This is a genomic window from Actinomycetospora endophytica, from assembly GCF_021026375.1.
GTDB classification, from domain to species: Bacteria; Actinomycetota; Actinomycetes; order Mycobacteriales; family Pseudonocardiaceae; genus Actinomycetospora; species Actinomycetospora endophytica.
Map to the genome: position 1 here is coordinate 455,567 of NZ_JAJNDB010000004.1, position 56,192 is coordinate 511,758.

At 73.6% G+C, this 56,192-nt stretch carries 55 protein-coding genes (2 of these 55 running past the window's edge); 34 read left to right on the forward strand and 21 right to left on the reverse strand.

Translation table 11 applies throughout. The features are described 5' to 3' along the window. Positions 1-501 carry the 5' end (the start) of a helix-turn-helix transcriptional regulator gene (locus tag LQ327_RS20340; protein ID WP_230737080.1) on the reverse strand. Its footprint begins 2,241 nt before the window's first position, so only the first 501 of its 2,742 coding nucleotides appear in the window; the start codon lies at positions 499-501; its stop codon lies beyond the left edge, outside the window. 142 nt (positions 502-643) lie between these two features. Between LQ327_RS20340 and LQ327_RS20345 the strand changes: the two genes are divergently transcribed. Then, positions 644-1,432 carry an alpha/beta hydrolase gene (locus LQ327_RS20345; RefSeq protein ID WP_230737081.1) on the forward strand — a complete coding sequence of 263 codons (789 nt, stop codon included), beginning with the start codon at positions 644-646 and terminating at the stop codon, positions 1,430-1,432. Between the two features lie 8 nt (positions 1,433-1,440). Here LQ327_RS20345 and LQ327_RS20350 read toward each other — a convergent pair whose 3' ends face one another. Both LQ327_RS20350 and LQ327_RS20355 read right to left on the reverse strand, forming a co-directional pair. Further along, entirely contained in the window at positions 1,441-1,599 is a 159-nt protein-coding gene (locus LQ327_RS20350) for a hypothetical protein (protein ID WP_230737083.1), read from the reverse strand. 83 nt (positions 1,600-1,682) lie between these two features. Next, the gene (locus LQ327_RS20355; protein ID WP_230737084.1) at positions 1,683-2,462 is read right to left on the reverse strand and encodes an SDR family oxidoreductase; all 780 of its coding nucleotides are present in this window, start codon (positions 2,460-2,462) and stop codon (positions 1,683-1,685) included. 143 nt (positions 2,463-2,605) lie between these two features. On the opposite strand from LQ327_RS20355, the gene LQ327_RS20360 reads away from it, so the two are divergent. Next, positions 2,606-3,613 (forward strand): aldo/keto reductase, encoded by a 1,008-nt coding sequence (locus tag LQ327_RS20360; protein ID WP_230737086.1) that lies wholly within the window; start codon positions 2,606-2,608, stop codon positions 3,611-3,613. 26 nt (positions 3,614-3,639) lie between these two features. Here LQ327_RS20360 and LQ327_RS20365 read toward each other — a convergent pair whose 3' ends face one another. The 5 genes from LQ327_RS20365 to LQ327_RS20385 form a co-directional block, all read right to left on the reverse strand. Continuing rightward, positions 3,640-4,143 carry a hypothetical protein gene (locus LQ327_RS20365; RefSeq protein ID WP_230737089.1) on the reverse strand — a complete coding sequence of 168 codons (504 nt, stop codon included), beginning with the start codon at positions 4,141-4,143 and terminating at the stop codon, positions 3,640-3,642. Between the two features lie 28 nt (positions 4,144-4,171). Beyond that, positions 4,172-4,627: a BLUF domain-containing protein gene (locus LQ327_RS20370; protein WP_230737091.1), complete on the reverse strand. Its 456-nt coding sequence runs from the start codon at positions 4,625-4,627 to the stop codon at positions 4,172-4,174. An 89-nt stretch (positions 4,628-4,716) separates the two neighbouring features. Continuing rightward, positions 4,717-5,070 carry a Rieske (2Fe-2S) protein gene (locus LQ327_RS20375; RefSeq protein WP_230737094.1) on the reverse strand — a complete coding sequence of 118 codons (354 nt, stop codon included), beginning with the start codon at positions 5,068-5,070 and terminating at the stop codon, positions 4,717-4,719. A 19-nt stretch (positions 5,071-5,089) separates the two neighbouring features. Then, entirely contained in the window at positions 5,090-6,040 is a 951-nt protein-coding gene (locus LQ327_RS20380) for a Rieske (2Fe-2S) protein (RefSeq protein WP_230737096.1), read from the reverse strand. 120 nt (positions 6,041-6,160) lie between these two features. Continuing rightward, positions 6,161-6,595 (reverse strand): DUF5655 domain-containing protein, encoded by a 435-nt coding sequence (locus LQ327_RS20385; protein ID WP_230737097.1) that lies wholly within the window; start codon positions 6,593-6,595, stop codon positions 6,161-6,163. 139 nt (positions 6,596-6,734) lie between these two features. On the opposite strand from LQ327_RS20385, the gene LQ327_RS20390 reads away from it, so the two are divergent. From LQ327_RS20390 to LQ327_RS20415, 6 genes are read left to right on the forward strand one after another with little or no spacing between them, the layout of a single operon-like run. Next, positions 6,735-7,115 (forward strand): YciI family protein, encoded by a 381-nt coding sequence (locus LQ327_RS20390; protein WP_230737099.1) that lies wholly within the window; start codon positions 6,735-6,737, stop codon positions 7,113-7,115. Beyond that, positions 7,112-8,185, forward strand: a complete 1,074-nt coding sequence (locus LQ327_RS20395) for an RNA polymerase sigma factor (protein ID WP_230737102.1) — start codon at positions 7,112-7,114, stop codon at positions 8,183-8,185. The genes LQ327_RS20390 and LQ327_RS20395 overlap by 4 nt, the downstream gene beginning before the upstream one ends. Beyond that, positions 8,182-8,970 carry a methyltransferase domain-containing protein gene (locus LQ327_RS20400; RefSeq protein WP_230737104.1) on the forward strand — a complete coding sequence of 263 codons (789 nt, stop codon included), beginning with the start codon at positions 8,182-8,184 and terminating at the stop codon, positions 8,968-8,970. Before LQ327_RS20395 ends, LQ327_RS20400 begins: the two co-directional genes overlap by 4 nt. Positions 8,971-8,981: 11 nt before the next feature. Next, complete coding sequence (locus LQ327_RS20405) at positions 8,982-9,566, forward strand: hypothetical protein (RefSeq protein WP_230737106.1); 585 nt, start codon at positions 8,982-8,984, stop codon at positions 9,564-9,566. 28 nt (positions 9,567-9,594) lie between these two features. Then, positions 9,595-10,194 carry a hypothetical protein gene (locus LQ327_RS20410; RefSeq protein WP_230737108.1) on the forward strand — a complete coding sequence of 200 codons (600 nt, stop codon included), beginning with the start codon at positions 9,595-9,597 and terminating at the stop codon, positions 10,192-10,194. 48 nt (positions 10,195-10,242) lie between these two features. Then, on the forward strand, positions 10,243-12,426 hold the full coding sequence (locus tag LQ327_RS20415) for an HNH endonuclease signature motif containing protein (protein WP_230737110.1): 2,184 nt from the start codon (positions 10,243-10,245) through the stop codon (positions 12,424-12,426). Between the two features lie 28 nt (positions 12,427-12,454). Here the strand turns inward: LQ327_RS20415 and LQ327_RS20420 are convergent, their stop codons facing one another. Genes LQ327_RS20420 through LQ327_RS20430 form a run of 3 tightly spaced genes read right to left on the reverse strand, consistent with a single transcriptional unit; the run spans position 12,455 to position 16,032 of the window. Further along, entirely contained in the window at positions 12,455-13,816 is a 1,362-nt protein-coding gene (locus LQ327_RS20420; RefSeq protein ID WP_230737112.1) for an alpha-amylase family protein, read from the reverse strand. Between the two features lie 33 nt (positions 13,817-13,849). Then, positions 13,850-14,596 (reverse strand): IclR family transcriptional regulator, encoded by a 747-nt coding sequence (locus LQ327_RS20425; protein ID WP_230737114.1) that lies wholly within the window; start codon positions 14,594-14,596, stop codon positions 13,850-13,852. Beyond that, positions 14,593-16,032, reverse strand: coding sequence for an APC family permease (locus LQ327_RS20430; RefSeq protein WP_230737116.1), 1,440 nt, complete (start codon positions 16,030-16,032; stop codon positions 14,593-14,595). The genes LQ327_RS20425 and LQ327_RS20430 overlap by 4 nt, the downstream gene beginning before the upstream one ends. Positions 16,033-16,335: 303 nt before the next feature. On the opposite strand from LQ327_RS20430, the gene LQ327_RS20435 reads away from it, so the two are divergent. Beyond that, positions 16,336-17,802, forward strand: coding sequence for an APC family permease (locus tag LQ327_RS20435; RefSeq protein WP_230737118.1), 1,467 nt, complete (start codon positions 16,336-16,338; stop codon positions 17,800-17,802). Between the two features lie 29 nt (positions 17,803-17,831). Beyond that, entirely contained in the window at positions 17,832-19,742 is a 1,911-nt protein-coding gene (locus LQ327_RS20440; protein WP_308286349.1) for a primary-amine oxidase, read from the forward strand. Positions 19,743-19,821: 79 nt separating this feature from the next. Here LQ327_RS20440 and LQ327_RS20445 read toward each other — a convergent pair whose 3' ends face one another. Then, positions 19,822-20,118, reverse strand: a complete 297-nt coding sequence (locus LQ327_RS20445) for a hypothetical protein (RefSeq protein ID WP_230737121.1) — start codon at positions 20,116-20,118, stop codon at positions 19,822-19,824. A gap of 439 nt (positions 20,119-20,557) precedes the next feature. Between LQ327_RS20445 and LQ327_RS20450 the strand changes: the two genes are divergently transcribed. The 5 genes from LQ327_RS20450 to LQ327_RS20470 all read left to right on the forward strand — a co-directional run bounded on the left by LQ327_RS20450 (position 20,558) and on the right by LQ327_RS20470 (position 25,344). Continuing rightward, positions 20,558-21,961: a sugar porter family MFS transporter gene (locus LQ327_RS20450; RefSeq protein ID WP_230737123.1), complete on the forward strand. Its 1,404-nt coding sequence runs from the start codon at positions 20,558-20,560 to the stop codon at positions 21,959-21,961. A gap of 14 nt (positions 21,962-21,975) precedes the next feature. Beyond that, positions 21,976-22,731, forward strand: a complete 756-nt coding sequence (locus tag LQ327_RS20455) for an enoyl-CoA hydratase-related protein (protein WP_230737124.1) — start codon at positions 21,976-21,978, stop codon at positions 22,729-22,731. 65 nt (positions 22,732-22,796) lie between these two features. Further along, a complete protein-coding gene (locus LQ327_RS20460; protein ID WP_230737126.1) occupies positions 22,797-23,396 on the forward strand; it encodes a hypothetical protein in 600 nt (199 codons plus the stop codon). A gap of 31 nt (positions 23,397-23,427) precedes the next feature. Continuing rightward, positions 23,428-24,855, forward strand: a complete 1,428-nt coding sequence (locus LQ327_RS20465) for a wax ester/triacylglycerol synthase domain-containing protein (RefSeq protein ID WP_230737128.1) — start codon at positions 23,428-23,430, stop codon at positions 24,853-24,855. A 42-nt stretch (positions 24,856-24,897) separates the two neighbouring features. Then, positions 24,898-25,344, forward strand: a complete 447-nt coding sequence (locus tag LQ327_RS20470) for a group II truncated hemoglobin (RefSeq protein WP_230737130.1) — start codon at positions 24,898-24,900, stop codon at positions 25,342-25,344. A 7-nt stretch (positions 25,345-25,351) separates the two neighbouring features. Here the strand turns inward: LQ327_RS20470 and LQ327_RS20475 are convergent, their stop codons facing one another. Further along, a complete protein-coding gene (locus LQ327_RS20475; RefSeq protein WP_230737132.1) occupies positions 25,352-26,386 on the reverse strand; it encodes an NAD(P)-binding domain-containing protein in 1,035 nt (344 codons plus the stop codon). A gap of 107 nt (positions 26,387-26,493) precedes the next feature. On the opposite strand from LQ327_RS20475, the gene sbnA reads away from it, so the two are divergent. From sbnA to LQ327_RS20505, 6 genes are read left to right on the forward strand one after another with little or no spacing between them, the layout of a single operon-like run. Further along, on the forward strand, positions 26,494-27,486 hold the full coding sequence (sbnA, locus tag LQ327_RS20480; protein ID WP_230737134.1) for a 2,3-diaminopropionate biosynthesis protein SbnA: 993 nt from the start codon (positions 26,494-26,496) through the stop codon (positions 27,484-27,486). 14 nt (positions 27,487-27,500) lie between these two features. Beyond that, positions 27,501-29,165: an IucA/IucC family protein gene (locus tag LQ327_RS20485; RefSeq protein WP_230737136.1), complete on the forward strand. Its 1,665-nt coding sequence runs from the start codon at positions 27,501-27,503 to the stop codon at positions 29,163-29,165. Further along, positions 29,162-30,814: an IucA/IucC family protein gene (locus LQ327_RS20490; RefSeq protein ID WP_230737138.1), complete on the forward strand. Its 1,653-nt coding sequence runs from the start codon at positions 29,162-29,164 to the stop codon at positions 30,812-30,814. The genes LQ327_RS20485 and LQ327_RS20490 overlap by 4 nt, the downstream gene beginning before the upstream one ends. Next, positions 30,808-32,562 (forward strand): IucA/IucC family protein, encoded by a 1,755-nt coding sequence (locus tag LQ327_RS20495; protein ID WP_230737140.1) that lies wholly within the window; start codon positions 30,808-30,810, stop codon positions 32,560-32,562. The genes LQ327_RS20490 and LQ327_RS20495 overlap by 7 nt, the downstream gene beginning before the upstream one ends. Then, positions 32,556-33,341 (forward strand): HpcH/HpaI aldolase family protein, encoded by a 786-nt coding sequence (locus LQ327_RS20500; RefSeq protein ID WP_230737142.1) that lies wholly within the window; start codon positions 32,556-32,558, stop codon positions 33,339-33,341. Before LQ327_RS20495 ends, LQ327_RS20500 begins: the two co-directional genes overlap by 7 nt. Beyond that, positions 33,341-34,549, forward strand: coding sequence for a type III PLP-dependent enzyme (locus LQ327_RS20505; RefSeq protein WP_230737144.1), 1,209 nt, complete (start codon positions 33,341-33,343; stop codon positions 34,547-34,549). The genes LQ327_RS20500 and LQ327_RS20505 overlap by 1 nt, the downstream gene beginning before the upstream one ends. Positions 34,550-34,720: 171 nt before the next feature. On the opposite strand, the gene LQ327_RS20510 is transcribed toward LQ327_RS20505, so the two are convergent. Then, positions 34,721-35,575: a siderophore-interacting protein gene (locus LQ327_RS20510; RefSeq protein WP_230737146.1), complete on the reverse strand. Its 855-nt coding sequence runs from the start codon at positions 35,573-35,575 to the stop codon at positions 34,721-34,723. A 271-nt stretch (positions 35,576-35,846) separates the two neighbouring features. Between LQ327_RS20510 and LQ327_RS20515 the strand changes: the two genes are divergently transcribed. The 9 genes from LQ327_RS20515 to LQ327_RS20555 all read left to right on the forward strand — a co-directional run bounded on the left by LQ327_RS20515 (position 35,847) and on the right by LQ327_RS20555 (position 43,708). Continuing rightward, entirely contained in the window at positions 35,847-37,085 is a 1,239-nt protein-coding gene (locus LQ327_RS20515) for a CaiB/BaiF CoA transferase family protein (RefSeq protein WP_230737149.1), read from the forward strand. Beyond that, positions 37,082-37,762, forward strand: a complete 681-nt coding sequence (gene isoH / locus LQ327_RS20520) for a 1-hydroxy-2-glutathionyl-2-methyl-3-butene dehydrogenase (protein ID WP_230737151.1) — start codon at positions 37,082-37,084, stop codon at positions 37,760-37,762. Before LQ327_RS20515 ends, isoH begins: the two co-directional genes overlap by 4 nt. Positions 37,763-37,809: 47 nt before the next feature. Then, positions 37,810-38,526 (forward strand): iIsoprene-epoxide--glutathione S-transferase, encoded by a 717-nt coding sequence (isoI, locus tag LQ327_RS20525; RefSeq protein WP_230737153.1) that lies wholly within the window; start codon positions 37,810-37,812, stop codon positions 38,524-38,526. Between the two features lie 17 nt (positions 38,527-38,543). Next, positions 38,544-39,254 (forward strand): glutathione S-transferase family protein, encoded by a 711-nt coding sequence (locus LQ327_RS20530; protein ID WP_230737155.1) that lies wholly within the window; start codon positions 38,544-38,546, stop codon positions 39,252-39,254. Further along, positions 39,251-40,696 (forward strand): aldehyde dehydrogenase family protein, encoded by a 1,446-nt coding sequence (locus tag LQ327_RS20535; RefSeq protein WP_230737157.1) that lies wholly within the window; start codon positions 39,251-39,253, stop codon positions 40,694-40,696. Before LQ327_RS20530 ends, LQ327_RS20535 begins: the two co-directional genes overlap by 4 nt. Continuing rightward, on the forward strand, positions 40,693-41,682 hold the full coding sequence (gene gshB, locus LQ327_RS20540; RefSeq protein WP_230737159.1) for a glutathione synthase: 990 nt from the start codon (positions 40,693-40,695) through the stop codon (positions 41,680-41,682). The genes LQ327_RS20535 and gshB overlap by 4 nt, the downstream gene beginning before the upstream one ends. Further along, a complete protein-coding gene (locus LQ327_RS20545) occupies positions 41,679-42,374 on the forward strand; it encodes a gamma-glutamyl-gamma-aminobutyrate hydrolase family protein (RefSeq protein ID WP_230737161.1) in 696 nt (231 codons plus the stop codon). Before gshB ends, LQ327_RS20545 begins: the two co-directional genes overlap by 4 nt. 25 nt (positions 42,375-42,399) lie before the next feature. After that, positions 42,400-42,927 (forward strand): MarR family winged helix-turn-helix transcriptional regulator, encoded by a 528-nt coding sequence (locus LQ327_RS20550; protein WP_230737163.1) that lies wholly within the window; start codon positions 42,400-42,402, stop codon positions 42,925-42,927. Between the two features lie 385 nt (positions 42,928-43,312). Next, entirely contained in the window at positions 43,313-43,708 is a 396-nt protein-coding gene (locus tag LQ327_RS20555) for a hypothetical protein (RefSeq protein ID WP_230737165.1), read from the forward strand. A gap of 160 nt (positions 43,709-43,868) precedes the next feature. Here the strand turns inward: LQ327_RS20555 and LQ327_RS20560 are convergent, their stop codons facing one another. The 4 genes from LQ327_RS20560 to LQ327_RS20575 are packed head-to-tail and all read right to left on the reverse strand — an operon-like array spanning position 43,869 to position 48,704. Further along, complete coding sequence (locus tag LQ327_RS20560; protein WP_230737167.1) at positions 43,869-45,260, reverse strand: MATE family efflux transporter; 1,392 nt, start codon at positions 45,258-45,260, stop codon at positions 43,869-43,871. Then, entirely contained in the window at positions 45,257-46,315 is a 1,059-nt protein-coding gene (locus LQ327_RS20565) for a PLP-dependent cysteine synthase family protein (RefSeq protein WP_230737170.1), read from the reverse strand. Before LQ327_RS20565 ends, LQ327_RS20560 begins: the two co-directional genes overlap by 4 nt. Continuing rightward, entirely contained in the window at positions 46,312-47,733 is a 1,422-nt protein-coding gene (locus LQ327_RS20570) for an alanine racemase (RefSeq protein WP_230737172.1), read from the reverse strand. The genes LQ327_RS20565 and LQ327_RS20570 overlap by 4 nt, the downstream gene beginning before the upstream one ends. Next, positions 47,724-48,704 carry an ornithine cyclodeaminase gene (locus tag LQ327_RS20575; protein WP_230737191.1) on the reverse strand — a complete coding sequence of 327 codons (981 nt, stop codon included), beginning with the start codon at positions 48,702-48,704 and terminating at the stop codon, positions 47,724-47,726. The genes LQ327_RS20570 and LQ327_RS20575 overlap by 10 nt, the downstream gene beginning before the upstream one ends. 502 nt (positions 48,705-49,206) lie before the next feature. Here LQ327_RS20575 and LQ327_RS20580 point away from each other — a divergent pair. Genes LQ327_RS20580 through LQ327_RS20590 form a run of 3 tightly spaced genes read left to right on the forward strand, consistent with a single transcriptional unit; the run spans position 49,207 to position 52,246 of the window. Continuing rightward, positions 49,207-50,346, forward strand: coding sequence for an ABC transporter substrate-binding protein (locus tag LQ327_RS20580; RefSeq protein ID WP_230737193.1), 1,140 nt, complete (start codon positions 49,207-49,209; stop codon positions 50,344-50,346). Continuing rightward, positions 50,343-51,455: a FecCD family ABC transporter permease gene (locus LQ327_RS20585; protein ID WP_230737195.1), complete on the forward strand. Its 1,113-nt coding sequence runs from the start codon at positions 50,343-50,345 to the stop codon at positions 51,453-51,455. The genes LQ327_RS20580 and LQ327_RS20585 overlap by 4 nt, the downstream gene beginning before the upstream one ends. Next, positions 51,446-52,246 carry an ABC transporter ATP-binding protein gene (locus LQ327_RS20590; protein ID WP_230737197.1) on the forward strand — a complete coding sequence of 267 codons (801 nt, stop codon included), beginning with the start codon at positions 51,446-51,448 and terminating at the stop codon, positions 52,244-52,246. The genes LQ327_RS20585 and LQ327_RS20590 overlap by 10 nt, the downstream gene beginning before the upstream one ends. Before the next feature lie 13 nt (positions 52,247-52,259). Here LQ327_RS20590 and LQ327_RS20595 read toward each other — a convergent pair whose 3' ends face one another. Together LQ327_RS20595 and LQ327_RS20600 are read right to left on the reverse strand one after the other, a co-directional pair. Further along, positions 52,260-53,696, reverse strand: coding sequence for a sensor histidine kinase (locus LQ327_RS20595; protein WP_230737199.1), 1,437 nt, complete (start codon positions 53,694-53,696; stop codon positions 52,260-52,262). Beyond that, complete coding sequence (locus LQ327_RS20600) at positions 53,693-54,379, reverse strand: response regulator transcription factor (protein ID WP_269070627.1); 687 nt, start codon at positions 54,377-54,379, stop codon at positions 53,693-53,695. The genes LQ327_RS20595 and LQ327_RS20600 overlap by 4 nt, the downstream gene beginning before the upstream one ends. 105 nt (positions 54,380-54,484) lie before the next feature. Here LQ327_RS20600 and LQ327_RS20605 point away from each other — a divergent pair, with 105 nt between their 5' ends. After that, the gene (locus tag LQ327_RS20605; RefSeq protein WP_230737203.1) at positions 54,485-55,129 is read left to right on the forward strand and encodes an MGDG synthase family glycosyltransferase; all 645 of its coding nucleotides are present in this window, start codon (positions 54,485-54,487) and stop codon (positions 55,127-55,129) included. On the opposite strand, the gene efeO is transcribed toward LQ327_RS20605, so the two are convergent. Then, a protein-coding gene (efeO, locus tag LQ327_RS20610) for an iron uptake system protein EfeO (protein ID WP_230737205.1) crosses the window boundary here: on the reverse strand, positions 55,080-56,192 show its 3' portion. 12 nt of this gene lie beyond the right edge of the window; the window shows 1,113 of its 1,125 coding nt (coding positions 13-1,125); the start codon falls outside the window, past its right edge; the stop codon is at positions 55,080-55,082. The genes LQ327_RS20605 and efeO overlap by 50 nt on opposite strands.

Consider the following 56,192-nt stretch of genomic DNA (forward strand, 5'->3'; position numbering starts at 1 on the left):
GAGCAGCGCCACCGGGTCGGCGTCGAGCCGGCGGGCGACGAAGCCGAGGACCTGCGCGGTCGGCCCGTCGAGGGCGTGCGCGTCGTCGACGACCACCAGCAGCGGCCCGTCCTCGGCGACGGTCAGCAGCTCGAGGGTGGCCTGGGCGGTCGCGAACACGTCGGGGACCGTGGGGCCGCCGCGCTCCAGCACCGCGCACAGCGTCCCGATCGTGCGTGGCGGGAGCTGGTCGAGCCCTGCCATGAGCGGCGAGACGAGCCGGCGCAGCGCCGCGTACGGGACGTCCCGCTCGGCGTCGGACCCCCGCATCGTCAGGACCCGCACCCCGCAACCGCCGGCCAGCCCGACCGCCCACGCCAGCAGGCTCGTCTTCCCGATGCCGGTGCCGCCGCGGACGAGCAGGGCGCCGCCGCCGCCGTCGTCGAGGTGGTCGATCAGTGCGCTGAGCCGATCGGTCTCAGCGGTGCGTCCGGGTGGCGGGCTGATGGGTGCGGTCGTCACGCGCGGTACCCCCTCAGGCCCCCAACCGGTGTGAAACGAGCGTAGGCGACCCGGCGACGGCAGTCATGTGACCGAAGAACACGGTGTCCGGACTACCTAGCGTGATCGGCGAGACCGGTCCTGACGAGAGGAACGAGAGCCGATGACCCCCGTGCTGTTCATCCACGGCCTGTGGCTGCACCAGACGTCCTGGGCGCCCTGGATGGAGCTGTTCGCCGCCGAGGGCTACGAACCGCATGCCGCCGGCTGGCCCGGTGAGCCGGCGACGGTCGAGGAGGCGCGCGCGAACCCCGACGCGGTGGCCGACGCCGGGATCGACGACATCGTCGACCACCACGCGAAGCTGATCGCCGCGCTGCCGTCCAAGCCGATCCTCGTCGGGCACTCCTTCGGCGGGATGTTCGCGCAGAAGCTGCTCGGCGACGGGCTCGCCGCCGCCGCGGTGGCCATCGACGCGGCGCAGTTCAAGGGCGTGCTGCCGCTGCCGCTGTCGTCACTGCACGCCACGTTCCCGGTCTTCCGGAACCCGTCGAACAAGCATCACGCGGTGTCGCTCACCGCCGAGCAGTTCCGGTACGCGTTCGCCGGGGCGGTCCCGGAGGAGGAGTCGCAGCAGCTGTACGACGCCTGGGCCATCCCCTCACCGGGCAAGCCGCTGTTCGAGGCCGCCGCGGCCAACTTCTCGCCGCACTCGCCGGCGACCGTGGCCACCCGCAACGCCGACCGCGGGCCGCTGCTGCTGGTGATGGGCGGCCAGGACAAGACGGTCCCGGAGGCGATCACGAAGGCGGAGTACAAGAAGTACCGGGACTCCGGGGCGATCACCGACCTGCACGAGTTCGACGACCGCGCGCACTCGCTGACCATCGACCACGGCTGCGCCGACGTGGCCCGCGACGCGCTGACGTGGCTCCGCGCGCAGGGGCTGTAGCTGACCTCTCAGTCCGGCAGGTGGTCCGGCGGGACGTCGTGCGGGTGGTAGTCGTTCGCGACGCCCTCCGCCGCGAGGTAGGCGGCGATCTCGGCCGCCTCCTGGTGGTCGTCGGAGGGCGCCGCGGGCGCGCTGGGGGCCAGCGGCGCGTCGTTCGGTCCGGTCATGGCGCGGTCCTCTCGTTCCGGGTCCCTGGAGACGGTGGTCCCCGCGGCGGCCGGGGACAAGGCGCCGTCGGGACGAACCGTGCTCACAACGTGGCGACCAGTCCGCCGTCGACGGTGATCCCGGTCCCGGTGACGTTGCCCGCGCGCCCGCTCGCCAGCAGCACGACGAGGGCCGCGACCTCCTCGGGCCGGGTGAACCGGCCGGTCGCGGTGCCGGCGACCGCCGCCGACGCGACGTCGTCGGGGGACTGCCCGGCGGCCCCGGCGACGGTGTCGGCGACGCCACCCGCGCCGAGCCACAGGTCGGTGGCGACCGGGCCGGGGTCGACCCAGGTCACCCGGACCCCGCGGGGCCCGACCTCCTTCGAGACCGCCTTGCAGACGTTGTCGAGCGCCGCCTTGGCCGCCCCGTAGTCGATCACCGCGGGGTCGGGGAGGAACGCGTTCACCGAGCCGACGGTGACGATCGCGCCGCGGCCGGCGGCGAGCATCGTCGGGAGCACGGCCCGCATCGCGCGGACGGCGGCCATGAGGTTCAGCGTCAGGGAGTCCAGCCACTGCTCGTCGGTGACCTCGAGGAACCCGCCGAGCCGTGGGTGGACCGCGCCGACGTTGTTGACCAGGACGTCGACGCGTCCCCCGGCGGCGTCGACGAGGGCCGCCGGGCCGTCCGGGGTGCCGAGATCGACCGGGACCACGTCGACGAGGCCCTTCGCGGCCAGCGTCGTGAGCTCGGCCGAAGCGGTGCGGGCCCCCGCGACGACGTGGGCGCCCTCGTCGACCAGGGCTCGGGTCACCGCCAGCCCGATGCCGCGGCTCGCGCCGGTCACCACCGCCACCGCACCGTCGAGTTCGAGATCCATCCGCCGTCCCTCCAGCGCCTGTCGCGTCGGGGTCAGTGGACCCGCACGGCGGGTGCGGTCGCTTCGGTCAGTCGACTGCACCTCACCGATCCGTACACGGAACGTCCACGACAGGCCGCCGGGCCCCGCGCACGCTCTCGGTCATGCGCTACCGACTCCTCGGCCGCAGCGGGCTGCGGGTCTCCCAGCTCTTCCTGGGCGCGATGACGTTCGCCGACGACTTCGTCCACGGCGCCGGGCGCGACGAGGCCCGGCGGATCGTCGACGCCTATGCCGACGCGGGCGGCAACGTCGTCGACACCGCGATCAACTACCGGGACGGCGCGAGCGAGGAGATCGTCGGTGAGGTCCTCGCCGGGCGTCGCGACCGCTTCGTCGTCGCCACCAAGTACGGGGTCACCCGGGACGGCTCCGACCCCAACGCGGCCGGGAGCCACCGCAAGAACCTGCGGCTCTCGCTGGAGACCAGCCTGCGGCGGCTCCGCACCGACCACATCGACCTCTACTACGTGCACCTCTGGGACCACCTCACGCCGCTCGAGGAGACGATGCGGGCCCTCGACGACGCCGTCCGCGACGGCAAGGTGCTCCACCTCGGCATCTCCGACACCCCCGCGTGGGTGGTCGCCCGCGCGAACACCCTCGCCGAGTGCCGGGACCGTACGCCGTTCGTGGCTCTCCAGGCCCGCTACGGCCTGCTCTCCCGCGACGCCGAGCGCGACCTGCTGCCTGCCGCCGAGGCCCTCGGGATGAGCGTGGCCGCGTGGTCGCCGCTCGGTGGGGGAGTGCTCTCCGGGGGTCTCCTCCGGGCCGGGAACGGGACGTCGCGGATCCCGGCGGGTTCGGTGAGCGAGCACGACCTCTCCGTCGCGCGGGTCGTCCAGGAGGTGGCCGACGGACTGGGGGTGGCGCCGGCCCACGTGGCGCTGGCCTGGACGACCGCCCGGTCCCGGTCGGTGCATCCGATCCTGGGTGCCCGGCGGCTCGAGCAGCTGATGGAGAACCTCGGCGCGCTGGACCTCGTGCTGCCCGACGACGCGCTGAAGCGGCTCGACGACGCGACGGGGTTCGAGGTCGGCTTCCCGCACGACTTCATCCGCGACATGCAGGGCTTCGTGTTCGGCGAGGCGGGGGCGTTGGTCGATCCGTGAGCCGGCGTCAGTGGTCGATCGAGGCGTCAGTGGTCGATCGACTTGAGGCCGACGACGAGCAGCGCCAGGACGACGAGCGCGAGGATCAGCACCAGTCGCTTCCACCACGGCAGCCCGGTCCGGCGCACCGCCAGCAGGGCGATGAGCGCCATCGACACCACGAGCACCCAGATGCCGATCCACGCCGCGGTCCGGACCGGCAGCAGCCCGAGACCGCCGGCGACGAGCAGCAGCAGCGGGAGGACGGCCGCCTCGAGGATCTGGGCGGTCGCGCGCAGGTGCATGCGGTAGCCGGCCGCGTCGTCGTCATCGGCGTCGCGGGTGGCCACCATCGCGAAGTACTCGGCGAACACGCTCGCCGCCCACAGCCCGGCCGCCGTGACCGCGAGGTCGATGGCCGGACTCCACCGCGAGCCGGTCTCGTCGAGGGAGCTCGTCAGCACGAGCAGCGTGGACAGGAACGTGATGCTCCCGTAGACGCGCTCGCGCAGGATCGCGGCGACGTGCTCGGAGGGCGGCTCCTCGGGCATATCTCGCGATGCTAGGGCGCGGGGGCCCTCACGCCGGCTGGGCGCCCCGCACGTGGTCGCGCATCGCATCGAGGACGGCGTCCTGCTCCGTGGTGGTGGCACGGCGCTGGGCCGGGGTGATGCCGCCCTTGTCGCGGTCCATCAGCAGCGGGATGTCGGGCTCGTCCTCGTCGCCGACCCGCGCCATCGACCAACGCCCGAAGACCCGCTCGGTCTCCGGCACCGTCTCGAGGATCGTGACCTGCTCGTGCCGGGCGTCGCGGTGGATCGTGTCGTAGAGCCCGCGGACGGCGGTCTCCTCGCCCTCGAGCGTCTGGACGACGTGGTCACCCCACACCAGCAGCGCCCCGGTGATGCCCTCGCGCTTGTTGTTCGAGCGCGCCCGGCTGAAGATCGCGCCGAGCTCGGCCTTGACCTGGTGTGACGGGATGCGGAGGTGGCTGCGGTAGACCAGGCGGAACACCGGCCCGCTGTCGTCGGCCATGTCGTCGGACTCCCTCGTCGTCGCGGATTCGGTGTGCCGGCACGACCGTAACCGGATATGACCGTGATCACATCCGGGCACGGACGGGGTCAGTGGAAGGGCTTGTGCGGGATCGCGGCGTCGTTCAGCTGCTGCTCGACGTCCACCCAAATGGCCCCGTCCTCGATCTTGCAGGCGTAGACCGGGATCGGGTCGACGGCGGGCACCCCGGTCGGGATGCCGCTGTGCAGGTCGAACCGGGAGTTGTGGGCGGGACAGATGAGGGAGTCGTCCTCCTGCAGGTAGCCCTCGTTGAGCGGCTGCTGCTGGTGGGTGCACGTGTTGTGCACGGCGACCGCCTCGTCCTCGTAGAGGCGGACGACGCAGATCGGCTCGCCCATGTCCACGAGCATCATGTCGCCCTCCTCGAGCTGGTCGAGGTCGGCCACTGCTTCCCAAGCCATGATGGGTTCCTCTCGGAGTTCACTTGCGCCGCGAGCGGGGCTGGCTGCCCCGGACCTCGATCCAGCCGTTGCGGACCCGGGCCGGGAGCACCGGCTGCGGGTGGTGGGCGGGTCCGCGCACGATCGAGCCGTCGCGCAGGTCGAAGGCGGACATGTGCAGCGGGCAGACGATCGAGCAGCCCTCGACCTCGCCGCGGTGCAGCAGCGCGCCCGCGTGGCTGCACAGGTCGTCGAGTGCGTGGACCTCGCCGTCGTGCCGGAACAGCAGCACCTGGCGGCCCTCGACCTCGCACCCCACCGGGGTGTCCTCGGGGAGGTCGCCGTCCTCGACCGCGCGCACCCAGCGGGTGGGCCCCGTCGTCGTCGCGACCCGGTTGACCATGACGGCGCGGCCCTGCACCAGGTGCCCGCCGACGAAGCCCGCGGCGGCGGTGACGGCGAGACTGCCGGCGCCGAGCGTGCGGGCCGTGCCGCGGCGCCCCGAGACCCGCGCGGCGAGCGAGGCGCCCTGCAGCAGCGTGCCCGCGGCGTTGAGCAGTCCGTGGAACAGACCGACCTTGCGGTCCTCGCCGTCGCTGACGTTCCAGTCGGCGACCCCGGTGGCGGCGGTGGCGGCGGCGGCCACCAGACCGGCGGCGCTCAGCGTGGCGGCGGGCCCCATCCGGCGGCCGTTCGCGGGCGCGTCCTCCCCGGCGAGGTCGAGGACGAAGACGCTCGACCACAGGCCGATCGGGAGGTCGGAGAGCGCCGGGTGCAGCGAGTGCCCGACCCAGCGACCACCGTGCATCAGTTCGACGGCGAGGGTGCTGCGGTAGCGGTCGTAGACCGGATCCACCACGGCCGTCGTCCGGTCGGTCAGGTCCGACAGCCACGACCACCGCTGCATCGCCGCGAACGCGTCCTGATGCCAGGTGGTCAACCGTCGGGCGAGGGGCACCGTCGGACCGGACTCCTGGTCAGTGCTCGTCATCCACGACTCCCGCTCCGCCTCGCCTCTCGCGGCCGGACGGATGATCTCACCTCTCGTGTGATGCGCGCCATAGACGGTGCGGCAATTGTGCGGCCGTACCGGTATGTCGCATTCCCGGTGTCAGCGATGATGATGTTGCCGACCGACCTCGTACGCCTCCGCGAGCCATTCCCGGAATTGATCATCCACATCGCCGGGACCGGTGAGCCGGAAGGCGTGCAGCACGTTGCGCGGGGAGTAGATTTCGATCTTCCGGAAGCGTGGACTGCTGATCTCGCGTGCGAGGACGAGGTGCCCGTCGAGCCACCGGCGTCGCGGCATCAGCGCCGCGAAGCTCATCCGCGCGTGCAGTGCGAGGCGGGTCCGCTCCGCGAGCACCTCGACCGGTCCGAGGGCGGAGACCATCTCGACGATGCGGTCGAACGTGGCCCGCACCTCGGGCGCGGAGCCCGTGAAGTGGTCGTCGACGTTCCCCAGCGGACGGCAGGTGTGGGTCTGACGGCGCTGGGCGAACGTCCGGCCGCAGGCGGGGCAGTGCCACATCCCGGCGGCCATGGCGCCAGCGTCCTCCGGCCGCGTCACAGTGCGGTGACGCCGGTCACACGACGAGGATGTCGAGCGGCGGGAGGCCGGCTCCGTACTGCTCGCGAACGGCGCTCGAGCAGCGGGCACCGGAACCGTCCGAGGAGGAACCGTGAAGTACCTGCTGATCATCCAGTTGAACCCGGAGACCTGGGAGTCGCTGTCGGACGAGGAGCGCGCCGAGATCGCCGGGGGCCAGGAGGGGTTCATGGAGACGATCACCGCCACCGGCGAGATGGTCGGCACCCACGCCCTGGCCGATCCGTCCCAGAGCGCCGTCGTCCGGGGGCGGCCGGGCGCGGCGACCGTGACCGACGGACCGTTCCTGGAGTCGAAGGAGTACATGGGCGGCTTCTACGTGGTCGACTGCGAGAGCTCGGAGCGCGCGTACGAGCTGGCGGCGATGATCCCCGGGACCGACCGGCTGCCCGTGGAGGTCCGCCCGGTGGTCTTCACCGCGGGGTACGGGCTCGCGGAGCCGGACACCCCGTGAGGCTCGATCCCGACACCGAGGACCTGCTGCGCCGGTGCGCGCCGCAGGTCCTCGGTGCGCTGGTCCGCCGCCACGGCGGGTTCGCCCGCTGCGAGGACGCGGTGCAGGAGGCCCTGCTCGCCGCCGCCACGTCCTGGCCGCGGCACGGCCTGCCCGACGAGCCCGTCGCCTGGCTGGTGAGCGTCGCCGGGCGACGGCTCACCGACGAGTGGCGTAGCGACGCCGCCCGTCGGTCCCGCGAGGAGGCCGTCATCGGCCCGTCGGCGGCGCCGCCCGCGGACGTCGAGGCGCTCTCCGGCTCCGGCGACCCGGCCGCCGACGACACCCTCGAGCTGCTGCTCCTGTGCACCCACCCGTCGCTCTCGGAGCCGAGCCGGATCGCGCTGACCCTGCGGGCGGTCGGCGGCCTGACGACCGCGGAGATCGCGCGGGCGTTCCTCGTCCCGGAGACGACGATGGCCCAGCGGATCAGCCGGGCGAAGGCGACGATCAGTGCCGCCGGGGCGTCCTTCAGCCTGCCCGGCAATGACCCCGCCGACCGCGACGCCCGCACCGGCGAGGACGGGAGCCTCGTGACGCTCGCCGAGCAGGACCGCGGCCGCTGGGACCGTGCCACGATCGCCGAGGCGACCGCGCTCCTCGAGCACGCCCTCGCGACCGCGCCCCTCGGTCCGTACCAGCTCCAGGCGGCGATCGCCGCGGTGCACGCCGAGGCGGCCTCGGACGACGAGACCGACTGGGCGCAGATCGTCGTCCTCTACGGGCTGCTCGACCGGCGGTCGGACAACCCCGTCGTCACGCTCAACCGGGCGGTCGCCGTCGGGATGGCCGACGGTCCGCGGGCGGGCCTCGCGGTGCTCGACTCGGTGGCCGACGACCCCCGGCTGCGCCGCAGCCACCGACCCGACGCCGTGCGGGCCCACCTCCTCGAACGTCTCGGCGACCGGCCCGGCGCCCGCGACCACTACCGGCGGGCGGCGCGCGCGGCGCTCAACCAGGCCGAGCAGCGCTACCTCGAGGGCCGGGCGGCCCGGCTGGAGTCCGGGACCGGGCGCAGGATCGTGGGGTGACCTCCGACGAGGGCTACCTCCTCGACAACCGGCAGTCCCAGGCCGGCACGCGCTTCACCGCGCTGGCCGAGCTCTTCGACCCCTCCACGTTCCGGCACCTCGACCGGCTCGGCGTCGGGCCCGGGTGGCGCTGCTGGGAGGTCGGGGCCGGCGGAGTGAGCGTGCCGGCGTGGCTGGCCGAGCGGGTCGGACCGGCGGGGCAGGTGATCGCCACCGACATCGACACGTCGTGGCTGGACGGTCTCTCCGGGGTCCAGGTCCGACGGCACGACGTCGGGTCCGACGACCCGCCCGGGACCGGGCTCGACCTGGTGCACGCTCGCCTCGTGCTCACCCACGTCCCCCAGCGCGAGCGCGCGCTCGCGTCGATGGTCGCTGCGCTGCGCCCGGGCGGGTGGCTGGTGCTCGAGGACGCCGACCCCGGCCTGCAGCCGCTGCTGTGCCCCGACGAGTCCGGGCCGGAGCAGGAGCTGGCGAACCGGCTGCGCCGCGGCTTCCGGGCGTTGATGGCCGGCCGCGACGCCGACCTGGCGTTCGGCCGCACGCTGCCCCGCCTGCTGCGTGATCAGGGTCTGCACGACGTCGGGGCCGACGCCTACTTCCCGATCACCGGACCGGCGTGCACGGCGTTGGAGGTCGCCACCGTCGAGCAGATCCGGGGCCGCCTGGTCGACGGGGGCGTCGCGACCGGGGCCGAGATCGACGAGCACCTGGCGAACATCGCGGCCGGGCGTGTCCCGGATCTCGCGACCTCACCGATGATCACCGCCTGGGGCCGGGTCTAGGGTTCCTCGACGTGGTTCCCGACGACTACTCGGAGTTCTTCGTCGCCACCGCGACCGTGGCCGGAGCCCTGATCGGGCTGCTATTCGTGGCGATCTCGGTGCGGCCCACCGGCGCCTCGCGCAGCGCCCACATCACCCTGCGGTTGCGCGCCGTCGCGGCGCTGTCGGCGTTCCTCAACACGCTCTTCCTCTCGCTGCTGGCGCTGCGGCCGCGGATCGACCTCGGGGGAGTGGCACTGGCGCTGGGCATCGCCGGGCTCGCGTCCATGCTGATCCTGCTGGTGCTGCTCCTGGCGCAGGGCCGGGACCGGCAGTGGCCGCTGGTCCGGGGCGTGATGCTCGTCGTCGGGCAGGGAGTGCTCTACGCGTTCCAGGTCCATGACGGGCTGGCGCTGGAGGCGAACCCCGGCGACGCGTCGCAGGTCGACAGCCTGGCGATCATCGTGATCATCCTGTTCGCGCTCGGCATCGCCCGGGCCTGGGAGTTCGCGGGGGCCGACAACCCGTCGCTGCTCGGCGCGCTCGCCCGCGTCACCGGGGCGGCCCGTGACACCGAGACGTCCGACGAGTCCGACGACCCCGCCCGGAGGTCTTGAGGAGCCCGTTACCCGCCACACTCGCGGCGTGGGTATCCGTGTGGCACGAGCCGTCGTGGTGCTGATGCTGCCGCTGCTGGCGCTCGTCGGCTGTGGTCCGGCGTCCTCGACCGGCTCGTCGGCCTCGTCGTCGGGGGCGTCGTCGAGCGCCGTCCCGTCGGACCCGCCGCAGAGCTCGTCGGACGCGGCGCCGGTCGACAGCACCTGTCCCGCGACCGCCACGACGTCGTTCGCGAAGTCGAAGTTCCTGCTGCACGCCGGACTCGCGTTCGGCGCGTTCCACCGGTACCTCTGGAAGCCCTACCAGGCCGGGACGTTCGGGAAGGGCGCCTCGGGCAGGGTCGGCGCGTTCATCAAGGGCGGGCTGGCGGCGCTGTTCGTGAAGCGCGAGGTGCGGCTCGCCAGCGAGGACGTCAAGGCCGATCCCACGCTGTGCAAGGCGATCGCCGCGCCGCTCGCGTCGATCGGGAACGACGTCCAGGGCGCCGTCGACAAGCTCAAGGGCGGCGACGCGAGCGGCCTGAGCGGGGTCGACTCGACGATCACGTCGGCCGAGAACTCCGCCAGCCGCAACGGCGCTCCCGTGGTGGAGAACGACAACCCCGACCTGTCCTCCACTCCGAACTGAGTCGTCGACGGAGGGTGACTGTCAGACCCTCGGTCTAGCTTGCCGGGTATGACGGTGAGGGTGGTCGATTCCGGTGTCGGGGACGCCGGGTTCGACGACGACGGGTGGGGCGCGCCGGCCGGGGTGTCGGCCGAGGAGTGCTGCCCGCTCGAGGACGCCGTGTTCTGCGACGAGTTGCCCGAGGCGTGGCTGGTGGCGGTGGATCCGGCGGCGGTGCCGGGGCAGTGGGCCGAGGCCGCGATGGTGGCGGCGTTCCGGGCGGACAACCGCGCGGCGTGGCGGCGCTACCGCTGGATCTGGGAGGCGGCGCGGGCGGCGGCGGGCACCACCGAGCGGGTGACCGGGCGGGCGCGGCCGGGGAAGATCCCGGCGGGGTCGTTGGGGTGGTCGGAGCAGCGGGGCGCGGCGAAGATCGAGTTCGCGCGTCAGATCCTGGTGCGGCTGCCCGCGCTGGGCGAGCAGATGCGGACGGGTCGGCTGGAGGAGTCGAAGGCCGAGATTCTGGTGTCGACGGTCGCCGAGCTCGACGATGCGCAGGCCCGGGAGGTGATCGACCGGCTGTTGGGCCGGGCGCTGGAGTTGCCTCACGGCCGGTTGCGGGAGCGGGCGGAGGCCACCGCGAAGGCGGTCGATCCGGGCTGGGCCGAGGCCCGTAAGGCGGCGGCGATCGCGCGGCGGCGGGTGTCGTTGCGGGCGGCGCCGTCGGGGTCGGCGGAGCTGTCCGGGGTGGATTTGCCGCCGGAGCCGGCGCAGGACGCCTACGACCGGATCGTGGCGCTCGGCGATGTGGTGCACGACCGGCTGCGGGCGCTGGGGCGGGACGCCGGGCACGGCGTGATCCGCTCCGAGGTGCTGCTGGTGCTGACCGGCCCGGACGGCGCCGGGCTGTGGGACGACGACGTCATCGAACTCGTGCTGGCCCGCTTCACCGACCCCGGCACCGGCCCCGACGACGGCGGCCCTGCTCCTGGCACTCCGGACCGCGGCCCGGGGCCCGAGGGCGGCGACGCCGCACCTGACGAGGGTCCCGGCGGCGACCGATCCGACGACGACCCTCTCGACGACGGAACCGACGCCCGGCTCGGAGATGACTCCGACGCCGCGGCCGAGGACGGTGACGGTGCCGGCGGCGAGCCCGACCCCGGCGAGCCCGCACCCGACGGACGACCACCCGACGACGACGCCGGAAGCGGCGGCTCCGACGATCCCTGGGCCCCTCACGATAACGATCTTGACGACGCGGCCGCAGTCGACGGCGCCGGCGGATCAGCGCCGCGGGCGGTGCCGTTCCGGGCGCGCACCGCGATCCGGCTCGGGCTGCGCACCGTGCTGGGCCTGGACCGTCGCCCCGGCGAGATCCCCGGCCAGGGCACGGTGTGCTGCTCTACCGCCCGGCAGTTGGCCTGGGACCGCACCGACACCACCTGGCGAGTCCACCTCTACGACGATCACGGCCACCTCGAGTACTTACTGACCGTGCGACCACCGAGCTGCGGGCCCCCAGGAGCAGGCGGCCGGCGACGACGCCACGTCGTCGAACTCACCGCCCACACCCACGAACTCGACGACCTCGCCGCCGGCCGCGGACTCGGCGGTGTCGGGGTCGGCGGGCTCATCGGCGCGGACGCGATCACCCTGCTCGACCGCGCCACCCGCGCGCTGGCGCAGGCGCGCGCCCGCCCACCCGAGGAGCACCCGGCGGTCACCACCGCCGACGCCCACCGCCGCCGCCCCGGCGCCGAACTGGCCCGCTGGGTCGTGGCCCGCGACCGCACCTGCCGCGGCATCGGCTGTGACCACCAAGCCGTCGGCGCCGACCTCGATCACACCCTGGCCTGGGACGACGGCGGCCTGAGCACCGCTGATGACCTCGGCCCGCTCTGCCAGGGCGATCACCTGTTCAAACACGACCCCGACTCCGGCTGGACCCTCGAACAACCCGAACCAGGCGTGTTCGTCTGGACCAGCCCCACCGGCACCCACCACACCAGGACCCCCGAGATCTACGACCCGTTGCCCGACCCCCTACCCCCGACCGACGGGAGCCCGTTCACCCTGCCCGTCGACCTCTACGCCCCGGCGCCGCGGGCTCCGGCTCCGTACACCCCCAAGCGGAACCGACACGGCTACATCACCGAGCCCGCCCGCCGGACCGCCGACGCCATGGCCGCCCGCCATCGCGAACAAGAGGGGGAGCCACCCAGCCGCTACGACGACGACCCCGACTTCTGACCGCCACTTCTGAACCCGAGGAACGACCTCAGGGACCGACCACGGCCCAGCCGTGCGGCGGCACGACCACCGTCCGGCCGCCGTCGTCGAGCGACGCCTCGCCGGCGAGGATCTGCGCCGGGCCGTCTCCGGTGGTCGGCACGCCCGCGGGGAGCCCCCAGGATCGCTCGGTGTCGTCGACGCTGAGCAGCACCACCACGCCGTCGTCCTCGCCGTCGGCCGGGCGGGAGCACAGCACGACGAACCGGTCCGAGACGTCGAGCACCTCGGTGCGGGCGTCGTGCAGCCACGGGTGACGGCGCCGGACCGAGATCAGCTCCTGATGGCGGTGGAAGACGTCGAGGCCCAGCGGGCTGAGCTCGTCCGGGCTCGCCGGGAAGGTCGGGCGGACGTCGTCGTCGCCGCCCTCGCGCTCCTCCTTGACCCCGCGGAAGCCGTGGTCGTCGCCGGCGTAGACGCACGGCGTCCCGGCGACGGTGAACAGCACGGCGAGGGCGTGGTCGAGGTGGCGCTCGTCGTCGAGGCGGCTCGCGATCCGGGTGACGTCGTGGTTCCCGACGAACGTGAGCGGGACGAAATGACGCAGGAACTCCCCGTGCCGGCCCAGCGCGTGCGCGAGCTCGTGGAAGTTGCCGTCGTTGAGCGAGCTCCAGATCGCCTTCCAGAGTTCGTACTGGGTGACGGCGTCCATCCCGGAGTCGGCGACGATCCGCGCATAGTCGCCGTGGATGGTCTCGCCGACGACGTAGACGTCCGAGTGCCGCTCCCGGACCCGCGCGAGCACCGGGGCCCAGAACGCGGGCGGCACGGCGTAGGCGGCGTCGAGGCGCCAGCCGTCCGCTCCCCGAGAGAGCCAGTAATCCATGACGCGAGCCACGTGGTCGGCGACGGCCGGCTCGTCGTGGTTCAGGGCGACGAGTGCCTGGTGGCCCTCGAACGCGTCGTGGGTGGGGGTGCCGCCGCCGTCGGGCGCGGCGGGGTCGGGCCAGTGCAGCCGGAACCACGACGCCTCCGGCGACGCGGGCCCACCCGCGAGAGCCCGCCGGAACACCGCGAAGTCCTCGCCGACGTGGTTGAACACCCCGTCGAGCACGACGCGCAGACCCCGCGAACGGGCCGCGGCGAACAGCGCGACCAGATCGTCCTCGTCGCCGAGGCGCGGATCGACGGTGAAGTGGTCGGTGGTCTCGTAGCCGTGGCCGACGGATTCGAACACCGGCCCGAGGAGCACCCCGGAGGCGCCGAGCTCGACGGCGTGGTCGAGCCACGGCTCGAGCGCCGGCAGCCGGTGCCGGACGTCGGACACCTCGGCGCGGGAGGCCTCCGCTCCCAGGAACCCCAGCGGGTAGATGTGCCAGAACAGCGCGTGCCGCACCCAGGGGGGAGTCATGGTGGCGGCGACCCTACGGGAGCCGCGTCGCCGTCAGGCCAGCAGCGGCGCGAGCTCGGCCGCGTGCGCCCGCAGCACCTCGACGATCTCGTCACCGGCCGTCGCGACCCGCGCGGCGGCCCCGGTCAGCGCCAGCCCGGCGACGAGCCGGTCGTCTCCGGGCGCCCGGACCCCGACGGCCAGGCAGCCGTAGTCGGCCCGGAACTCGCCGCACTGCCGGGCCACGCCGGTCTGGGCGATCTCCGCGAGGCGCAGCCGGAGCTCGGTGCGGTCCACGAGGGTGGCCGGGGTCAGGCGCGTCAGGGAGCCGTGCGGGAGGTGCTCCTCGTGCTCGGCGAGCAGCAGCCGGCCGAGCGCCGTGGCGTGCGGGTGACGGGTGAGCTCCTCGGGGTCGGCAGGCGGGTGGTCGGGGTCCGGGTCGAGGAAGACGATCCGGTGCCCGACGAAACCGGCGAGATGCGCTCCCCAGCGCACCCGGCCGCGCAGCGCGTCCATGACGGTGCGGGCCGCCGTCGGGATCGCCAACGGCGCCGGTGCGAGGTTCGCGGCTCGCCGTCCGAGCGCGAACCCCCGCAGGTCGGGGAGGCGCACCAGGTACTCCTCGGCGACGAGGAGGTTGAGCAGCCGGTAGGTCGTCGCGGGCGGGATCCGCAGCTCGGTCGAGATCTCCTTCGCGGTGACCCCGACGCCCGCCGCGGCCACCACCTCCAGCACGGCCAGCGCGCTGCGGACCGCCTGGGGCTGGCGGCCGCCGATCGACCCGGCCTCGGCCGGACTCATCGGGCCGAGCCGGTGTGCACGTCGGCCGTGGTGGTCTCGTCGTAGACCCCCATCCCGGCCAGCGCCTCGGGCCGCGCCCGTCGCAGCCCGAACCACCCGACGACCCCGGCGAGCACCAGGGCCCCGACGACGACGGGCAGCAGCGGCCCGGTGGCCGTCACGAGCGCGACCACGACGACGGCGGCGAGTGCCGGGACGGCGACCCCGGCGACGACGACCACGCCCCGGGTCAGCTCGCCGATGCGGGCGAGGAAGCGCGGCGCGGCCAGGCAGACCATGAGGTAGGCCGCGAGGAAGCCGACGGCGCTGACGGCGAGCAGGCCCCCGAGCAGCGCCTGGGGCGGGACGCCCGCGAGGGTCCCGACGACGGGTGCCGCGGCCAGGACGGGGACGGTCACCGCCACCGCCGCGGCCGGCGTCTGGTGACGGCGGTGGGTGCGCCCGAGCAGGGCCGGCGCCACCCCCTCTCGGGCGAGCGAGAACAGCACGCGCACCAGGGTGTTGAGCGCCGCGAGGGTGCACGCCGAGAAGGACGCGATGATCCCCGCGTCGAGCAGCAGCGGCGCCCACGCCCCGAGCGCGATCGGGCCCGACCCGCCGAGGGTCCCCGCGACGGTGAGCGCCGGCAGCACCCCGGGCGCGGCCAGGTGGACCACGGTGGCCGTGAGGTAGAGCAGCGCCGCGCCCACGGCCGTGACGGAGACCGCCCGCGGCACCGTCGCGAACGGGCGGCGGGCCTCGACGCCGAGAGCGGTCGCGCTGTCGAACCCGATGAAGGCGGCGACCGCGGGCAGCACCCCGGCGGCCACCCCGCCGAACCCGCTCGAGTCCGGGACCGGGGGAGCCGACCCCGATCCGCCCGAGCGGACGGCGAGCACGACCAGCACGGTGAGGATCAGGGCGATCGAGAACCCCTCGATCACCAGCATCACCCGGCCGGCGAGGCGGATCCCCCGGACCGCGCAGGCGGCGATCGCGCCCGCGAGGACGACGATGACCGCCACCCCGATCAGGGTGGTGTCGCCCGCCACGTCCGCCCAGGCCCGTTCGACGAGGGCCCGCGCGTACCAGGAGGCCCCGACCAGGGCCGCCGCGACGAGCAGGCCGTAGCCCACGACGACGGACACCGCGCAGGCGAACGCGCCGCCCGCGCCGAGCCCCTTCGCCGTGAAGCTGTAGAGACCCCCGGCGGCGGCCATCCGCCGGGCGAACACCGCGATGCAGGCGACCACCAGCCCGACGAGCACGGCGGCCACGGCGACCGACCACGGGGCGTCGCGGCCGGCGTCGGCGGCGACCAGCAGCGGGACGGCGGCCATCGCCCCGGCGGGCGCGGTGGTCGCCACGGACTGGGCGAGCACCCCGAACGGGCCGAGCGAGCGCCGCCGCAGACCGGCCACCGGCGAGCGGGCGCGCAGCACCGGCACGCCCCTCACCGGTGACCGCCTCGGCTGCGCATCGCCGTACCGTAGAGCGTCGGGGCGCCCCGACGGAATCGTTCCTCGACGCCCCGGCGACCCGAACGAGAATCCCGGCACGACGATTTCCCACTCGGCCCCGGATTCGGCGCCACGATTCTCCGTTCCGGGAATCGCGCGCAACCGCTACGGGGTCCGGTGAGAACGGCGGGAATCGCACTCCCGCCGTCGAGAACGACGGGTTGACCCGCACGGAACGGTCCCCGGAACGTGACCCGCGTCATCCGACCGCGGTCCTGTCCGCCCCATCCGGGAGCCCCCATGACCATCGCCTCCGAGAAGGAAGCGCCCGCCTCGACGTTGTCCGGAAAACTCGGCGCCGGATCCATCGTGTTCATGGTCGTCGCCGCCGCGGCGCCACTCACCGTCATCGCCGGCGCGGTGCCGCTCGGTATCGGCGCCGGCAACGGCGCGGCGTTCCCGGCCATGTTCGTGCTGTGCGCGGTGGTGCTCGGCTTCTTCGCGGTCGGGTTCTGCGCGATGAGCCCGCACGTGCCCGACGCCGGCGCGTTCTTCACCTACATCCGGCACGGCCTCGGCCGGCCCCTCGGCCTGGGCGCGGCCTTCCTCGCGCTCGCGACGTACGCCGCGGTCCAGGCGGCGGTGTACGGCTACGTCGGCGCGGCGATCGACGAGCTGGTCACCGGCTTCGGCGGGCCGAGCCTGCCGTGGTGGGTGTGGACCGGCATCCTCATGGCCCTCGTCGGGATCCTCGGCTACCGCCACATCGAGCTGTCGAGCCGGGTGCTCGGCGTGCTGCTCGTCGCGGAGATCGCGATCGTGGTGGTCCTCGACGTCGTGGTGACCGCCCGGGGCGGTGCCCAGGGCCTCTCGACGGCGTTCCTCTCGCCCACGCAGATCACGTCCGGCGCCGTCGGGATCGCCGTCATGTTCGCCATCGCGAGCTTCATCGGCTTCGAGGCGACCGCGGTGTTCCGCGACGAGGCCCGCGACCCGCAGCGCACCATCCCGCGCGCGACCTACCTCGCCCTGGCGATCGTCGGCGTGTTCTACGCCGTCTCCACCTGGGCCGTGGTCTCGGCGTGGGGCGACGACGCCGCCGTCGCCGAGGCCGGCGCCAACCCCGGCACCTTCCTGCTCACGACGGTGCAGAACTGGCTCGGCCCGCTGGCGGGCCACGTCGTCAGCGTCCTGCTCGTGACCAGCATCTTCGCCGCGATCCTGTCCTTCCACAACGTCGCCGCCCGCTACTGGTACGCCCTCGGCAACCACGGCGGGATGCCCGCCGGGCTCGCCCGCACCCATGCCCGCCACGGCTCGCCGCACGCCGCCTCGCTGGCCCAGACGGCGCTGTCCTTCGTGATCATCGCGGTCTGTGTGGTGGCCGGCCTGGACCCGGTCGCACAGGTCTTCGCCTGGGCGGCCGGCACCGCGACCCTCGGGGTGCTGGTCCTGCTGGTGCTCACCTGTCTCGCGGTGATCGTGTTCTTCGCCCGCAGCGGCGTCGACCGGCGTGTCTGGCACACCCGGATCGCCCCCGCGCTCGGGTTCCTGGGCCTGGCCGTGTGCCTCGTCCTGACGATCGTGAACTTCCCGACGCTCATCGGCGGCTCGGTCGCGCTCGCCCTCGGGATCGGCGGCCTGCTCGTCGTCGTCACCGCGGTCGGGATCGTCCTGGCCCTCGTCCGCGGGGAGCGCGCCCCGATCGGCCCCGGCGCGGAGGAGGGCCTCACCGCCCAGCCGCCCGCCGCCGCCCCGTCCGTCTGAACCTGATCGCCCCTGAGAGGAGCCGGCCCGTGACCGCCACCGTGCCGACCACGTCCACCGTCACCCACCCCCTCGAGATGCCGACCGAGGCCGAGCTGCGCACCGTCCGCGAGGTGCTCGTCGACGCCGGCCTGCTCACCGCGACCGTCCGCTACTGCTTCGCCGACCTCGAGGAGCCGGAGAAGGCCACCGTCCTCGCCCACCGCGACGGCGACCCCGTCGAGCGCCGCTTCCGTGCCGTCCTGCTCGACCTGGAGTCCGGCCGGTCCTGGGACACCGTCGTCTCGGCGACCACCGCCGAGATCGTCTCCGCCCGCGAGCTCGACCCGCCCCGCGACGGCCAGCCGCCGATCATCGACGCCGAGTTCGAGCCGATGGAGGCGATCCTCAACGCGGACCACCGCTGGACCGACGCGCTCGCGGCCCGCGGGATCGACCCGGCCGACGTCCGCGCGGTGCCGCTCTCGGCCGGGGTCTACGACTACCCCGAGGAGGCCGGGCGCCGGATGGCGCGGGCGTTCGGGTTCCGCCAGGACGGCCCGGACGACCACCCGTGGGCGCACCCGATCGACGGGCTCGTCGCCTACGTCGACCTCACCGCGCGGACCGTCGACCGCGTGATCGACAGCGGCGCGGTGCCGGTCCCGGAGGTGTCGGGCAACTTCCAGGACCCCGAGGTCCAGGGCCCGCCGCTCGACTCGCTGAAGACCATCGAGATCACCCAGCCCGAGGGCCGCAGCTTCACCGTCGACGGCAACCACGTCCGCTGGGGGAAGTGGGACCTGCGCTACGGGTTCAACGAGCGCGAGGGCCTGACCCTCCACCAGGTCGCCTTCGACGGGCGCCCGATCGTCTACCGCGCGAGCGTCGCCGAGATGGTGGTGCCGTACGCGGACCCGGCGCCGGTGCGGTTCTGGCAGAACTACTTCGACTGCGGCGAGTACATGTTCGCCCGTTACGCCGATTCGCTGAAGCTCGGCTGCGACTGCCTCGGCGACATCCACTACACCGACGCGGTGATCGCCGACGACGACGGCAATCCGCGCACGATCACGAACGCGATCTGCATGCACGAGGAGGACTACGGCGTGCTGTGGAAGCACTCCGACCTGTTCTTCACCCAGGCCAGCGAGGTGCGCAGGCAGCGCCGGCTGGTGATCTCGTTCTTCGTGCCGATCGGGAACTACGACTACGGCTTCTACTGGTACCTCTACCTCGACGGCACCATCCAGCTCGAGGTGAAGGCGACCGGGCTGGTGTTCGCTTCGGCGACGCCCGGGCCGTACGCGAGCGAGGTCGCCCCGGGTCTCGGCGCCCCGTTCCACCAGCACCTGTTCTGCGCCCGCCTGGACATGACGGTGGACGGGGTCCGCAACGCCGTCGACGAGGTCGAGGCCGAACGGGTGCCGATGGGGGAGGGCAACCCGTACGGGAACGCCTTCCGGCGCAAGGTCACCCGGCTGACCAGCGAGCAGAACGCGCAGCGTCGCAACGACGGGTCGGTGGTGCGGACCTGGCACATCGTCAACCCGGAGAAGCGCAACGCCGTCGGACGTCCGGTGGGCTACGCGCTGCACCCGGAGAACAAGGCGACCCTGCTGGCCGACGAGCGCTCGTTGATCCACGCCCGGGCGGGCTTCTCGACGAACAACCTGTGGGTCACGCCCTACCGTGCCGACGAGCGCTATCCGGCGGGCGACTTCGTCAACCAGAACCCGGGAGCGGGTCTCCCGACCTGGACCGAGGCCGACCGGCCCGTCGACGGCGAGGACATCGTCGTCTGGCACACCTTCGGCACCACGCACTTCCCGCGGCCGGAGGACTGGCCGGTCATGCCGGTCGAGTACACCGGCTTCACGCTCAAGCCGGTCGGGTTCTTCGACGCGAACCCGGCGCTGGACGTGCCGCCGTCACGCTCGGCGCACTGCCACGGGGACTAGCACTGTCACGGGGACCAGAACGACCACTGCCCGGGGTGCCGCCTCCGACGAGGCACCCCGGGCAGTGTCGTGTGGGGTCTCAGTTGCTGGCGGAGATGCCGTTGCTGCACTTCTTGGCGTTGGCGGCCGAGTTGCCGTGGCCGGCCTTCGACAGGATCGGCACCGAGCCGGCGTTGTCCTGGACCGGGACCTGCACGCCGAGGGCGTTGACCGGGACGTCGTTGTTGCAGGCCTCGCCGGTCGTGTTCGGGGCGAAGTCGCTCGAGTTGAACGGGCCGTCCTGGACGGTGTCGTTCGCGAACGCCATCCCGGAGGCGGAGAGCAGGCCGGTCGAGATCATGGCGGTCGCGAGGACGGTCTTGCGCAGGGAAGCCATCAGTGGCGTTCCTTCCTGGTCTGGGGGGAGCAGCGGTCGTCGGGCGACGAGGCACGACGGCCGTTCGATAACGTGTCCTCAACGTAAAGATCCATTACTAGGTCACGGTCCTGTCACGTCGTTCAGGCGAACGGGTGATCACCAGGGCGTCTCCGGGTGGCGCCGCCGAAGATCCGTCCCCCGATGGTGAGGCGACGGAGGCGTCGGAAAAGGTGTTCTCGACGCGCGCCCCGAGCGCCGAGCGGCCTCCCGGGACTCATTCCCCCGATCCCGGGCACCGCCGGGGATCGGTGACGTCCCTCCCGGCGCCCGGGGCGCGCGTCCTCGTCGAGAGAGTCGGGAGAGCCAGGACTCGCGGGATTTCCCTGGACTCGCCCGCTCGCGTTGCCGCCGTCCCGGTCGCAGATGACCATGACGCACAGCGACGGAGGGGGCACACATGGTGGTGGGCTCGGGCCCGGACGGTCGGCGGCGCGGCACAGGGACCGCGGCGATCTGGTTCTTCGGTGCCCTCGGCGGCATCCTCTGGGGCTTCGACACCGGGGTCATCTCCGGCGCGCTGCTCTACATCCCCGACGACATCCCGCTGACCCCGCTGCTCAAGGGGTGCGTCGTCTCGGGGCTCCTCGTCGGCGCCATGCTCGGCGCCGGGCTCTCCGGCCGGCTGGCCGACAGCCTCGGGCGTCGCCGGCTGATCTTCGCCGGCGGGGTGGTGTTCGTCGTCGGGACGCTCGGCGCGGCGCTGGGCGTCAGCGCCCTGATGCTCGTCGGGTTCCGGTTCGTCATGGGGATCGGCGTCGGGATCATCTCGGTCGTCGTCCCGATGTACCTCTCCGAGCTCGCGCCCAAGGAGATCCGCGGCCGGCTGACCTCGCTGATGCAGCTGCTCGTGACCATCGGGATCTTCCTGGCCTACGTCACCGACTACGCGTTCTCGGACAGCCACGGCTGGCGCTGGATGATCGGGATCGGCGTGATCCCGGCGGTCCTGCTGGCCGTCGGCATCTACACCCAGCCCGAGAGCCCCCGCTGGCTCGCCGCACACAAGACCGGCGGCGAGGCCGACGCGCGCATCGTCCTGACCCGGCTGCGCGGTTCGCAGGAGGCCGCGGACGAGGAGCTCGCCGAGATCCGGGAGTCGGTCGCGTCCGAGGCCCGGCAGACCGAGCCCGTCCGGCTGCGGTCGCTGCTGGGGCCGCGGCTGCGCCCGATCTTCGTCGTCGGGATGCTGCTGGTCTTCTTCCAGAACTTCGTCGGGATCAACACGATCATCTACTACGCGCCGACGCTGCTGACGAACGTCGGCTTCGGGACGTCGAACGCGATCCTCGCCAACGTGGCGATCGGCGCGGTCAACATGGTGATGACGCTGCCCGGGATGTACCTGATCGACCGCGCCGGGCGCCGACCGCTGCTGCGCTGGGGCGCGCTGGGGATGTGCGGCGCGATGATCCTGCTGACGGTCACCAACCTGGCCGGGCTCGGTCAGGGCTCGCTGCTGCTCACGCTGACCCTGGTCGGGATCATCGTCTACATCGCGTCGTTCTCGATCTCGTGGGGCCCGGTGCAGTGGGTCGCGCTGCCCGAGCTCTTCCCGCTGCGGATCCGGGCCACCGGGGTGGCCGTCTGCGTGACGTTCAACTGGCTGTTCAACATGGCCGTCGCGCTGGCGTTCCCCTCGCTGCTCGATATCTTCGGCGCGGGCTGGAACTTCCTGTTCTTCGCGGTCATGACCTTCCTGGCCTTCGTCTTCGTGCAGCGGTTGCTGCCCGAGACCAAGGGCCGGAGCCTGGAACAGATCGAACGTGACCTCACCGGGGAGCCGGCCGGGGCGAGCACCTGAGCGACAGGGGACCGATGGCCGTCCGGACCGAGACCCACGACCGCGTGCTCCTGGCCCGGATCGAGCGGGCGGAGAAGCGCAACGCGATCGACGAGGCCACCGCCCGCGGGATCGACGACGCCCTGAACCGCTTCCAGGACGACCCGGGGCTGTGGGCCGCGGTCCTCACGGGCACCCCCGAGCTGTTCTGCGCCGGCACCGACATCGTCGCCGGTCCCGGGGAACCGACGGCGCGCGGCGGGCCCTACGGCGTGATCCGCCGCGACCACACCAAGCCGCTCATCGCGGCCGTCGAGGGCCTGGCGCTCGGCGGCGGCTTCGAGATCGCCATGGCGTGCGACCTCGTCGTGGCCTCCACGACGGCGTCGTTCGGGCTTCCCGAGACCCGCCGCGGGCTGGTGGCGAACTCCGGGGCTCTGCTCCGGGCCGCGCGCTGCCTGCCGCGCAACGTCGCCCGCGAGCTGCTGATCACCGGGACCCGGCTCGACGGCCGGCGCGCGTACGACATCGGCTTCGTCAACCGGCTCACCGAGCCGGGCGGTGCCGTCGAGGGAGCGTTGGAGCTCGCCGCCGAGATCGCCGAGTCCTCACCCGCCGCGGTCTCGGCGACGCTGCAGGCCCTCGAGGAGCAGTGGGCCCGCGACGAGCAGGAGGGCTGGGCGGCGACCGCCCGGGCCGAGCGGCGGATCGCGGCCGGTCCCGACAAGCAGGAGGGCCTGGACGCCTTCGCCGCCAAGCGGTCGCCCCGCTGGCGCGACCCGGCCAGCTGAGGGCGAGACCTGGCCCACGCCCCCCGGTGTCCGCGGCCGCGCGGGATCTCGCGAGCATGGTGACCATGACTCCGCGACGACCCGGTCGACTGCGACGGCTCGCGGGCATGGTGCTGGTCAACCGCCCGTGGCGCCTCGTGCTCGGCATGCGCAGTGCCCTGGCGGCCGTGCTGGCCACCAGCGCCTACCTGGTGATCACGTCGACGGTGTGGCAGCTCGCCGCGTCGTTGAGCGTCACCAAGCTCGTCGTGACCATGGTCGCCGCGATCGCGATGATGGTCGCCTGGATCGTCGGGGCCCACCACCTGTGGTGGCGCCGGGACGACCTGCCCGAGGGCGAGGAGCCCGCCCTCTGGAACGCGTCCACCGTCGTGACGGTGCTCCTCGGGGTGCTGACGATGGCCGTCGCGGTGTTCGTGTTCAACATCGTCACGATGGTCTTCTTCCTCGAGCCGCCGGTGTACTCGAGCGACGCGGGCACGTGGCCGGGTTTCCTCGACCACGTCCGGTTGGCCTGGCTGGCCACCGCCTTCGCGACCGTCGCGGGCGCCGTCGGATCGGGCCTCGACAGCGACGCCGCGGTGGAGGCCGCCACCTACGACGGTGAGCAGCAGCGACGCGCACGGGAGGCGGATCACCACTCCGCGGGAGCCTCGCCGCACTAGAGTCGGGGTTGGGGGAACCGGGGTGGTCGGAGTGCGGGAGCGGGAGACCACGGTGGAGCAGCAGGGCGGACCGGTCGGGGTTCCCAGCGAGATGAACGCGCTGGAAGCCATGATGTGGCGGGCCGAGGTCGACCCCCGGCTCCGGTCCACCGTCACGATCGTCGACGTGCTCGACTCGGTGCCGGACTGGGACCGGCTCGTCGATGCGCACGAGTGGGCCACCCACCTGATCCCGCGGCTCCGTGAGCGCGTGCTGGAGCCCTACTGGGGCTGGGGCCCGCCGGAGTGGGTGCCCGACCCGCACTTCGCGCTCGGCTTCCACGTCCGCCGCCAGCACCTGCCCGAGGGCGCCGGCATGCGTGAACTGCTCGACCACGCGGCGCTCCTGGCGATGAGCCCCGTGGACCGCGAGCGGGCGCCCTGGGAGGCCGTCCTGGTCACCGGGCTCGACGGCGGGCGGGCCGCCTACGTCCTGAAGGTCCACCACAGCCTCGCCGACGGCGTCGGGCTCATGCAGATCCTGGGCCTGCTCCACAGCCCGGTCCGCGAGCACGTGGCCGACAAGCCCGACTACCCGGTCCTCCCGCCCGAGGCGCCCTCGCGACTCGGGCTGACCACGCGGCGGCTCGGCGGTCTGGTCCGGGCGCTGCCCTCGACGGCGCTCGGCGCGGCGATGTCCGGTGCCGGGCTCGCCGGCCGCCTCGTCACCCGCCCGGTCTCGACGGTCACCGACACCGCCGCGTTCGTGGCCTCGGCGGCGCGGGCCGCGATCCCGCCCGCCGTGCGCGGGTCGGAGCTGTTGCGCGGGCGCAGCCTGAACCGGCGCTTCGAGGCGCTCGACGTCGACTTCGCGGCACTGCGGGCCGCCGGGCGCGCGGCCGGCGGATCGGTCAACGACGCCTACCTCGCTGCCGTGCTCGGCGGCCTGGCGCGCTACCACCGCCGCTCCGGCGAGGTCCCCGCGAGCGTGCCGTTGGGCATGCCGGTGAACACCCGCGACGACGCCGACCCGTTGGGCGGCAACCACTGGGCCGGGAAGCGGTTCGCGGCGCCGCTGGACGAGCTCGACCCGGCGGCGAGGATCCGGGAGATCCGCGCGATCGTGCAGGCCGTGACCGGCGAGCGGGTGAACGACGCCCTCGGCCTCATCGCGCCGGTGCTCGCGTCCCTGCCCGCGCCGCTGCTCGCCCAGGTCCAGGGCGGCGCCACGATGGCCATCGACGTGCAGGTCAGCAACGTGCCGGGCATGCGCGGGCCGGTGTACCTGGCCGGCGCGGAGATCGTCCGGAGCTACCCGTTCGCCCCGCTGCCCGGAGCCGCGGCGATGATCGCGCTCACCTCGCACGCCGGGACGTGCTGCGTGGCGGTGAACCTCGATCCGGCGGCGATCACCGATCCGGACTCGTTCCGGACGGATCTGGAGGCCGGGTTCGCGGAGGTGCTCGCCCTGGGGGAGTAGCCCTCTCGACCGCGCCCCTCCGGTGCAGCATCGTGGTGTGCCATGCCGACGGTGTACGAGGCCGCGGGCGGCGGCGACGGTCTGCGGCGCCTGGCCCACGCGTGGCACGAGCGGGTGCTGGCCGACGAGGTCGTGAGCCACGCCTTCAGCCACGGGTTCCACCCCGATCACACCGAGCGGCTGGCCGCGTACTGGGCGGAGGCGCTCGGCGGACCGGCGACCTACTCGGCCGAGTACGGCGACGAGACGACGGTCGTGCGGATGCACAGCGGCAACGGCCCGCACGGCGAGATGGACGCGCGGGCGATCAGCTGCTTCGACCAGGCGCTCGTCGATGCGGGTCTCGACGCCGACGACGCGGTGCGCCGGGCGTTGCACGACTACTTCGCCTGGACGACCACCCACACCATGGCCCGCTACACCCGCTCCGCCGCCGACGTCCCCGGCGGCCTGCCGATCGCCCGCTGGGGCTGGGAGGGCCCCGAGTAGCGCACCGCTAGAAGATCGTCAGGGGTGTCCCCCGGTCTTCGGCCAGAGCGCCGTCGAGAACCTCCGCCGCGAGGGCCACGTCGAGCACCCCCATGCCGAACGGGTTGGAGACGATGCGATCGCCCGGTGCGGCCCGGCCGGGACGGGTCCCGGCGACGACGTCGGCCATGGCGGCGTCCACCGCACGACCGCCGGTGTGGTCCGGGTCGCGGCGCTCACCGGCGGGCCCGACGACCTCGCCGCGCCGCCACATCCGGCCCAGGATCCGGCGGTCGTCGGCCGCGACGAGGTCCCAGTCGTCGACGACGAGCAGGTCGGCTCCGGTGACGGCCTCGGGGAGCAGGTCGTCGAGCGAGACGTGGGCGACCAGCGCGCCGGGCGCGAGCCAGTCGAGGCCGATGTAGCCCTCGGTCACCGTCGTCGTGCAGACCACGACCTCGGCGCCCTCGACGGCTCCTCGTGCGACGGCCGCCGTCGTCGCGCCGACCTCGTCGGCCAGCGCGGCCGCCCGCTCGGGCACCAGGTCGTGGACCACGAACTCGGCCTGCGGGCACTCCGCGCGGAGCAGGTCGACGTGGGTACGGGCCAGCGCGCCGCAGCCCAGCACCGCGATGCGTCGCACCTCAGGCACGGCGAGCAGCCGCACCGAGAGCGCGGTGTAGGCCGCGGTGCGGGTGGCCGAGATCGCGGCCGCGGGCATCATCGCGACCGGGCGGGCGGTCTCGGCGTCGAAGAGCAGCGTGAGGCCCTGGGCGCGCGGCATGCCCCGCTCCGGGTTCTCGAGGCTCGAGTTGATGACCTTCAGGCCGACCGCGGGACGCTCCCCCCACACCGCACCCGGGAGCGCGAGGCTGCGCGCGAAGGCGCCCGAGCGGGTGTGCCACGGCAGGTAGGCCTCGTCCGGCAGCGTCGTGTCCCCACGGGCGTGCGCGGCGAGGGTGTCCCGCACAACGGCGACCGGGTCGAGGACGGCGAGGACCGCCCCGACGTCGTCGGTGGTCAGGACGTGCAGGGCCGGCTCGGCGGCCTCGGGCGGCATCATGGTCTCCAGGGGTCGTCGGGTGGCGCAGCCGGTTCACCCGACGGGGCACGGATGATCACCGAGGTTAGCCTTACCTGTCCGATGTCGTGCGATGTGGGAGGACCCGGTTGTCCCTGACCCAGACCCGCGCCGAGCCGGTGCTCGACTCCGTGCTCGACGCGATCGGTCGGACGCCGACGGTGCGGTTGAGCCGCCTGTTCGGGCACCCGGACGTCGAGGTGCTCGCCAAGCTGGAACTGATGAACCCCGGCGGGAGCATGAAGGACCGCTCGGCCGCGTACATCATCGCCAGCGGCCTCGCCGACGGCTCCATCCCGCCCGGGGCACGGCTCGTGGAGTCCAGCTCCGGGAACTTCGGGGTCGCGGTCGCGATGGCCGCGCGCCTGCACGGGCTGGGGTTCACCTGCGTCGTCGACCCCAAGACCACCGGCGCGAACCTGGCGATCATCCGCAGCCTCGGCGCCGACGTCGAGGTCGTCACCGAGCCGGACTCCCAGGGCGGCTACCTGCAGACCCGCATCTCCCGGGTCCACGAGATCCTCGCGACGACCCCGGACACCGTCTGGATCAACCAGTACGCCAACGACCGCAACTGGCTCGCGCACTACCACGGGGCCGGCGCGGAGCTCGCCGACGACCTCGTCGAGCCCCCGACCCATCTCGTTGCCGCGGTGAGCACCACCGGCAGCATCCTGGGCTGCTCCCGACGGCTGCGGGAGCGGTTCCCGGCGATGCGCACCGTCGCCGTCGACGCCGTCGGGTCGGTGATCTTCGGGGGCGCCCCCGGGCCGCGCGACATCCCGGGGATCGGCTCGAGCCGCGTCCCCGAGCTCCACGACCCGAGCGAGATCGACGAGGTCGTGCACGTCGACGACCTCGACGCGGCGCTGGCCTGCCGACGGCTCCTGGCCACCGAGGGCATCTTCGCCGGGGGCTCCACCGGCTCCGTGGTGGCCGCGATCGACCAGCTGGTTCCGACGCTCCCGCGCCCGGCCCGGGTCGTGGCGCTCTTCCCCGACCGGGGCGACCGCTACCTCGACCTGGTCTACGACGACGCCTGGCTCGCCGACGCGGCCCGGCGGTGCCGAGGGACGGGGTGAGGTCCGACGGCTCCGTGACGCAGGCGGTCCTGCGCGACCTGGTGGACGCGGCGCTGCAGGAGGGCCTGGCCGAGGTGGAGCCGCCGGACGACGACGGCGGGTGGGGTCGCATCGGCACCGCCCGCGTCCGGCTGCGCGACGGCGGCGCGTTGCAGCGCTGGCGTGCGGTGCCGGGGTCCGACGTGCTCTCCCCGCGGGGTGAGCCGCTGACCCCGGCGGCCGCGCTCGGGGCGCTCGGCCTGGGCGGCCCGGGCGCGGCTGCGGCGGCCGAGGACCTGACGGCGGCCGCCGAGCACGGGTTCGACGTCTGCCGCGGGCTCGCCGCGCTGGGCCCGGGGCCGACACCACCGGATCTCCTCGCGGGGGAGCGGTGGGCCGCGACCCGGGGCCGGCCCTTCCTCCCGACCGCGCGCGCGGTGAGCGGCTGGACGACCGACGAGGTCCGCCTCTTCGGCCCCATGCGCACGGAGCCGTTGTCCTGCGCGTGGGTCGCCGTCGCCCGTGATCACCTCCGGCTCGGCGCCTTCGAGGGGTCCGCCGACCTGGCTCACGCCGTCCTGGGGGAGCAGCGGTCGTGCCTGGACGACGCGCTGCGGCGCGCCGGGATCGACGACCGGACGCACCAGCCGCTCCCGGTCCACCCCTGGCAGCGCGACCACGTGCTCTCCCGGGAGTTCGCCCCCGAGATCGCGGCGGGCCTCGTCGTCGACCTGGAGGTGGAGCTGGGACGGCTGCACCCGACGTCGTCGTGGCGCACCCTCGTCGTCGCCGACGACCCGCGCACCCACGTGAAGCTCCCGCTGGGCGTGGCCACGCTCGGCGCCGCGCGGCTCCTGCCGCCGCGCTACCTCGACAACGGCGACCGCGCCGAGCGCCTGCTCCGCCATGTCGTCGCGGCGGACCCGGAGCTGACCCGGCTCGTCGGGGTCTGCGACGAGGGCCGGTGGGCCGGGTGGAACGACGGGACCGACGAGTTCGACGACCGCCCGGGTCACCTCGCCGCGCAGATCCGCCGCTACCCGGTGGACGACGGCCACGTGGCGCTCCCGCTGGGCGCGCTCGCCGCGGACGCCTGGGACGAGCTCGGCCCGGCGCTCGGCGTCGGCGATCCCCCGGCGTTCTTCGCCGGGCTCGCGGAAGAGTTCCTCGTCATGGTGGTCGGGTTCCTCGCCCGCGGGGTCCTGCCCGAGGTCCACGGCCAGAACGTGGTCGTCCGGCTCGCGCCCGGCGGCGCCGTCGTCGGGTTCGTGCTGCGCGACCACGACGCGGTGCGGATCCACCCGCCGTGGCTGGACGCGGCAGGCGTGGCCGACCCCGGGTACCGGATCCGCCCCGGCGCCCGGCAGTCGTTGCGGCTGGACGCCCCGGAGGAACTCGTCGCGTATGCGCAGACCCTGGGCGTGCAGGTCGCCCTGTACGCGGTCGCCGACGCGCTGGCCCGGCGGTTCGGTGTGCCTGAGCGGACTTTCTGGGACCTCGTGCGGGCCGCCGTCGAGGGGGCGCTGCGGCGGGAGGGGCTCCCGTCCGAGGTCACGGCGGTGCTCGAGCGGGTCCTGCTGGAGGCCGCGACCTGGCCGAGCCGGACGGTGCTCGGGCCGCTGCTAGCGCACGGCCGCTCCGGGTCGGTGAGCATGCCGGCCGGGCAGGGCACCGTCCCCAACCCGTTGCGGTGCGCATGACGGACGACCGACAGGCACGCCTCGCCACCCTGACCCGCCTGGTGAACAGCATGCTGCGCGAGATCGGCCCCGTGCCGCCGGGCCCCGGTCCGGTGCGGCTCCGGGAACCGATGTCCGAACGCGCGCTGGTCGTGAGCCTGCGCCACCACTCGCCGTCCGGGCACCACGTCCTCGACGAGCAGGTGGTGATCGACGACGGCGACGGTCCTCGGGACGCCTCGCAGGAGGAGGCCGTCGCGCTGCTGCTGGCGATCGTCGCCTCCGCCGTCCCGGACGAGGCCACCGAGCGGATCCCGGCGCGGGTCGCGGCGCTGGCCGGCCAGATCGCCGACAGCACCGCCCGGACGGCCCGCTACCTGGCGGCCGACCCGGGCCCGGAGCCGATCGACGCCGCCACGCGGAGCCGGCAGGCCGAGCAGTCGGTGCGCCGCGGCCACCCCTTCCACCCGACCCCGAAGAGCCTCGAGCTCGACGGTGCGCTGCGCGGGACCGGGTACGACGAGCTCGAGCGGTTCGCCCCCGAGCTCGGCGTCGCGTTCCGGCTGCCGTACGTGGCGCTCGACCCCGCGCTCACCGCCGAGGCCCTCGACGGCCCCGGACCGTGGCTCCCCGCCGACGCGCTCGCCGCGGCCCCGTCGGGGTGGCCGGTGATCCCGGTCCACCCGGTCCAGCTCGCGCACCTGCACGCCCGCACGGAGACCGCCGGCCTGTTCGCCGACGGGGCGCTGGTCGAGCTCGGGGAGCGGGGCGGCGAGGTGTACCCGACGTCGTCGGTGCGGACCGTGTGCGATCCCGGCTTCCCGACGGCGTGGAAGCTCCCGCTGCACGTGCGCATCACCAACTTCGTCCGCACCGTGCCGCCGGAGCACGCGGTGCGGGCGCAGGACGCGAGCCGGGTCGTCCGGGCACTGCGCGGGGGCTGGACGTATCCCGGGTTCTCCGTGCTGATCGAGACCGGCCGGCGGGGCGCCGATCCGGCAGTGGTCGGTGACGACGTCGCCGCGGACCTCACCGTGATGTTCCGCGAGAACCCGATCGCCGACGGTGTCCGGGTGCTCGCCGGCCTGGTCGAGGAAGGCCCGCGCGGAGAGGAGCCCGTCCTGGTGAGCGAGGTCCGCGCGTCCGGGCTGGACGTCCGGGACTGGCTGCACGCCTACCTGCGCGTCTCGCTGCTGCCGATGATCGACGTCTTCGCGCGGGAGGGCGTCGGCTTCGAGGCGCACCTGCAGAACTCGCTGCTGATCACCGACGGCGGCCGGCCGGTCGGCTTCCGGGTGCGCGACATGGAGGGCACCCACGTCGACCGCGACCGCATCCCGGCCGGCCTCGATCCGGCGAGCCCGCTGGTCTACGACGGCGACGAGGCGTGGCAGCGGTTCCGGTACCACGGCGTGGTCAACCAGCTGGCCGGGGTGATCGGCACGCTCGGGCGCCACCTCGTCGACGAACGCACCCTCTGGGCGGTCGTCGCCGACATCCTCGGCGAGGTCGTCGCCTCGTCGGGACCCGCCGCGCCCTGGGCGCGTGACCTGCGGACCAGCCCGACGCTGCCGGCCAAGGCCAACCTGCTCAGCCGCTTCGCCGAGCGGGGCGAGTCGCCGCTGTACGTGGACCTGCCCAACCCGATCCGGGAGGCCGACCGGTGCTGAACGACCTGCTCGTGGCGGCGCTGCGCGACCCCCGCGCCGTCGAGGTCCGCCGGCGGCTGTTCCGGCAGCTGATCTCGTCGCTGCTCTACGAAGGGGCGGTCACCGCGTCGGCGTCCGACGGCGGGTGCGTGATCGTCGGTCGCGACGACGACGATCGGGACGTGCGCTACGTCGTCGGGACCCGGCGGGCCGTCGGCTTCGACCGGGTCCGCGTCACGGCCCCGGTGCTGCGGGTCGCGGCGGACGGGGTCGTCGCCGAGGCGGACTCGTTGCCCCGGTTCCTGGCGGAGACCTCCGCGGTGATCCTGGACGGGGCCCACCCAACGGAGCTGGTCCGGTTCACGCGCGAGATCGAGGAGACCCGGGTCAAGGACACGCTCGCCCAGCACGTCCGGGCGCTCCGCGGCGACCGGCTGGCCGGGGCCGACCACGACACGCTCGAGGGCACCGTCACCGACGGCCACCGCTACCACCCGACGTACAAGTCCCGGATCGGCTTCGACCTCGCCGACGACGTCGCCTACGGCCCGGAGTTCCTCCCGGAGCTGCACCCGCTGTGGCTGGCGGCTCACCGATCGATCGTCGAGGTGACCGGGGCGTCGGACGTGTCGCGGGAGGAGCTGGGATCGGCCACGGCGGCCGCCTTCGACGACGCGGTCCGGGACGCGGGCGGCGACCCTGCCGAGTACATCTGGCTGCCGGTCCATCCCTGGCAGTTCCGCGAGGTCGTGTGGCGGGCCTTCGCCGACGAGATCGCCGACGGTCGGCTGGTCGTCCTCGGCCCGGATCCGGCCGCCTTCGCGGTGCTCCAGTCGATCCGGACCCTGTCCTGTCGCGACGTGCCCGGGCGCCATCAGCTCAAGCTCGCGCTGTCGATCACAAACACCTCGACGGCGCGCGGGCTCGCGCCGCACACCGTGCGCAACGCCGCCCGGATCTCCGACTGGCTCCGGGGTCTCGTCGCCGGTGACGAGGTGCTCGCCCCGGTGATCGTCCTCGGCGAGGTCCGGGGCGTCTCGGTCATCCGGCGGGCGCCCGGGCGGGTGGACACCGAGGGGACGCTGGCGGCCGTCTGGCGCGAGCCGCTGGCGCCCCGGCTCGCCGCGGGGGAGCGGGCGGTCCCGATGACGGCGCTGACCGCCTGCGAGCTTGACGGCACTCCCATGATCGCGCCCTGGATCGAGAGGCACGGCGCCGAGCGCTGGGTCGCGGCGGTGGTCGACACGGTGGCGCTGCCGCTGGTGCACCTGCTCCTCGCGCACGGGGTGGCGTGCGAGTCGCACGCGCAGAACGTCTCGGTGGTGCACGTCGACGGCCTGCCCTGCCGCGTGGCGCTGCGCGACTTCCACGACGGGGTGCGCTTCTCCCGCCGGCTGCTCGCCGACCCCGACGCCGCGCCGGCGCTCGACCCGCCCCCGGCGCACCACACCAACCGGAACTCGTTCGTCGAGACCGAGGACCCCGCGCTCGTCACCGACTTCCTGCTCGACGCCTTCTTCTTCGTCAACCTCGGCGAGCTGGGGCTGCACCTCGACGAGCACGGGCTGCTCGGCGAGGACCGCTTCTGGTCGATCGTGGCCGGGCGGGTCGACGCCCACCAGCGCGAGCACGGCACCGGCGCGTTCGACCTGTTCGCGCCCACCCTCGCCGTCGAGAAGCTGACCACGCGCCGGCTCACCCCCGACACCGAGCTGGCGCTGCACACCGTGTCCAACCCCCTGCACCGCTTCAGGGAGGCCGGGTGCTGACCACCAACCGGACGCGGGAGCGCCTCGCCGACGGCGGGTCCGTGTACGGCCTGATCTGCTCGATCCCCTCGCCGACGCTCGTGGAGATGATCGGCTGCTCCGGGTACGACTTCGTCGTCATCGACACCGAGCACACCGGCGTGGACCCGCAGCAGCTCGAGAACCTGATCCGCGCCGCGGAGGCGGTGGGGGTGACGCCGTTCGTGCGGGTCGGCAGCGTCGGCGCCGCCGTCGACACGGCCGCGATCCTGCGCGCCCTCGACGCCGGCGCCCTCGGGATCGTCGTGCCCCACGTCCGGACGCCCGACGACGCGGCGGCCGCCGTCCGTGCGGCGCGCTACGCCCCGGAGGGGATGCGCTCGGTCAACGGCGGGCGGGTGCCGGGCTTCGGGCGGATCGACCTCACCGAGTACGTGGTCCGGGCGAACCGCCAGGTGATGGTCGTCGTCATGATCGAGGACGCCGAGGGCGTCGACGCCCTCGACGAGATCCTCGCCGTGCCGGGGGTCGACCTCGTCCTGGAGGGCGCCGCCGACCTGTCGCAGGCCTACGGCGTCACCTGGCAGACCCGGCACCCCCGCGTGCGGGAGGCGCTCGAGGGGGTGGCCGACCGCTGCGCCGCGCACGGGGTGCCGTTCTGCGCGATCCCCCGCGCGCCGGAGGACCACGACGCCTGGGTGGACCGGGGCGTGCGGGCCTTCGTGCTGGGCGAGGAACGCGGGCTCGCGGCCCGCGCGCTCCGTGCGCACCTGTCGGCCCTCCGCGGCGAGGAGAGCTGATGGACGTGCGGGCGCTCGTGTACGAGCGCATCTCCGGACCGGAGCCGGTGTGCCTGTTCGCCTACGACCTGGTCGGGCTGCGCCGCCACGTCGAGCGCACCGTGGCGGCGCTGCCGGCGCGGTGCTCGATGTACTACGCGATGAAGGCCAACAGCGCCGGTCCGGTCCTGGAGTGCCTGGCGCCGTTGGTGGCGGGGTTCGAGGTGGCCTCGGGCGGCGAGATCGAGAAGGTGCGGGCGGTGAGCGCGGACGCGCCGATCCTGTTCGGCGGCCCGGCCAAGACTCCGTCCGAGCTGGCTCTCGCGCTGAAGTCCGGCGTCACCCGGATCCACGCCGAGAGCGTCCTCGAGCTGTACCGGATCTCGGCGGCGGCGGTGGATGGCGGCGTCGTGGTGGAGGTCGCGCTGCGGGTCAACCTCGCGGGCCCGCTCCCGGAGGCCACCCTCGCGATGGCCGGCCGGCCGACCCAGTTCGGCATCTCCGAGGACGACCTCCCCACCGCGATCGAGGCGGCGACGACGTTGCCCGGGCTGCGGTTCGCCGGGTTCCACCTGCACTCGCTGTCGAACAACCTCTCCGCGACGACGCACCTCGCGATGCTCGAGGTCTACCGCGACACGGTGCTGGCCTGGGAACGACGGTTCGGCGTGCGCGTCGAGGTGCTCGACGTCGGCGGGGGGATCGGGGTGGACTACGGCCGTCCCGAGTCGCGGTTCGACTGGGAGGGGTTCTGCGCGGGGCTGGCCCGGTGGGTCGCCACGCTGCCGTCGCACTGGCGGGAGATCCAGTTCGAGTGCGGGCGGTACCTGACGGCCTGGTGTGGCCGCTACGTCGCCGAGGTGCTCGACGTGAAGACCAACCACGGCGTCTCCTACGCGCTGGTCCGGGGCGGGACGCACCACTTCCGGCTGCCGTCGTCGTGGGCGCACAGCCACCCGTTCACCGTCGTGCCCGTCGAGCGCTGGGAGTCCGCCGCGCCGCGTCCGGGGATCCGCGACGGCGTCGTGACGGTGACGGGGGAGCTCTGCACGCCGAAGGACGTGCTCGCGCGCGACGCGCCCGTGCCGCTGCTCCGGGCCGGGGACGTCCTGGTGTTCGAGCAGGCGGGCGCCTACGGCTGGGACATCTCGCACCACGACTTCCTCAGCCACCCGCACCCCGAGCAGGTGTTCATGGGCGGTCGGGGTCCCGATTCGCCAGGCAGTTGATGTTGCCGAGCGCGGCAAGGTCCGATGGACGTGCAGATCCGGACCTCGTGGGCGCGCCGTACCGGAACCTTGCGCGTGTCGCGCACGAACTCGTGGTCATGCTCGGGCGACCCGGGCCGGCGCCGCGCTCGCCCAGATCAACTGCCTGGTGGTGGGAAAGGCGGCCGAGGATCAGGCCGGACGGGAGCCGTCCTCGCGCAGTTCGGCCTGCTTCTCGGCCTGGAACACCTCGGCCTCGGCCCCGCGCCGCCAGTAGCCGGAGATCGAGAGCAGCGACGCCGGGACACCCCGCTCACCGAGGACGTGCGGCCGCAGCGCCCGCACCGCGGACGTCTCGCCGTGCACGAATGCCTGGACCCGCCCGGCGGGCCAGGCGGCCGAGCGCACCGCAGCCACGAGATCGGAGCCGGCGTCGCGGTGGACCCAGTGGACGGTGAGGTCGCCGAGGGAGTGCAGCACGATCTCGTCGGCGGGCCCGTCGACCTCGACGAAGACGTGCACCGGCACCCCGGGCTTGACGCGCTCGCAGGCCACGGCGATCGCGGGCAGCACGCTCTCGTCGCCGATCATCACGTGGGCGTCGACGTCGTCGGCGGGGGAGTAGGACCCGCCCGGGCCGAGCATGGCGATCTCGTCGCCGGGCCGGGCGTTCGTGGCCCACGGTCCCGCCACGCCGGCCGACCCGTGCACGACGAAGTCGATGGTCAGCTCGCCGGCCGCGTGATCGAGCGCGCGGATCGTGTAGGTCCGGATCATCGGCCACATCGAGCGCGGCATCGTCGCCCGGATCTCGGCGATCGAGAGCGGCCAGAGGTGCTCCACGCCGGGGCGGGGGAAGGCGAGCTTGACGCAGCGGTCGGCGTACCCGTTGTCTGCCAGCTCCTCGAGGCCCGGTCCGCCGAGCACGACGCGGACGAGGTGCGGCGTCAACGGCTCGGTGCGCTGGACGTGCAGCCGGTACTCCGGCTCGACCCGGCGTCGGATGGGCCTGCCGTCGCGCGCCGCGACCGACGTCGACCTCGCCATGCCCACCCCCAGTCCGTTTAGGTGAGGCTGACCTTACCGCTCCCGATCAGCGGTCGTGCAACACCCCGCGCCCGGTGTCCTCGTGATCTCCGACGAACGCGCGGCGATCCCGTGACGACAGGCCGGGAACCGTCGCCCACACGAGGGACGAGGACAGGAGGAGTCCGAACCTTGACGTGACGCGGGTCACGTTGAAGACTGCGGACGAAGAACCTCATCGGTGAGTAGTTACGCGCTAAGCAATCTTCGCTCGAGTCGGAGGTGGCCGCGGATGCCGGGTCCGCTGGAGGGCGTGCGGGTCGTCGACCTGTCCTCGATGCTGTCCGGGCCGTGGGCGGCCGACATCCTCGGGGACCAGGGCGCCGACGTCGTCAAGGTCGAACCACCGGGCATCGGTGACCATGTCCGGGCGCTGCCGAACCGCTCCGGCGACCTGCCGGCGATGTTCGTCAACATCAACCGGTCCAAGCGCTCCGTCGTCCTCGACCTCAAGGAGTCCGAGGGCAAGCAGGCGCTGCTGCGGCTCTTCGAGACCGCCGACGTCGTCGTGCAGAACTTCCGGCCGGGCGTCGTCGACCGCCTCGGGATCGGCTACGAGGCGGCCCGCGCGGCGAACCCGGGCGTCGTCTACCTCTCGATCAGCGGGTTCGGCGAGGAGGGCCCGTTCGCGAACCGCAAGGTGTACGACCCGGTCGTCCAGGCGCTGTCCGGGCTCACGACGATCCAGGCGGGCTCCGACGAGGCCCGTCCCCGGCTGATCCGCACGGTGCTGCCCGACAAACTCACCTCGGTCACCGCGGCGCAGGCCGTGACCGCGGCGCTCCTCGCCCGGACCAGGACCGGCGAGGGTCAGCACGTCCGCCTGTCGATGCTCGACACGGTGCTCGCGTTCCTGTGGGCCTCGGACATGGGCGCCTACACCTTCCGGGACCGGCCGATCGAGCCGGAACGGGCGGCGAGCTTCATCGACCTGATCTACGAGACCGCCGACGGGTACATGACGGTCTCGACGATGCGCGACGCCGAGTGGCGGGCGTTCTGCACCGCGGTCGGCCGCGAGGACATGATCGCCGATCCCCGGTTCGCGACCGCCGCCGACCGCGACCTCAACGTGGACGAGCGGCTCGGGTTCGTGCAGGAGCAGCTGCACGCCAGGACGGTCGGCGAGTGGATGGAGATCCTCACCGCCCACACCGTGCCGTGCGCCCCGGCGCTGCGCCGGCGGGACCTGCTCGAGCACCCCCAGGTGCTGGCCTCGGGGATCCTCGCCGAGTCCGAGCACCCGGTGGCCGGGCCGCTGCGCCAGACCCGGACCGCGGCGCGCTTCGAGGGCACGCCGCCCGGCCCGCCCCGCGGTGCCCCGATGATCGGCCAGCACACCGCGGAGGTGCTCGCCGAGATCGGCTACTCCGACGAGGAGATCGCCGCCCTGGCGCGATCCGGAGCCGCGGGCGCGGCGAGCACCCCGGAGCCCGGCCCCTCCGACGACGTCCCGGTGGTGCCCGCATGATCACCGCGCTGGTGGTGGGCGCCGACAAGGGCATCGCGCACGAGATCGCCTGCCAGCTCCACGCCCGCGGGGACCACGTCGTCGCCGCCTGCCTGGGCGACGGCGACGACCTCGAGCGGCGGGGGATCACCGTCGAGCCGTGGGTCGACGTCACCGACCAGGGCTCGGTCATGGCCATGGCCGGGGCGCTGCGGACCGAGGGGATCCGGCCGGACTGGCTGCTGCACGTGGCGGGCGTGCTCGGCGTCGACAAGCTCGGGGACCTCGACTACGACGACGTCCGGCGCCAGTTCGAGATCAACACGATCGGCCCGCTGCGCACCGTCGAGGCGTGCCGCGACCTGCTCGGCCCAGGCGCGAAGATCGGGATCGTCTCGAGCCGGGTCGGGTCGCTCGGCGACAACTCCTCGGGCGGGATGTACGCCTACCGGATCTCCAAGGCCGGCGCCAACATGGTCGGCCTCAACCTGCACCACGACCTCGCGCCCCTCGGCGTCAGCGTCCTGATGCTGCATCCCGGCATGGTCGCCACCGACCTGACCAAGGGCTTCCCCGGCGACCACGTCTACATCCAGCCGGACGAGGCGGCCGCGGGCCTCATCCGCGACATGGACCAGCTCACCCCGGAGCACTCCGGGCGGTTCCAGCACAGCAACGGCACGTTCCTGCCGTGGTGACGGCGACTCGACGAAGCGACCCGGCCCGACAACGAGAGAGGTAGACCATGATCACCGTCTACGGGTACGTCCCGGCCTGGGGCATCCCGGACATCAGCCCGTACGTCACCAAGCTGGTGAACTACCTGACGTTCACCGGCCTGCCGTTCGAGCACCGCACCCAGGATCTGGCGACGCTCGACGACGACGCACCGTTCGGCAAGCTGCCCTACATCGTCGACGGCGACGGCACGAAGGTCGGCGACTCGAACCGCATCATCGAGTACCTCAAGGGCAAGTACGGGGACCCGCTCGACGGCGACCAGGACAAGGTCGAGGCCGCGCAGGCGCTCGCCTTCAACCGCCTGGTCGAGGAGCAGCTCTACTGGTCCGGCGTCATCCAGCCGCGGTGGCGCTACCCCGACGGCTTCGAGATCTACATCCCGTACATCGTCGGCGGCGCCGAGGTCGGGCCCGAGCTGAGCGCGGCGCTGTGGGCCTTCCGTGACCGGATCCTCGCCGGGTTCAACGGCCAGGGCATGGGCCGGCGCCCCGACGACGAGGTGCACAAGTTCCTCGTCGACGACATCGACGCGCTCTCGGACTTCCTCGGCGACAAGCCCTACTTCATGGGCGAGCGGCTCCGCTCGGTCGACGCCTCCATCTACTCGATGTACCGGCACGTCGCCGACCAGCCCTGGGACTTCCCCGGCCGGGACTACGCGCGCAGCAAGGCGAACCTCGCCGCCTACGCGGAACGGCTGCGCGACGAGTTCAAGGTCTGAGGGGACGCGGGCCCGTCGTGATCGACCTGTACTCCTTCCCCAGCCCCAACGTCCGGAAGATCGTCATCGCGCTGGAGGAGCTCGGTCTGGCGTACCGGTGGGTCTGGACGGACATCGGCGCCGGGGACCAGTTCAGCGACGCGTTCCGCGCCGTGAACCCGAACTCGAAGGTGCCGGCGATCGTCGACCACGACGGCCCGGGCGGCCGCCCGATCGCGCTGTTCGAGTCCGCCGCGATCCTGCTCTACCTCTCGGAGAAGGCCGGCGGCGCGCTGCTGCCGACCGATCCGGCGCGCCGGTGGGACGCGATGTGCTGGCTGGCCTGGCAGGTCGCGAACCACGGGCCGATGGCGGGCCAGGCGGTGCACTTCCTGCGGTACGCGCCGAGCCAGGGCGTGCACGACGAGTACGCGCAGGACCGCTACGGCCGCGAGATCGAGCGGCTCTACGCGATGCTCGACGAGCGCCTCGCCGACCGGGAGTACCTCGTCGACGAATTCTCGCTGGCCGACATCGCCTGCTTCCCCTGGGTGCGGCTGGCCGACGGGCACGGCGTCGACGTGTCCGTCCATCCCCACGTCGCCGCCTGGTCCGCCCGGATCGCCGCCCGGCCGTCGGCGCGGGTCCGCATCCCCGACCCCCGCAAGGAGGACCCGACGGTGTCCGGATGGTCGGCCGAGCAGTTCGCGACGCTGTTCCGCAGCGACGCCGGCAAGGCCACGCGATGAGCGCCCCCACGCGGCCGGTGACGATCCCGACGCTGCGGCTCTCCATCGGCGGGGAGCTGCTCGACTCCCCGGAGGGGCTCGACGTGCTCGACCCGGCCACGGCCGCCGTCGTCACCCGCGTCCCGGTCGCGACGCCCGAGCTGCTCGACCGGGCCGTGGCCGCCGCCCGGCGGGCGGCCCCCGGGTGGGCGGCGATGCCGCTGCCGGAGCGGCAGCAGCGGGTCCGGGCGTTCGCGGAGCTGGTCGAGGAGCACCGCAGCGAGCTCGCCGCGCTGCTCACCCTCGAGCAGGGCAAGCCGGTGGGACGGGCCTACGGCGAGATCGGGTCGGGACTCGCCTACGTGAACGCGTTCACCCGGATGACGCTGGCCGACGAGGTCCTCAAGGACGACGACGGCGAGCTCATCCGGCTGCGGCGCGTGCCGGTCGGTGTCGTCGCCGCGATCACCGCCTGGAACTACCCGCAGATGCTGTCGCTGTGGAAGATCGGGCCCGCGCTGGTGGCGGGCAACCCGGTGATCGTCAAGCCGTCGCCGTACACCCCGGTCTCGACGCTGCGGGTGGGGGAGCTGGCCCAGCAGGTGCTGCCGCCCGGGGTCCTCCAGGTCCTGGCCGGAGGCGACGAGCTGGGCGCCCGGCTCACCACCCACGAGGGCGTCGACAAGATCTCGTTCACCGGCTCGCGGCGGGCCGGGCGGGCGGTGATGGCGGCCGCGGCCCCGACGATGAAGCGGCTGACGCTGGAGCTCGGCGGCAACGACCCGGGGATCGTGCTGCCCGACGCCGATCCGGGCGCCATCGCCGCCGACCTCTACGCGGGCGGGATGAGCAACTGCGGCCAGGTGTGCGCCGGCCTCAAGCGGCTCTTCGTGCCGACGGCCCGCGCCGGGGAGTTCGCCGAGGCGCTCGCCACGGTGGCGGGCACCGTCGTCGTCGGGAACGGCTTCGACGCCGGCGTGGACATGGGCCCCGTCCAGAACCGGCCGCAGCTCGAACGGGTGCAGGGGCTGCTGGCCGACGCGCAGCGCCGGGGCGCCGAGGTGTACTTCCGGGGCCGGGCCCCCGACGGACCGGGCAACTGGCACCCCGTCGTCCTGGTGCGGGGCGCCGGCGACGACGTGCCGCTGGTCGCCGAGGAGCAGTTCGGGCCGGTGCTGCCGCTGCTGACCTACGACACCCTCGACGAGGCCGTGGCCCGCGCCAACCGCGGGCCGGACGGGCTCGGGGCGTCGGTGTGGTCGGACGACGAGGAGGCCGCGGAAGCGGTCGCGACCCGGCTCGACGCCGGGACGGTCTGGATCAACCAGCACCCGATGCTCTCGCCGGACGCGCCCTTCGGCGGGCGCAAGCAGTCCGGGATCGGCGTCGAGTCCTCGATGCTCGGGCTGCACGCCTACACCGACGTCTCGGTGCTGCGGGTCAAGCACTCGGTGCCCCGATGAGTCGGGCCCTGCGGATCGTCGTCGTCGCCGACCCGCTGCCCGCGCTCACCCCGGGACACGACTCCACGGTCGCGCTGATGGAGGCCGCGCAGGACCGGGGCCACGAGGTGCTGGTGACGACGGCCGAGCGGCTCCGGATCCGGGGCACGCGGACCTGGGCGCCGTGCCGCCCGGTCACCGTCGTCCCGGCGGTGCTGGCCGGGGAGCGCTGGTACGCCGTCGACGACTGGTACCGCACCGGCCCCGAGCGCGACGTCCGGCTCGACGACGCCGACGTCGTGGCGATGCGCACCGACCCGCCGTTCGACGCCGACTACCTCGCCGCGACCTACGTCCTGGACCGGGTCGACGACGAGCGGGTCGTCATGGTCAACCGCCCGTCCGGGCTCCGCGCCGCCAACGAGAAGCTCTTCACGCTGCGCTTCCCCGACCTCGTCCCGGACACCCTCGTCACCGCCGACCGGGCGGAGATCCTCTCGACGGTGCGCCGCTGGGGCCGGGCCGTCCTCAAGCCGACCGACGGGATGGCCGGGCGGGGCATCCTGCTGCTGCGCCCGGACGACGCCAACCTCCCGTCGATCCTGGAGCTCGCGACCGCGCGGGGACGGCGCCAGGTCGTGGTGCAGCGCTACGTCGACGCGGTCGACGAGGGCGACCGCCGCATCATCGTGCTCGGCGGCGAGCCGATCGGCGTGGTCCGGCGGATCGCGGTCCCGGGGGAGTTCCGGTGCAACAAGGCCGCCGGGGCCCGGCCGGTCGCGGACCACGTCACCCCGGCCGACGAGAAGATGTGCGCCGTCCTCGCCCCGGAGCTCGAGCGCGAGGGCATCCTGCTCGCGGGCATCGACGTGATCGGCGACCGGCTCACCGAGATCAACGTGACCAGCCCGACCGGCCTGCGGGAGATCGACGCGCTCTCGGGGACACACCTGCCCTGCCTCGTCGTCGAGCACCTCGAGCGCCTGGTCGCGGCCCGGCGAGCGTGACCCCGCCGCTGGTCGGGGTGTCCGGCCGCCGTCGCGGGGCGGCCGGGGCGCACGACGGGCCGGCCGCCCTCGACGTGCTGCAGGTCGAGGTCTACTTCACCGGCTACGCCGACCGGCTCGCGGAGGCCGGCGCGCTACCCGTCCACCTGCCGGCGCGCGCCGATCCCGGCGAGGTGATGAGCCGGATGGACGCCCTCGTCCTCACCGGCGGCTCCGACGTCGACCCGGCCCTCTACGGCCAGGAGGCCCTCCCGTCGGTACGGGTGGACCGGGCGCGCGACGACCGGGAGCTCGCGCTGCTCGCGGCCGCGCTGGAGCGGGACGTCCCGGTCCTCGCGATCTGCCGGGGGATGCAGCTGCTCGCCGTGCACCTCGGCGGGACGCTGGTCCAGCACCTCGAGTCCCATCCGCTCGGCCGCGACGACACCCACGAGGTGCGCTTCGCGGCGGGGAGCGTGGTGCACGGGATCTACGGCGGCTCCTACCGGGTCAACAGCCTCCACCACCAGGCCGTCGCCGAGCCGGGGGCCGGGCTGGTGTGCGTGGGCCACGCTCCCGACGGCGTCGTGGAGGCGGTCGAGCTGCCCGGCCGCGACGTCGTCGGGGTCCAGTGGCACCCCGAGCAGCTCCGACACGCCGACCCGGTGTTCGCCTGGCTGACGCGGGTGGCGATGGTGAAGTCTTCGCGGTGAGATACTCAGGCGGCAGGAGGTCACGATGAGCGAGGGTGCGCAGGAGCGCCGGGCGTTCGACCCCGCCGTCGCGGACCGGGTCGACCGCGTCGAGGCCGGGTGGCGCCGCGAGCGCCCGGACATCGACGTCAGCTCGGTCGGGATCGTCACCCGCATCTGGCGCATCGGGCGCCACCTCGACCGCCACCGCAAGGAACGGCTCGAGGCCTTCGGCACCGACCGCGCCGCGCTCGACATCCTCGCGATGCTGCGCCGGGCCGGCGCGCCCTACCGCCGGACCGCCGGGGAACTGCAGAGCTCGGCGCTGATCACCTCGGGCGGGATGTCGCAGCGGCTCGAACGGCTCGAGGACGCCGGGCTGGTCACCCGGCACATGCACCCGGACGACCGCCGCAAGGTCGAGGTCGAGCTGACCACCGCAGGCATGGCGCTGGTCGACGAGCTCACCGGGGACCTCATGGCCAACGAGTCGAAGCTGATCGACATCCTCGACGAGCCCGAGCAGGCGGAACTGCGCCGGCTGCTCAAGAAGCTCCTCAGCACGTTCGAGTAGCCGCCCGCGCACGGAGAGAATTGTCCACCTGAGGACGATGCCTATCCGATGAACGAGAGCCCGGATGTTCGATCCCGGTGTGCTGACCTCGTGCGATGGGTCCGCCGAGTGGGCGATACGCGTTCCCCCACGACGTGGAACCCTTCGACCTGCGTTTCTCATATCCTGACAGCGAAGGGATGTGCCTTCACGCGAATGAGATCCAAGGGGGGTCTCCTCCGGAGGGAGCACGATGTCATTCGACAGTATTGGGCGATTCGGCGGTACAGATTCCGGAATCGTCGCTGGGAGCGTGGCGGCTCCTCCGGAGGGTGACGCTCTCCTCCGGGAGGCCACCCGACGTCCGTCGCGGTGGGCACCGACCGCACCCCGTCGAGGAGCAGCCATGGCCACGACCGCGCCGGCGGAGGCACACGCATCGTCGAGCTACACGCTGGTGTACAACCCGCCGGACGATCCGGCCGGCGAGCACGTCCTCGGGTGGAGCCTGGTCGCGTACGGCCACGGCCGCCGACGCTGGTCGACGAACCTCGCCGCCCACGGTGCCCCCGCCACCGCCGACCTCGAGCTCGCGCAGACCGTCGCCTCCCGGGTGCTCACCGATCAGGGTGTCAGCGCCGGGCGATGGGTCAGCACCGAGCCCGACGGCCTGTCCCGGGGTCCGGCGAACGACCCGCTCGCGGTGTACGTCCGGTCCGACGCGGCCGTCCCCGCCCCGCGCCGGCACCGGTCGAGCGCGGCGGGCGCCGGCACCGGGGACCGTCCCCCACCCTCCCGATGATCACCAACAGCGATCTCGCGCTGATCCCGCCGGACGGGGCCGCCGAGGCCCTGGAGAGCCCCGGCGGTCCCGATCGCCCGCCGGCGACCGGGCACGGGGGAGTCCCGCGCGGTCTGACGTGCCGGCCGCCACGGCCGAACCCCCGTCCCCGTCCCCGCGATCAGCGGACCGCGCGGACGAACTTGGTCAGTAGCAGCACCGCGGTCGCGCCGAAGCCGCAGGAGAGGCCGATCCAGACCCCGGGTCCGTCGAGGTGGAGCAGGAGCCCGAGCACCAGCATGGCCGGGACGCCGATCCCCCAGTAGCCGATGAGGCTCGCGCGGAACCCGGACTTGGTGTCCTTCAGCCCGCGCATCAGCCCGACCGCGATGTTCTGGGCGCCCTTCGTGATCTGCTGGGCGATCGCGAGCAGCAGCAGGGTGGTCGCGAGGCCCGCGGCCGCCGCGTCGGCCGGGTCGAGGAACAGCGACAGGACGGCCTGGGGGGCGACGACGTAGACGACGGCGAGCACCACCTGCAGCGCCCCGGAGAGCACGAAGGCCCGCTTCGCGACGTGCCGGGCCTCGTCGTGGGCGTCCGGTCCCTCCTGTGCGGTCGCGCGGCTGACCAGGATCGACGAGCCCTGGGAGAGCCCGATCGTCGCCTGGTAGACGACGTAGGCGATCTGGTTGACGACGTTGTGCGCGGCCAGCGCGATCGGCCCGAAGGCGCCCATGATCAGCGTGGCGACGGAGGTGATGCCCGCCTCCGAGCCGTAGGTCAGCGCGACCGGGGCGCCGAGCCGGACGAGCTCCCGGGCCTGGGCGCGGTCCGCGCGCCACGCCTGCAGCGAGAGCGCCGGGGCGAGGTGGGGGTCCCGGCGCAGGATCGCGTAGTAGGCCGCGACGTTGACCACCTGCACCGCGGACGTCGCCACGCCGACCCCGGGCGCCCCGAGGACGGGCATGCCGAGCCACCCGTGCAGGAACCCGCCGTCGAGCACGACGTTGACCGCGATCGAGGCGATCGTGACCCCGAGCAGCGAGCCCGCGCGGTGCAGCCCGACCGCGAACTGCCGGAGCACGTTGAGCCACAGCATCGGGATGAGGCCGGGGGCGAGCGCCGCCATCGTCGGGAGCGCCACCGCCACGACCGGTGCGGCCTGGCCGAACAACGGCAACAGCGCCCCGAGCGCGATGAGCACCAGCGCCGACACGATACCCACGACGGTGCCCACCGCGAGCCCCGAGCGCAGCAGCCCGCGCACCTCGCCGGACAGTTCCTCGCCAGGAGCCTCGGCCTCGCCGGGCCCGCCCGAGGAGTGCCGGCCCGCCGCGGCGGCCACCTGGTTGCCCAACGGCGTCACGACCCCGACGCACATCGTGCGCACCTGGTTGTGGAGCAGGATCGCGAGCCCGCCCGCCGCGACCGCGGTGACGTCGAGGGACCCGAGCATCACGAGGTCGGTCGTGGTCAGCGCGACCTGCGCCAGCTGTACACCCGCGAGCGGTCCCGCGACGGCGAGCAGGGCCCGGTAGCCGGTCCGGGGTGCGGTCCCCGTCGCGGCGCTCACGCGACCTCCCCGCCCGCCCGGCTCGTCGCCGAGGTGAGCGCCTCGAGCTGCGCGTCCACCGACTTCTCGCACTCCGGGTCGTACAACCCGCGATCCTCCAGCCATTTCTCGTCGAACACGGTGTCGAGGTACTTCTCGCCGGCGTCGGAGACCAGTACGACGACGGTGCTGCGCGGCGGCAGCGACGGGAGCGACTCCAGCGCCGCGTACACCGCCCCGCCCGCGGTGCCCCCGACGAGCAGGCCGGTGCGTCGGGCGAGCACCCGCGCGGTCGCGAACGCCTCGGTGTCGCCGACGGAGATGCCCTCGTCGATCAGGTCGTGATCGACGTTGCGCCCGACCGGGAAGTCGGCGGGGTTGCCGCCGCCGGTCTGCCAGTACGACCCCGGCTCGCCGCCGAACATGATCGAGCCGGTGGGCTCGACCCCGACGGTGCGGACCTGCGAACCGAGCCGGCGCAGCTCCCGGGTGGTGCCGCAGAGCCCGCCGCCGGTCCCGACCGAGGCGACCAGGTAGTCGACGTCACCGAACAGGTCACCCAGCAGCTCGCACGCTAGCCCGTGGTAGCCCTCGGGGTTGCCGGGATGGTTGTGCTGGTCGGGCCACCAGGTCCCGTCCTCCCGGGCGAGCTGCTCGGCGAGCGCGCGGCGCGCCATGGTCTGCGGGCCGCTCGTCCCCGCCTCGCCCACCCAGATCAACTCGGCGCCGAGCGCGATCAGTGCGCGCATCTTGTCGATGCTGGCATGGTGATCGACCACGGCCGTGAACCGGTAGCCGCCCTCGATCGCCGCGAGCGCCAGACCGAGCCCGGTGTTCCCCGAGGTCGGCTCGACGATCCGCCCGCCGGGCCGCAGCTCGCCGCGGCGCTCGGCGGCCGCGATCATCTGCGACGCCATCCGGACCTTGGCCGACCCCGTCGGGTTGAGGTTCTCGAGCTTGAGCAGCAGCCGGCTGCCGGTGCCGGTCGCGCCGAGGTGGAACAGCGGCGTGTGGCCGATGAGGTCGGAGACGCGGTGGACGACGTTCTCCGTCCACCGGTCGGGCAGTGCGCTCATCGTTCGGGACGCCAGGTCGGGATGGCGCCCTGGTCGGCTGAACCCTCCGCCACGAAGCGGGTGGGCAGCGGGAGCTGGTGGAACCGGCTCTCGTTCTTGTCCATCTGGTAGCCGGCCGTGTTCGGGTAGACCAGCAGGTCCCCGTACTGCGGCGAGCGCGGGAACGGCACCCGGCGCCAGGTGAGCATGTCGTACTCGAGGCAGCTCGCCCCGCCGACGGCGGCCGCGACCGGCTCGACGATCGGCGCCCGCGGCCACAGCTCGGGGTCGGGCAGGAACTCGCTGCCCTTCCACTGCTCGGAGATGCTCATGGACAGCCCGTCGACGGTGACGATGCCGTACTCCCGGCCGTCGTCGGAGGTCCCGCCGCGGCGCTTGTACCCCTGGACCCCGAACACGCTGAACCCGGCGCCGTCGAGCAGCGCCCGGCCCGGCTCCAGCAGCAGCCGGATCCCGTTGCGGCTCAGCCGCTCGGCCAGGCTCGGGCCACCGCCGGTGCGGTGGCCGAGGATCGCCGCGAGCATGTCCGCCTTCGCCGGCTCCTGGTGGTACGGGTAGTGCCGCGGCGGCTTGCGGCCCGCGTGGTAGTCGCCGTCGTCGTGCTCGGCGACGAACCGGTCCCAGTCCGGCGCCTCGACGTAGCTGACGGCGAACCCGCCGCCGATCGAGATCGCCGTCGCGGCGTGGCCCTGCGTCCGGGCGGCGAGGCACCGGTCGACGAGGGCCGAGGCGAGCTCCGCCCGCGGCGCCGGCTCGTAGCCGGAGAGGTGGAAGGAGAAGCCCTCGATCTCGACGACGGTGCGTGCCTCCGCCGCGCGCTCGAGCACCTCGTCGAGCTCGTCGGGGTCGAAGCCGAAGCGGCTGTGCGGATCGGTCGGGGGCAGTACCCGCAGCAGGACCCGGGCCGGGCGGACGCTCCGGGCGAGCGTGACCAGCCGCGCGAACTCGTCCAGGGCGTCGATCGCGATGAGCGCCCCGTGGCGCAGGGCGAGCCGGAGCAGCTCGTCGGACTTCGCCGGACCGGTGACGACGAGGTCCTCGCCGTGCAACCCGGCCGCGAGCGAGTGGTTCAGCTCCGGGGCGCTCGCGACGTCCACCCCCGCCCCGGTGTCCACGCACGCGCGCAGGAAGCACCCGGACCGGTTGGCCTTCTTGCCGTAGAGCACGTGCCCGTCGACCCCGGCGGAGAGCAGCGCGTTCTGGAACCCGCGCACGTTCTCGGCGAACGTCTCCGCGTGCAGGACGTGGAACGGCCCTCCGGCGTGGCGGGCCATCTCGCCGAGGGCGTGCGGATCCTCGAGCAGACGGGCCGACCACGCCCGGGGGCGGGCCGGCAGCGACGGCGTCTCCCGCCGGCCGTTGTCGGTCGTGGTCGTGGTCGTGGTCGTGGTCGTGGGAGCGGTTCGGGTCAGCTCCACAGCGCGACCCGCTGACCGAGGCCGGCCGCCACCGCGCGGGTGGCCAGGGCGTGCCCGACGGGGATGTCGGTGATGATCATGCCGCTGCTGAAGGCGAAGACGCGGTCCTCCGCGCCGCGGCGGGCGGGCGCCCGGCCGGCGAGCACCGGGGGCAGCTCGGTGTCGATCACGGCCCGCCCGTCCTCGGTGGAGAAGCGGGACCCGGTGATCCCCAGCTGGCCCTCGCTGGTGGCCAGGGCGTAGTCGGCGTCGGCCAGCGCCGTCGAGGCCACCCCCTTGCTGGCCACCGAGATCAGCAGCCCGCCCGGCTTGAGCCAGGTCGTCTCGACCTTCGGGTGGGCAGCGCGCCCGGACGCGGCGATGACGATGTCGCTCTCCCGCGCGGCGGCGGCCACGTCGTCGACGAGTTCCAGCTCGTGCTGGGGGTGATGGGCCGCGAAGCGGTCCACGGAGTCCTTCAGGCCCGTCGGGTGCGTCCCGAAGAGCCGGAACTTCTCGAGGTGCGGCAGCGCCGACGCCAGGTAGGGGAGCGTGTTCAGCCCCTGCACCCCGGTGCCGATCATGAGGACCGAGCGGGCGTCGGGCTTGGCGCACGCCTGCGCGATCAGCGCCGTCGTGGCCGGCGTGCGCATCGCGCCGACGGTGTCCCCGTCGAGCAGCGCGAACGGCATGCCCGTCGTGTCGTCGTAGAGACTCAGCGTCGTCCAGTAGTGGTCACGGTTGTCGTTGCCCTGGCGGTACGACGTCTTGAAGCCCAGATGCTGGCTCGGCGAGTCGTAGCCGAGCATCGAGAAGGAGACGGCGTCCCGTTCCTGCACCGGCAGCGGCATCATCAGCTTCGCGGGGCAGCTCGAGTCCCCCCGGTCGAGCGCGAGGTACCCCTGCCGGACCGCCTCGATCACCTCCGTCGGAGGCATCTCGACCTGCGCGAGGTCGCTGCGGGTCAACACGTGGAGCTCGGGTCGTTCCATGGCTCGAGAACCTCCGGGAGGTACGGGTGCCGGTCGGGCGTGACCCCGCCGCACGGTCACCGTGTGTCACCGTGATCACAGGTCCGGGAGGCGGCAGGACGACGCGGGATTCGGTCGGGCGGGCAGCCCGGCTCCGGTGTCACCGGGGTGTGAATCCGTGTTCGTGAAGTTAACGGCGCACCCGACCCACAGGCAAGGCGAGCCTTACTTGTTGTCGGTGGCCTCCTGCACAGGACAAACCATCGAAAAGCCATCTTTAGGTAAAGCAAACACCAAAATACCTGGTCAAAGCCACGAGAGTCGCTGACCGGCCGCGCTCGACCTGCTCCGGACCGTGATGGCACCGTGACGAGTCGGAGGAATCGCCGGGGTTCACGAGATCGGCCGACTCTGGTTAGTCTCGCCTAAATTGGCGTCTTGACCGCGTCCTGCGTCGAGTCGCGAGCACGAGTGACGGGGAGTGGTTCGGGTGCGGTTGGCATGGACACGATCGTGGGCAGCGATGGCGCTGACCGGCATCGTGCTCACGGTGGGTAGCGCCTGCGCGGTCCCGTCGGCCTCGTCCGGCCCAGCGTCCGGGGGTGGTCCGGAGGCCACGGTGACCGACGTCCTCGGACGTCAGGTGACGCTGCCGCTGCCGTCGTCGCGGATCCTGCTCGGTGGGTCCCGGATGCTCTACACCACGGCGATGCTGAACCCGGCGAACCCGGTGGCGAACGTCGTGGGCTGGCCGAACGACCTCCAGCAGAACGATCCCGACACCTACAACCGGTACGCCGCGAAGTTCCCGCAGGTGGCCCAGGTCCCGGTGCTGGGCCAGCTGCCCAACGGGTCGTTCTCCGCCGAGAAGGCGATCGACCTGAAGCCGGACGTCTTCGTCATCAGCGCGGCGAACTTCCCCGCCGCGCGCGACGCGGGCACCATCGACCAGCTCGACCGCGCCGGGATCCCCACCGTCGTCGTCGACTACTTCACCGACCCGCTCAGGAACACGGTGCCGAGCGTCCAGCTCCTCGGCCGCATCTTCGGCCGGGAGCAGGCGGCCGCGAACTACGTCGACTGGTACCAGGCCACGATGAACCGGGTCCGCGCCCGGCTCGACGCCGCACACCCGGCGCCCACCCCGACCTTCTTCTGGCGCGCGCCGGGCTACTACGACTGCTGCTCGACGTTCGCCCGCTCCAACCTGGCGCAGCTCGTGACCTGGGCGGGCGGGGCCAACCTCGGCGACGAACTGCTGAAGTCCCCGCAGGGCACGCTCTCGCCGGAGACGGTGCTGAGCCGCAACGAGCCCGTCGTCATCGCCACCGGCGCCGACTGGGCCGCGGGCGCCGCGCAGCCCGACAACGTCGTCAAGCTGGGCTACGACGAGACCCCGCAGGCGGCCCAGCAGCAGCTGCAGCAGGTGATCGCCCGCCAGCCCGGCTTCGGCGACCTCGCGGCGGTGCGGAACAAGCAGGTCCACGTGGCCTGGCACCACTTCTACGACTCGCCCTACAACGTGCTCGCCGCCGAGTGGTTCGCCAAGTGGCTGCACCCCGACCTGTTCCCGGACGTGGACCCCGCCACCACCATGACCGACCTGCACCGGCGCTTCCTGCCCGTCGCCCCCGGCGGCACGTTCTCCACGGACCTCCCGTGAGCGCCACGGGCGGACTGACCGCCCCACCCACCGACGAGCCCGACGACGCCCCGACGACGGAGACCACGGCGCCGGACCCGGGCCGCTCCTACACGGCGCTGCTGCGGCGCCGCCGGCTGATCGTCGCCGGGCTGTTCGTGCTCGCCGTCGTCGCCTTCGTCGCCACCATGCTGGTGGGAGCGGGGACGATGAGCATCGGCGAGTTCTGGAACGCCCTCGTCGCCCCGTCGATCGTGCCCCGGGTGGACAGCCAGATCGTCTGGAACATCCGGATGCCGTTCGCGGTGACCGCGGTGGTCGCGGGCGCCTCACTGGCCCTGGCCGGGGTGCAGATGCAGACCGTGCTGGGCAACCCGCTCGCCGAGCCCTACACCCTCGGGGTGTCCGCGGCCGCCGGCTTCGGCGCCGCGCTGGCCCTGGTCGGCGGCTCGATCGTGCCCGCGGCCGCGTTCATCGGCACCGCCGGCAGCGCCTGGATCTTCGCGATGGTCGCCTGCGGGGTGATCCTGCTGTTCGGCACGCTGCGCGGGGCGGGCACCGAGAGCCTGATCCTGCTCGGGATCGCGATGGTCTTCCTGTTCTCCGCGCTGCTCGCGCTGCTGCAGTACCTCGCCTCCGAGGTCGAGCTGCAGCAGCTGGTGTTCTGGACGTTCGGGAACCTCAACCGCACGACGTGGCCGCAGATCGCGGTCATGGCGGCGGTGCCGGTGGTGCTGATCCCGGTGCTGCGCCGCGCCGCGTGGACGCTCACCGCGTTCCGGCTCGGCGACGACCGCGCCAAGGCGCTCGGGGTGCCGGTCACCCGGGTGCGGGTGCTCGTGCTCCTCGGGGTCTCGCTGCTCGCCGCGACCACCGTGGCGTTCACCGGCACGATCGGCTTCGTCGGGCTCGTCGGCCCGCACGCGGCCCGGATCCTCGTCGGCGACGACCAGCGGCACCTCATGCCCGCGTCGATGCTCTGCGGGGCGGCATTGCTGTGCCTCGCGACCGTGGTCAGCACCGCCGTCTCGCCCGGGGTGATCGTGCCGGTCGGCATCATCACCTCGCTGGTCGGCGTCCCGGTCTTCCTCGTCATCGTCATGTCCACCCGGAGGCGGATGTGGTCCTGAGCCTCGTCGCCGAGCAGGTCGGGTTCGCCTACGGGCGGACCCCGGTCCTCGCCGGCGCCTCCCTGCCCCGTGTCCGCAGCGGCACCGTCACCGCCCTGGTCGGCCCCAACGGCACCGGGAAGTCGACGCTGCTCAAGTGCCTGGCCGGCCTGGAGACCCCCACCGGCAGCGTCCGGGTCGAGGACTCCGAGGGCGCGTCCGCGGGCCGCCTCGGCGACCACGTGCTCTACATGCCGCAGGACCTGCCCGCGTCGAGCTCGCTCGGCGTCTTCGAGGTGGTCCTGCTCGCCCGGCAGCGGCAGAGCCGGGGCGCCCGCCGGGTCTCGAAGGAGGCGGTCCGCGACGTCGAGGAGACGCTGCGGCGGGTGGGTCTGGGTGCGCTCGCGATGCGTCCGCTCTCGGCGCTCTCCGGCGGGCAGCGCCAGCTCGTCAGCCTCGCCCAGGCGCTCGTGCGCCGCCCGGGTGTGCTGCTGCTCGACGAGCCGACCAGCAACCTCGACCTGCGCAACCAGCTGCACATCCTCGGGCTGATCCGCGAGCTCGCGACCACCGCGCCGGCCGCCGTCGTGGTCTCCGTGCACGACCTCTCGCTCGCCGCCCGCTACGCCGACCAGGTCGCGGTGCTGCACGGCGGCGGGGTGCACGCGGTGGGGCCGCCCGAGGACGTGCTCACCGAGGAGATGCTCCGCGAGGTCTACGGCGTCGAGGCCACGGTCTCGCGGGCCGCCGACGGCACGACGACCGTCGACGCCCGCGGGCTCTCCGACCCGTCGCGGGCGGCCATCGGGTGACCCGGGGCGGGGGTCAGCTCCCGCCCACGGTCTCCGGCGCGGTGCCGACCGCGCCGGGGTGCGGTGCCAGCCGGTCGGCGGCCACCGAGAACCCCACCGTGGTGCCGCCGCCCGGCGGCGTCGTCACGAACGCCGCGCCGCCGTGGGACTCGGCCACGTCGCGCACGATCGCCAGCCCGAGCCCGGAGCCCGGCCGGCCCCGGGCGGCGTCGGCCCGGTAGAACCGGTCGAAGACCCGGTCGGCGTCGGCGGGGCCGATGCCGGGTCCGTGGTCGCGCACCGTCGTGGTCCCCGCCCGCACCCGCAGCTCGATCGGTTCGCCGGACTCGTCGAACTTCGCCGCGTTCTCGAGCAGGTTGCCGACCGCCCGCTCCAGGCCCTGCCGCCGTCCCCGCACGACGGACTCGTCGGCGTCCACGACGACGGTGCGCTCCGTACGGCGCCGCACCCGCTCGGCGGCGGCGGCGGCGACGTCGGCGAGAGCGACGTCCTGCTCGGCCTCGTCGGACTCGCCCGAGAGCGCGAGCGCGACGAGCTCGTCGACCATGTGCGAGAGCTCGCGGGTCTCGCCCTGCACGTCGCTGAGCAGCCGTTCCCGGGCGTCGGGGGACAGCTCGGCGAAGCGACGGAGCACGCTCGCGTTGGTGCGCAGGCTGGTCAGCGGCGTCCGCAGCTCGTGCGCGGCGTCCTGCACCAGCCGGTCCTGGGCCTCCCGGGACGCGGCGAGGCGCCCGAGCATGGTGTTGAACGAGGCCGACAGCCGGCCGACCTCGTCCCGCCCCTCGACCGGGACCTCCTCGGCGACGTCTCCGCGGCCGCTGACCCGCTCCGCGGCGCCGGCGAGGCGGACCAGCCGTCGGGTGATCCGGCCCGCGACGAGCCAGCCGGCGAGCGCAGCGGCGACCAGGACCGCGGCGCTCACCCACGCGATCTCCATCGCCATGCCCCCCAGCACCCGGTGGGAGACCGAGACGTCCAGCGCGACCTGCCGGGCTCCCTGTCCGCCGCCCAACGAGGTGGTGAGCACGCGGTAGGTGGTGCGTCCGAGGTCGATCTCGGTGGTGTCGGTGGCCCCGGCGACGGTGCCAGTGGCCAGGCTCCGCGCCGTGTCGGTGACCGGGATGGGCACCGGGGCGCCGCCGAGCACGGTCACCTGGCCGTCCGGGGCGACGATCCGGCCGACGATCGCCTGGCCGTGCCGGAACCCGTCGTCGCCGTCGCCGTCGCCGTCGGGGTGGTCGTCGGGGTGGTCGCCGGGGGGCGCGCTGTTCGGGGTGGCGAGGATGCCGGTCTGCCCCGCGGCGAGCGCGGTCTCGGCGGCCTGCAGCGTGGTGTCGCCGGCCTGGGTGATGCGGGTGGCCGCCGCGTGGTAGCTCAGCACCCCGACCAGGCCCGCCACGATGGCGCTGACCAGGGCGAACGCGAGCGCGAACCGGGTACGCAGGTTCACGGCCGACGCACCGTGTAGCCGACACCGCGCACGGTGTGGATCAGTGCCGGGGCCCCCGCCGCGGTGAGCTTGCGCCGGAGGTAGCCGATGTAGACGGCCAGGTTCTTCGAGTCGGCGCCGAAGTCGTAGCCCCAGATGCGCTCGTAGACCGTGGTGTGGTCGAGCACGATGCCCTCGTTGCGGGTGAGGAGCTCGAGCAGGTCGAACTCGGTCTTCGAGAGCGTCAGCTCGGCCTCGCCCCACCAGGCGCGGCGCGCCGAGGGGTCGACGGCGAGCGACGCGATGCGCAGGACACCCCGCTCGGCGGACGCCTCCGGGGCCTCGGCGGTGAACGCCGACCGGCGCAGCAGGGCGCGGAGCCGGGCCAGCAGCTCGTCGAGCTCGAAGGGCTTCGCGAGGTAGTCGTCGGCGCCCGCGTCCAGCCCGGCGACGCGGTCCGCGGTCTCCTGCCGGGCGGTGAGCATCAGGACCGGCGTGCGGTCCCCGTCGCCGCGCAGCACGCGACAGACGGCGAGGCCGTCCACCCCGGGCATCATGACGTCGAGCACCAGGGCATCGAACGTCTCGCGGCGCACCAGGGTCAACGACTCGACACCGTCGGGGACCCCGACGACCTCGTAGCCCTCGAGCTCCAGGGCCCGCGCGAGGGACTCGCGGATGGCGCGGTCGTCGTCGGCGACCATGACCCGTTGCGGCACCTCACCATGGTGCCCGCCCGGGATCGCTCCCGAGATCCTGGGCTCGGGCCGTTCATCGTCGCCACATCGGCGGGGGCCGACCGTGGCCGCATGACCACGGCCGAGGCCCGGACCGCCCCGCTGCCGGTGAACGCGCGGATCGTCGTCGTGTCCATCGGAACCCGGGACGACGGCTCCGCCGACGAGCTCGCCCGGCGGCTGCACCGACAGGGCTGGTGGGTCGACCGCCCCGACGCGCTCGGCGTCCCGCCCGTCCGGCTCGGGCCGGCCCTGCTGTCCCTCTCCGGCACCGGTCGCGCTCCACGCCGCCGGGCTTCCGTGCCGGCCTGTGTCCACCCCCTCGGCTCCCGGGTGGCGGGCGCCGTCCTCGACCGGCTCACCGCGCGGACCGCCGCCCTGATCGGCGACGTCCCGCACGCCGTCGTCTCCACCCATCCGCTCGTCAGCCAGCTGCTGGGTCGGCTGCGCCGCAGCGGCGCCCTGGACGCCCCGGTGATCAGCTATGTGACCGATCCGGCCGTGCACCCGCTCTGGTGGCATCCCGGCGTCGACCTCGTCCTCTCCCCGGAGCCCGGGATCACCGACCAGGTCCGGCGCCTCGCCCGGACCACCCCCGGCGCCCGCACCGGGATCGTCGAGACGGCCCGGGCGCAGGATCCCGCCGAGGTCATCCACCGGGCCGCCCTCACACCAACGTGCCGGACACCTGGGACAGGGGTTCGGCGAGGGCGTTGACCCGGTCGGCGAGGACGCGCCGGGCCTGGTCGTCGACGGCGTCGTAGGTCTTCCAGCCGTCGGGCCCGGCCGGGTCCTGGTAGGGGCGCAGCGCGGTGACGATGCCGGTGAACCGGGCCCGGAGCTGCTGGTCGAGCGCGGGGTCCCTGGTGGCCAGCGCGGGGGAGAGCAGATCGAACGCCTGCTGGGCGCCCTCGATGTTGGCGGCGAAGTCGGACAGGTCGGTGTGGGAGTAGCGGTCCTCCTCGCCGGTGACCTTCTTGGTGGAGACCTCGTTGAGCAGCTCGCGGGCGCCGTTGGCGAGCTCGGCGGGCTGGAACGCCACGCCGGCGACCAGGGTGCGCAGCGAGGCGAGGTCGGCGTCGAGCCTGTCGGCCAGCGGGGCGAGCCCGGCGGTGGTGTTCGCCTGGTAGAGCGCCTGTTCGAGACGGTGGAAGCCGGTCCAGCGGGTGGGGTCGGGCTCGTCGTCGGCGCGGGCGTCGATCTGCGGGTCGAGGTCGGCGAAGCTCGAGGCGACGGGTTCGATCGTCTCGTAGTGATAGCGGGCCGGGGCGAAGGCCGCCCTGGCGGCGGTGAGGTCGCCGCGGCGCACGGCGTCGGTGAAGACTTTCGTCCCGGCGACCAGCGCGTCGACCTGCGCGGTGACGTACTGGTGGTACTGCGTGGTCGCGGTGCTCAGCGCCGCGGCGCCGGCCGGGGTCTGCGCGGGTGCCGAGCCGGTGACGGTGAACCGGGAGTTGTCCCGGGCGGCGCCGGGGCAGTAGGCGAGATAGGTCCCGGGATCGAGGCGCAGGGTGAAGGTGCTCGACAGGCCGGGGGTGACGTTCTCCTTCTCGCCGATGATGCGGCTGGCCGCCTGCAGTTCGCCCTCGGTGACCTTGCTGGTGCCGTTGTTGACGACGGTGAACGTGACCGGCCCGGCGGGTACCGACGCGGGCTGCGGTGCGCACCCGGCGTCGGAGAGCTCCATCCGGATCTGGGCCGTACCCGGGTCCGCCGCGGGCCCGGACCCACAGGCGGCGAGCAGGGTCGCGGAAGCGAGGACGACGCCGAGGCCGGCCCG

Coding starts and splice junctions, on each gene's coding strand:
- LQ327_RS20345 (WP_230737081.1), top strand. CDS start 644: ATGACCCCCGTGCTGTTCATCCACGGCCTGTGGCTGCACCAGACGTCC.
- LQ327_RS20350 (WP_230737083.1), bottom strand. CDS start 1,599: ATGACCGGACCGAACGACGCGCCGCTGGCCCCCAGCGCGCCCGCGGCG.
- LQ327_RS20355 (WP_230737084.1), bottom strand. CDS start 2,462: ATGGATCTCGAACTCGACGGTGCGGTGGCGGTGGTGACCGGCGCGAGC.
- LQ327_RS20360 (WP_230737086.1), top strand. CDS start 2,606: ATGCGCTACCGACTCCTCGGCCGCAGCGGGCTGCGGGTCTCCCAGCTC.
- LQ327_RS20365 (WP_230737089.1), bottom strand. CDS start 4,143: ATGCCCGAGGAGCCGCCCTCCGAGCACGTCGCCGCGATCCTGCGCGAG.
- LQ327_RS20370 (WP_230737091.1), bottom strand. CDS start 4,627: ATGGCCGACGACAGCGGGCCGGTGTTCCGCCTGGTCTACCGCAGCCAC.
- LQ327_RS20375 (WP_230737094.1), bottom strand. CDS start 5,070: ATGGCTTGGGAAGCAGTGGCCGACCTCGACCAGCTCGAGGAGGGCGAC.
- LQ327_RS20380 (WP_230737096.1), bottom strand. CDS start 6,040: ATGACGAGCACTGACCAGGAGTCCGGTCCGACGGTGCCCCTCGCCCGA.
- LQ327_RS20385 (WP_230737097.1), bottom strand. CDS start 6,595: ATGGCCGCCGGGATGTGGCACTGCCCCGCCTGCGGCCGGACGTTCGCC.
- LQ327_RS20415 (WP_230737110.1), top strand. CDS start 10,243: ATGACGGTGAGGGTGGTCGATTCCGGTGTCGGGGACGCCGGGTTCGAC.
- LQ327_RS20420 (WP_230737112.1), bottom strand. CDS start 13,816: ATGACTCCCCCCTGGGTGCGGCACGCGCTGTTCTGGCACATCTACCCG.
- LQ327_RS20425 (WP_230737114.1), bottom strand. CDS start 14,596: ATGAGTCCGGCCGAGGCCGGGTCGATCGGCGGCCGCCAGCCCCAGGCG.
- LQ327_RS20435 (WP_230737118.1), top strand. CDS start 16,336: ATGACCATCGCCTCCGAGAAGGAAGCGCCCGCCTCGACGTTGTCCGGA.
- LQ327_RS20445 (WP_230737121.1), bottom strand. CDS start 20,118: ATGGCTTCCCTGCGCAAGACCGTCCTCGCGACCGCCATGATCTCGACC.
- LQ327_RS20450 (WP_230737123.1), top strand. CDS start 20,558: ATGGTGGTGGGCTCGGGCCCGGACGGTCGGCGGCGCGGCACAGGGACC.
- LQ327_RS20455 (WP_230737124.1), top strand. CDS start 21,976: ATGGCCGTCCGGACCGAGACCCACGACCGCGTGCTCCTGGCCCGGATC.
- LQ327_RS20460 (WP_230737126.1), top strand. CDS start 22,797: ATGACTCCGCGACGACCCGGTCGACTGCGACGGCTCGCGGGCATGGTG.
- LQ327_RS20470 (WP_230737130.1), top strand. CDS start 24,898: ATGCCGACGGTGTACGAGGCCGCGGGCGGCGGCGACGGTCTGCGGCGC.
- LQ327_RS20475 (WP_230737132.1), bottom strand. CDS start 26,386: ATGATGCCGCCCGAGGCCGCCGAGCCGGCCCTGCACGTCCTGACCACC.
- LQ327_RS20490 (WP_230737138.1), top strand. CDS start 29,162: ATGACGGACGACCGACAGGCACGCCTCGCCACCCTGACCCGCCTGGTG.
- LQ327_RS20505 (WP_230737144.1), top strand. CDS start 33,341: ATGGACGTGCGGGCGCTCGTGTACGAGCGCATCTCCGGACCGGAGCCG.
- LQ327_RS20510 (WP_230737146.1), bottom strand. CDS start 35,575: ATGGCGAGGTCGACGTCGGTCGCGGCGCGCGACGGCAGGCCCATCCGA.
- LQ327_RS20515 (WP_230737149.1), top strand. CDS start 35,847: ATGCCGGGTCCGCTGGAGGGCGTGCGGGTCGTCGACCTGTCCTCGATG.
- isoH (WP_230737151.1), top strand. CDS start 37,082: ATGATCACCGCGCTGGTGGTGGGCGCCGACAAGGGCATCGCGCACGAG.
- isoI (WP_230737153.1), top strand. CDS start 37,810: ATGATCACCGTCTACGGGTACGTCCCGGCCTGGGGCATCCCGGACATC.
- LQ327_RS20535 (WP_230737157.1), top strand. CDS start 39,251: ATGAGCGCCCCCACGCGGCCGGTGACGATCCCGACGCTGCGGCTCTCC.
- gshB (WP_230737159.1), top strand. CDS start 40,693: ATGAGTCGGGCCCTGCGGATCGTCGTCGTCGCCGACCCGCTGCCCGCG.
- LQ327_RS20550 (WP_230737163.1), top strand. CDS start 42,400: ATGAGCGAGGGTGCGCAGGAGCGCCGGGCGTTCGACCCCGCCGTCGCG.
- LQ327_RS20555 (WP_230737165.1), top strand. CDS start 43,313: ATGGCCACGACCGCGCCGGCGGAGGCACACGCATCGTCGAGCTACACG.
- LQ327_RS20565 (WP_230737170.1), bottom strand. CDS start 46,315: ATGAGCGCACTGCCCGACCGGTGGACGGAGAACGTCGTCCACCGCGTC.
- LQ327_RS20575 (WP_230737191.1), bottom strand. CDS start 48,704: ATGGAACGACCCGAGCTCCACGTGTTGACCCGCAGCGACCTCGCGCAG.
- LQ327_RS20580 (WP_230737193.1), top strand. CDS start 49,207: ATGGCGCTGACCGGCATCGTGCTCACGGTGGGTAGCGCCTGCGCGGTC.
- LQ327_RS20600 (WP_269070627.1), bottom strand. CDS start 54,379: ATGGTCGCCGACGACGACCGCGCCATCCGCGAGTCCCTCGCGCGGGCC.
- LQ327_RS20605 (WP_230737203.1), top strand. CDS start 54,485: ATGACCACGGCCGAGGCCCGGACCGCCCCGCTGCCGGTGAACGCGCGG.